A 48,106-nucleotide genomic window follows, 5' to 3' on the forward strand; every position below is an offset into this window, starting at 1 on the left:
AGTACTTGGACAAGGCGGACGAGATCCTGAGCGCGGGCGGAAAACTCGCCGCGATGAAGGCCGATGTGGAGGGCGCCCGCTATCCCAAGAAGGTCGGGGATCTGGCCAAGTTGGAGTCCCAGGCGGTTGAGATCGGCGCCTACGCCAACGTCGTCGTGCACGGCCTGCTGCAGACGGAGGAGTACGCCCGTGCTCTGTACGAGCTCCGACGGCCGGCCTATGGGGAGGAGCAGGTCGAGCGGCTCGTCTCGGCCCGGATGGCCCGCCAGAGCGTAATCCGCCAACATCCGGCCCCCCTGCTGACCGTGGTGCAGGAGGAGGCGGTGCTTCGGCGGCCGATCGGGGGCAAGATGGTGATGCGCCGCCAGCTTGAGTACCTGCTGGAAGTCGGCAAGCTGCGGCACGTCGAGATCCAGGTCATGCCCATCGTCGTGGAGGAGCACGCAGGACTCGCGGGCTCGTTGCAGGTCATCAGGATCAAGGACGGAACGACGGTCGGACACAACGAGGTTCAGCTGGTCAGCCGCTTGATCACCGAGCCGAAAGAAGTCCAGATCCTGGACATGCGCTATGGCATGATCCGAGCACAGGCTCTGACGCCTCGGCAGTCGCTGACTTTCATCGAGAAGGTACTAGGGGAGACATGACAGCCTCCAGCCCCAACTGGTTCAGGAGCAGCTACAGCACCAACGATGGCCCCGAGTGCGTCGAGGTCGCGGTGACGCCCGAAGCGATCCTCGTCCGGGACTCCAAGGACGTGGACGGCGGCCACCTGGCCGTGGCCCCCGCCGCCTGGACCGGCTTCCTCCGGTACGCCGCGGGCTGATCCGGGCGGGCGGCCCCTCAGAGGCCGTCGCCGTGAACGGCGGTCCCGCAGCTGCTCTCGGTGCCGCGGCTTCCGGTGTTTTCGCAGCTGCTGGTGGTGTCAGAGCCGTGCCGGTCGAGGTGATCTCTGTCCTCGGCACGGCTCCTGCCCGATGCGGCGAGGAATCCTGCGACACCCGCCGCGACGCCGACGACGGTCAACGCGACTGCCTTCTGTAGGGCCATGCCGTCCTCCAGAGCGGTTCGGAAGTACCCAGCACTGTGCCCCGCCCGGGTGATCCCGACACGCCACAGCCCGCCCCGCCCCCGGGAATCAGACGCGCAGGGCCGCAAAGACGGCCCGGGCCCGTTCGCCGTCCGGTGTGCGCCAGGTGGCCGTGACGCGGGTGGCCGGGTCCGGGTCCGCCGGGGCCGCTTCATGCAGGACGCGGGTCACCGACAGCGTCGGGCCGTCCTGGCCGGGGACCACGGTGACCGTGGGGTCCGGGGCGTCGCTCGCGTTCTGGTCCTGGGGGACCGCCTCGCCCCGGAGCAGCGCGCGCAACTGGGCCACCAGGACCGGGTCCTGGGTGCCGTCGTAGACCCACCGCCGCCCCAGTACGCCGTGCTCCGAGGTGCCGACGAGGGCCTGTTCGGCGCCGGGGAGCGGGGCCCCGCGGTAGGTCAGGGGCAGGTGGTACGTGACCGGGGTGTCGCCGCTGGAGTCGGTGACCACCATGAACTCGATGCCGACCTCGCCCTCGGGGTCGTCCAGCCGGAAACCGCCCGCCTTGGCCAGCTCCGGAGCCTGGCCGGGCCGCCCCTCGTACCAGGGCTGCGCCGGCAGCCACGACGCCACGAGTTCCAGCTTGCCGGGGGACATGGTGGTGCGGTGGACGACAGCCATGCGGACGGGCCTCCAGGACTCGTGGGCGGTGCGTGGTGGACGAGCTTTCCTGCGGAGCGTAGCGCCGGAACAGATCCGTCCGGAGGAAGGGTTCGCCGAATAGGGGGGACTCGGGTGGCTCGTCCCGCATGCGGCGCGGTTCCACCTCCGCCAGGTCGGAGAATTCGCCGGAGTTTCGCCTACGGCCCGGACGGCTCGGACGGCCCGTCCAGCAGCGTCCTGGCGTACGAGAGGAACGCCGCCAGGGCCAGCTCGAAGGCCGCGTCGGCCCGGCCCGGACCGACCGTCGCCAGGGCGCCGGCCAGCAGGGGGGTCTCCGGCGAGGGCTCCCACATCGCCTCCGGCGCCGCCAGGTCCAGCGCCGAGCCCAGGATCAGGTTCTCCAAGGCCGTCAGCAGCGGCATCACGTCCCTCTCGGCGAAGCCCGCCTCCCGCAGCCGGGCCACCGCGCGCTCGTAGTGCGCGAGCACCTTCGGGGCCCGGACCGGCGTGGTCATCAGCAGCGGGATGGCCCGCGGATAGGCGGCGAAGGCGGCCCGGTACGAGCGCGCCCACTCCTCCAGGGCCCGGTCCCACGGGTCCGCGGCCAGGGCCTCGTCGGTGATCAGCTCGCACACCAGCTCCCGTATCAACTCGATCACCCCCGCCCGGCCGTCCACGTGGTGGTACACCGAGCCGGTCTGCACACCGAGCGCCCGGGCGATCTGCGGAACGCTGAACTCGCCCTGCTCCGCGACCAGCTGCAGACCGGTCGCGGCGATCCGCTCCCGGTCGAGGAGGGGGGTGCGCGGCCGTGCCATCGGTTTTCTCCCGCCGTCAGGTCTTCCCGAACTCCAGACCCGGAGGCTACATTGCCGCGAACCGAAAGCCTTTAGGTTTTTGCCCCCACCGCCCCCACCGCCCCCACCGCCCGCACCGTCCGCACCGGCGCATGGTCGAGGCGGCCGGGCGCGGCCGACCCCGCCCCGACGGGGCCGATGGCACTGGAGGGCATGACTTCGTGCGCGGCGCTCGCGGCCGGGGAACGGCGCGGGTGGCGGGCGGGTGGCGGGCGGGATCGCCGCGGCCGGCAGGCGCTGCTTTGCGACAGGGCCCAGCCAGCTAGCGCCGGAAGCGGTTCAGCAACGCCGCCGCCGGGTGCGGACCCGCGTACTCCGGGTGGCGCGGCAGGTGGTGCGGCAGCGAGCCGTACCAGCTGCGCGAGACGGTGTAGCCGAAGGTCAGGCAGAGCATGCCGCCCACGGCGTCGAGCCAGAAGTGGTTGGCGGTGGCCACGATGACGACCAGGGTCACCGTCGGGTAGAGCAGGCCCAGGATCCGGGCCCAGGGGGCGGAGGCGACCGCGAAGATCGTCAGCCCGCACCAGAGCGACCACCCTATGTGCATGGACGGCATGGCGGCGTACTGGTTCGACATCTGCTTGAGGTTCCCCGACGCCATGGAGCCCCACGTGTGGTGGACCAGCACGGTGTCGACGAAGTCCTGCCCGTTCATCAGCCGGGGCGGGGCGAGCGGGTAGCAGTAGTAGCCGACCAGGGCCACGCCCGTGGTGGCGAAGAGGACGAGGCGCGTGGCGGCGTACCGCCCCGGATGGAAGCGGTAGATCCACACCAGCACGCCGATGGTCACGGCGAAATGGAGCGTCGCGTAGTAGTAGTTCATGCCCACGATCAGCCACGTCACCGAGTTCACGGCATGGTTGACGGACTGCTCCACGGCGATGCCGAGGGTGCGCTCGGCGGACCAGATCCAGTCGGCGTTCGCGAGGGCGGCCGCCTTCTGCTCGGGCACCGCGTTGCGGATCAGCGAGTAGGTCCAGTAGCTGACCGCGATGAGTACGATCTCGAACCAGATCCGGGGCCGGCGCGGGGACCGCAGCCGGGTGAGCAGGGTGCGTTCGGAGCCCGGGCGGGTCTCGCTCTCGGTCACCTGGGGTGACGAGACATCCGTGCTGGGGGTGCCCCCGGCGTTAGCCGGGGGAGTTTCCAGTGTCTTCACGCTCGCTTCACCCATGGGATAGGAGTTTGCCAGATGCGATCTCGCCTTCGATCATCCCTCGGGACGGTCTTCGGCGCCTCCGCTCAGACCTGCGGACTAGTCCGCCCCCGAGCCTGCCCGGGGCCGGAGGCCGTCGAGCCGCGGACCACCAGTTCGGGCAGGAAGACGAACTCGCTGTGCGGGGCCGGCGTACCGCCGATCTCCTCCAGCAGGGTCCGGACCGCCGCCTGGCCCATGGCCTGGACCGGCTGCCGGATGGTGGTGAGCGGCGGATCGGTGAACGCTATGAGCGGGGAGTCGTCGAAGCCGACCACCGACACGTCCTGCGGCACCCGCAGCCCCTGCTGCCGGGCGGCCCGGATCGCGCCGAGCGCCATCATGTCGCTCGCGCACACCACCGCCGTGCAGCCCCGCGAGATCAGCGCGGTCGCGGCCGCCTGGCCGCCCTCCAGGGAGTAGAGGGAGTGCTGGATCAGCTCCTCGGTCTCGGCCTCGTCGAGCCCGAGCCGCTCCTTCATCCCGAGCCGGAAGCCCTCGATCTTGCGGACCACCGGTACGAAGCGCTTCGGTCCGACCGCCAGGCCGATCCGGGTGTGCCCCAGCGCGGTCAGGTGGGTCACGGCGAGCTGCATCGCGGCCCGGTCGTCGGGGGAGACGAAGGGGGCCTGCACCTTGTCGGAGAACCCGTTGATGAGGACGAACGGGACGCCCTGGCCGCGCAGTTGGTCGTAGCGGCCCATGTCGGCCGTCGTGTCGGCGTGCAGCCCCGAGACGAAGATGATGCCGGAGACCCCGCGGTCGACCAGCATCTCGGTCAGTTCGTCCTCGGTGGACCCGCCGGGTGTCTGCGTGGCCAGGACGGGCGTGTACCCCTGCCGGGTCAGGGCCTGGCCGATGACCTGGGCGAGCGCCGGAAAGATGGGATTGTCCAGCTCGGGGGTTATCAGGCCGACGAGCCCCGCGCTGCGCTGGCGCAGCCGTACGGGCCGTTCGTAGCCGAGCACGTCGAGCGCGGCCAGCACGGATTCACGGGTGCCGGCGGCCACACCGGGCTTGCCGTTGAGCACGCGGCTGACTGTGGCTTCGCTGACCCCCGCCTGGGCTGCGATGTCGGCTAGCCGTGCGGTCACGGGATTGGACTGTACCGGTCGCACCTTTAAATTGCCCACCAGGTGCACGAATCCGCCGGAAGCCGGACGGTGCGCCCGTCCGTCTCCACGGGCGCGCTGGAGAGTACGGGGCGTCCGGGTGCGGGGAGTTCGACCGCGGCGGGCCGGGTGTTGAGGGTGCAGGCGAAGCCGGGCCGGGTGAAGAGGAGGACGTCCTCGGGCGCGGACAGCCAGGTCAGCGGGCCCGCGTCGGGGGCGCCCAGACCCGGCAGCGCGCGGCGCAGTTCCAGGGCGGCCCGGTAGAGCTCCAGGGTGGAGTGCGGGTCGCCGGTCTGGGCGGCGACGCTGAGGTCGCCCCAGCCGGCGGGCTGCGGCAGCCAGGTGCCGGCCGGCCCGAATCCGTACGGCGGCTCCGCGCCGGACCAGGGGAGCGGCACCCGGCAGCCGTCGCGCAGCCCGTCCTGCCCGGCGGTGCGGCGGAAGGCCGGGTCCTGGCGCACCTCGTCGGGGAGGTCGGTCACCTCCGGCAGGCCCAGCTCCTCGCCCTGGTACACGTACGCGGACCCGGGCAGGGCCAGCATCAGCAGCGCGGCCGCCCGCGCCCGGTCCAGGCTGCCGAACCGGGTCCGGTGCCGCACGACGTCGTGGTTGGACAGCACCCACGTGGTCGGCGCACCCACCGAGGCGGTGGCGGCCAGTGACTCGTCGATCACGGTCCGCAAGGCAGTGGTGTCCCACCGGCAGTTCAGGAACCGGAAATTGAAGGCCTGGTGCAGCTCGTCGGGGCGGACGTAGAGGGCGAGCCGCTCGGAGGTCGGGGCCCAGGCCTCGGCGACGCCGATGCGCGAGCCCTCGTAGGAGTCGAGGAGCCGGCGCCAGGATCGGAGGATCTCGTGGACCCCGTCCTGGTCGAAGAAGGGGAGCGGCTCGGTGCCGATGAGGGTGGCCTGTGCGCCGTGGCCGATGTCGGGCAGGCCCGCGGCCTTGACCATGCCGTGGGCGACGTCGACGCGGAAGCCGTCGACGCCGAGGTCGAGCCAGAAGCGCAGGACGGAGACGAACTCGGCGGCGACCTCCGGGCGCTCCCAGTCCAGGTCGGGCTGCTGCGGGGCGAAGAGGTGCAGGTACCAGGCGCCGTCCGCGACCCGGGTCCAGGCGGGGCCGCCGAACACGGACTCCCAGTCGTTGGGGGGCTCGGCGCCGCCGGGCCCGCGGCCGGGGTGGAAGTGGTAGCGCTCGCGCATCGCCGGATCCCCGGCGAGGGCGGCCCGGAACCAGGGGTGCTGGTCGGAGGTGTGGTTCGGGACCAGGTCGACGATGACCCGCAGCCCCAGGGCGTGGGCGGCGCGGACGAGCTCGTCGGCGTCGGAGAGGTCGCCGAAGAGCGGGTCGACGGTCCGGTAGTCGGCGACGTCGTACCCGCCGTCCGCCTGGGGGGACACGTAGAAGGGGGTGAGCCACACGGCGTCGACCCCCAGCCGGGCGAGATGGGGGAGCCGCTCGCGCACCCCGCGCAGGTCCCCGACGCCGTCCCCGTCGCTGTCCGCGAAGGATCGTACGTACACCTGATAGATGACGGCATCGCGCCACCAGCCGCCGCTTGCGGTGGTCTTGCTGGAAGCGCTTGCAAGCCGGGACGCGGTCAGCTCATGGGTCATATAGGGGTCAACGCGAGCAGACGCCCCCTGGTTGCGGGCCCGGACAGTCGAAGCTGACTCGAACTAACAGCAAGCTGCGGCAACCGTCCGGACACACGGATGTAACGATCACGGCCTCTTGCAGAAAATTGCCGCAAGCTCTTTCGGACGGCTTTCAGTCTTGTTACGTTCCTGGCAACTCAGGACCGCGAGGGCGCGGCCGGGATCATCGAAGGAGTTCATATGCGGCGTGGCATAGCGGCCACCGCGCTGGTCGCGACCCTGGCGCTCGCGGCGACGGCTTGCGGTGGTGACACCAAGGACGACGGTGCTGAGACCAAGGCCGGCGGCGAGCTTTCCGGCACGGTCACCTGGTGGGACACCTCGAACGACGCCGAGAAGGCGAGCTTCCAGAAGATCGCCGAGGCGTTCACCGCGAAGCACCCGAAGGTGACCGTCAAGTACGTCAACGTCCCGTACGGCGACGCGCAGAACAAGGTCAAGAACGCGTTCAGCAGCGGTTCCGACGCCCCCGACGTCATCCGCGCCGACGTCGGCTGGGTCGCCGACTTCGCCTCGCTGGGTTACCTCGACGAGGTGCCGGCCGAGACCGCGAAGAAGGTCGACACCGAGTTCCTCCCGCAGGCCGCGGCCAGCGGCAAGTTCGAGGGCAAGACCTACGCAGTCCCGCAGGTCATCGACACCCTCGGCCTCTTCTACAACAAGAAGATGCTCGCCGACGCCGGTGTCCAGCCCCCCAAGACGCTGGAGGAGCTGAAGACCGCCGCCGCGGCCATCAAGGCGAAGTCCGGCAAGGCCGGGCTGTACCTGCGCGGCGACGACTCCTACTGGTTCCTCCCGCTGATCTACGGCGAGGGCGGCGACCTGGTCGACGCGAAGGGCAAGACCGTCACCGTGGACAACGCGGCGGGCGTCAAGGCCTTCAAGACCGCCCGTGACCTGGTCGCCTCCGGCGCGGCGGTCACCAACGCCACGGACGGCTACACCAACATGCAGACGGCCTTCAAGTCCGGCGAGGCCGCCATGATGATCAACGGTCCGTGGGCGGTCGCCGACACCTACGCGGGCGACCAGTTCAAGGACAAGGCCAACCTCGGCGTCGCCGCCGTCCCGGCCGGCTCGGTCAAGGCCGGCGCCCCGCAGGGCGGCCACGACCTCGGCGTCTACGCCGGTTCCAAGAACCGCGCCGCCGCGCACGCCTTCGTCGAGTACATGACCTCGCAGGACGTCCAGGTGCAGTCCGCCAAGGAGCTGAGCCTGCTCCCGACCCGTACCGCCGCCTACGAGCAGCCGGACGTCAAGGGCAGCGAGATGGTGGCGTTCTTCAAGCCGGCCGTGGACAAGGCCGTCGAGCGCGCCTGGATCCCGGAGAACGGCTCCCTCTTCGAGCCGCTGAAGGTCGAATACACCAAGGCGATCACCGGGGCGTCGAGCCCCGAGGACGCGGCCAAGGCGGCCGGTGTCGAGTTCCGCAAGATCCTCAAGGGCTGGAAGTAACTAAACCATGGCTGCTCACACCAGCCAGTCGGTGGCGAAGGCCGCGGGCGACGACGTCGAGAACGACGCCGCCGCCCGCGGCCTGAGCCGCAGGACTGACAGCGAAAGCGCCGGCAACGGCAGGCGCGGTGGACTGAGGCGTGCCCTCGCCACCCACTGGTACGCCTGGGCCATGGTCGCCCCGGTGGTGCTCGTCCTCGGCGTGATCATCGGCTGGCCGCTCGTCCGCGGCGTCTACCTGTCGCTGACCGACGCCAACGAGCGCAACGTCGCCCGCACCATCGGCGCGCGTCACATCGAGGCCACGTACGAGTTCGTCGGACTCGACAACTACACGTCCGTGCTCGGCGACCCGGTCTTCCTGCAGCGGCTGGTGTGGACGGTGGTGTGGACCGTCGCCTGCGTGTCGATCACCTTCACCCTCGGCCTGGTCCTGGCCAACATGCTCAACCGGGACTTCCGGGGCCGCGCCGCCTACCGGATGGCGCTCATCCTGCCGTGGGCCGTCCCCGGCTTCGTCTCGGTCTTCGCCTGGCGGTTCCTCTTCAACCGCGACAACGGCATCCTCAACAAGATCCTCGACGGCGGAGGCATCGCCGCCGTCCCGTGGCTCGACGATCCGACCTGGGCCAAGTTCTCGGTCGTCGCCGTCAACGTCTGGCTCGGCGTCCCCTTCATGATGGTCGCCCTGCTCGGCGGACTGCAGTCCATCCCCGGTGAGCTCTACGAGGCCGCCGAGATGGACGGCGCGAGCGCCTGGCAGCGGTTCCGGCACATCACGCTGCCCGGGCTGCGCGCGGTGAGCATGACGGTGATCCTGCTCTCCACCATCTGGACCTTCAACATGTTCCCGGTGATCTTCCTGCTCACCCGCGGCGGACCCGGTGACTCCACCGAGATCCTGGTGACGCAGGCCTTCCGCGAGGCGTTCGTCGCGAGCCCGCGCGACTTCGCCGGCTCCGCGACCTGGGGCGTACTGATCCTCGCCCTGCTCATGATCTTCGCGCTGGTCTACCGGCGCTCGCTGCGCAAGCAGGGAGAGGTGTGGTGACCATGACCACCCGCACTCGGGGCGCCCGCGCCCCGCTCGCCTCCGTCGGCCTGCACCTCACCCTGCTCGTCGCGTCCGTCATCGCCGTCTTCCCGGTGCTGTGGATCCTGCTGACCTCGCTCAAGCCCGCCGAGTACGCGGTCAGCACGGACTTCGTCAAGGAACCGTCCTTCGGCAACTACACGCACCTGCTGGAGTCGAGCCACTTCCTCAGCTGGTTCGCCAACTCCGTCCTGGTCGCCGGCGTCACCACCGTCCTCGGTGTGTTCATCGCCGCCACCACCGGATACGCGGTCAGCCGGTTCAAGTTCCCCGGCATGAAGCCGCTGATGTGGACCCTGCTCATCACGCAGATGTTCCCGATGGCGATCCTCATCGTCCCGCTCTACAACCTGATGGGCGACCTCGGCCTGCTCAACCAGCCGATCGGTCTGATCATCACCTACCTCACCATCGCCGTGCCGTTCTGCGCCTGGATGATGAAGGGCTTCTTCGACACCATTCCGGTGGAGATCGACGAATCCGGCCGCGTCGACGGGCTCAACCCCTTCGGCACGTTCTGGCGGCTCATCCTGCCGCTCGCCAAGCCCGGCCTCGCCGTCACCGGCTTCTACGCCTTCATCACCGCCTGGGGCGAAGTCGCCTACGCCTCCGCCTTCATGGTCGGCGAGGAGAACCTCACCCTGGCCGGCGGACTGCAGACCTTCGTCACGCAGTACACCTCCAACTGGGGTGCGATGAGCGCCGCCTCGGTCCTCATCGCCATCCCCGCGGCGATCTTCTTCGTTTTCGCCCAGCGTCACCTCGTCGCCGGAATGACCGCAGGCGCCACCAAGGGCTGACCCCCCTGCCTGCTCACCCTTCCGGCCCGATCTCTTCAAGGACGACATGACCCAGCACCTCGCCGACGCACTTCCCACCTCCAGCGGCACCCTGCCCGGCTGGTGGAGAGAAGCGGTGATCTACCAGGTCTATCCGCGCAGCTTCGCCGACTCCAACGGGGACGGCATGGGGGACCTCGAAGGCATCCGCAGCCGCCTGCCGTACCTCAAGGAACTGGGTGTCGACGCCGTCTGGCTGAGCCCCTTCTACGCCTCCCCGCAGGCCGACGCGGGCTACGACGTCGCCGACTACCGGGCCATCGACCCGATGTTCGGCACCCTGCACGACGCCGACGCCGTGATCCGCGAGGCGCACGAACTGGGCCTGCGCATCATCGTCGACCTCGTTCCGAACCACTGCTCCGACCAGCACGAATGGTTCAAGCAGGCGCTGCGCGAAGGCTCCGGTTCCCGGCTGCGGGAGCGCTTCCACTTCCGTTCCGGCAAGGGTGAGAACGGCGAACTGCCGCCCAACGACTGGGAGTCGATCTTCGGCGGGCCCGCCTGGACCCGTGTCGCGGACGGCGAGTGGTACCTGCACCTCTTCGCACCCGAGCAGCCCGACTTCAACTGGGAGCACCCGGCCGTCCAGGACGAGTTCCGCTCCATCCTGCGGTTCTGGCTCGACCTCGGCGCCGACGGCTTCCGCGTCGACGTGGCCCACGGTCTGGTCAAGGCGCCCGGTCTGCCCGACCTCGGCGCCAAGGACCAGCTCAAGCTGCTCGGCAACGACGTCATGCCCTTCTTCGACCAGGACGGCGTCCACGAGATATACCGCTCCTGGCGCCGGATCCTCGACGAGTACGAGGGCGACCGCGTCCTGGTCGCCGAGGCATGGACCCCGACCGTCGAGCGCACGGCCCGCTACGTCCGCCCCGACGAGATGCACCAGGCGTTCAACTTCCAGTACCTGACGGCCGACTGGGACGCGGACTCACTGCGCGAGGTCATCGACGGCTCCCTGGCCGCGATGCGCCCCGTCGGCGCCCCCACCACCTGGGTGCTGTCCAACCACGACGTCACCCGGCACGCCACCCGCTTCGCCAACCCCGCCGGCCTCGGCACGCAGCTGCGCGAGGCCGGCGACCGTGAGCTCGGTCTCCGGCGGGCCCGCGCGGCGACCCTGCTGATGCTGGCGCTGCCCGGTTCGGCGTACGTCTACCAGGGCGAGGAACTCGGCCTGCCAGACGTCACCGACCTGCCGGACGAGGTCCGCCAGGACCCGTCGTTCTCCCGCGCGGCGGGACAGGACGGCTTCCGCGACGGCTGCCGGGTCCCCATCCCGTGGTCGGGTACGCAGGCCCCGTACGGCTTCGGCACCGGCGGAAGCTGGCTCCCGCAGCCGGACTCCTGGGCGGAGCTGAGCGTGGAGGCGCAGACCGGCGACCCGTCCTCCACCCTGGAGCTGTACCGGACCGCCCTGCGGCTGCGCCGCGAGCGCCCGGACCTGGGCGCGGGCGAGTCGGTGGACTGGCAGAACGCTCCCGCCGGCGTCCTGGTCTTCCGCCGCGGGGACTTCCTCTGCACCGCCAACACCACCGGCACGGCGGTACGGTTCCCCGTCGAGGGCGAGGCTCTGCTGTCCAGCGGTGCAACGGTCGAGGACGGCGTGCTGCCGGCCGACACCACGGTGTGGTGGCAGGTGACGTCGGGGTGACCTCCCCCCTCCGGCTGACGGACATCGCCGCGCAGGCCCAGGTCAGCGAGGCGACCGTCAGCCGTGTGCTCAACGGCAAGTCGGGCGTGGCGGCCGGCACCCGGCACAAGGTGCTGGCCGCGCTCGACCTGCTGGGCTACGAGCGGCCCGTCCGGCTGAAGCGGCGCAGCAACGGCCTGGTGGGGCTGCTGATCCCGGAGCTCACCAACCCGATCTTCCCGGCGTTCGCGCAGGTCATAGAGCAGGCACTGGCCGGGCACGGGTACACGCCGGTGCTGTGCACGCAGACCCCCGGCGGCGCCACCGAGGACGAGCTGGTGGAGCAACTGGAGGAGCGCGGGGTCACGGGCATCGTGTTCCTGTCGGGGCTGCACGCGGACTCGCTGGCGGATCCGTCGCGCTACCAGCGACTGGCCGCCCGTGGCACCCCCTTCGTGCTGATCAACGGCTTCAACGAGCAGATCAGCGCGCCGTTCGTCTCCCCGGACGACCGGGCGGCGGCGGACATGGCGGTACGCCACCTCGAGGACCTGGGCCACCGGCGGATCGGCCTGGCGATCGGGCCGACGCGGTACGTGCCGTCGGCCCGCAAGGAGCAGGGCTTCGTCGCCGCGCGTCCTTCGGCGGAGGCGGAAGGGCTGATCCAGCGGACGCTGTTCACGGTCGAGGGGGGCCACGCGGCGGGGATCGCCCTGCTGGACCGGGGCTGCACGGGCATCGTGTGCGGCAGCGATCCGATGGCGCTGGGCGTCATCCGCGCGGCGCGCGAGCGGGGGCTGCGGGTGCCGGAGGACGTCTCGGTGGTCGGCTTCGACGACTCGCCGTTGATCCCGTTCACGGACCCGCCGCTGACGACCGTGCGCCAGCCGGTACGGGCGATGGCGACGGCGGCGGTGGGCGCGCTGCTGGAGGCGGTGGGCGGCACCCCCGTCCAGCGCACGGAGTACGTCTTCCAGCCGGAGCTGGTGGTCAGAGGCTCAACGGCCCAGGCCCCCGCGGCGGCCTGACCCGGCGGCCGGGGTGCACGGTTGCCGGGGCGGCCCGGCCGCCCTGGGCACCCCGGGCCCCGGGCCGCGCCGGGACACCGTGCCACCGGGGTGACCGGGGCAGCCTGCTGTCCCGGTCACCCCGGACCAACTGCACCGGCGGCCGTCGGGTGATCTCCGGCCGCTCCCAGGGCAGCGTGCTCGCGGCTGCCGCCGCCCGTCCGCCCCCGGGGCACCCGGTCTCCCGGTCGTCCGGTCGTCCGGGTTACCCCGGTCATCCGGGTCCCCCGGTCACTGGGGGCACCCGGTCGTCCGGGGGACGGTTTACCCCGGTCACCCGGAGTACCCGGGTCGCCCTGGGCACCCCGGCGGTGCCGGTCCCCCCGACCGTGCCGGCTGCCCCGGCTACCCCGGCCGTGCCGGCTACCCCCGGGCGCCCGGGTCAGACCACGCAGAATTCGTTGCCCTCGGGGTCCTGGAGTACGACCGCGTAGTACGGCATGTCCGGCTCGTCCATGATCCGCAGGATGGTGGCACCGGCCGCGGTGACCCGCTCCACCGTGGCCGTGACCCGCTCGACGCGCAGGGCGATGTCCACGTCCCGCCCGCCGCCGACCTTCAGGTCGAGGTGGAGGCGGTTCTTCACGGTCTTGGGCTCCGGGACCTGCTGGAACCAGATGCGCGGGCCGCGGCCCTCCGGGTCGACGATGGACTCCGGTGTCTCCCCGGCGTCCTCGCCCAGCTCTTCCGGCGGCACTCCCATGTCCTGCCAGTAGGCCCGCCAGGAGGCGTGTCCGGCGGGCGGGGGCTCCGGGACGTACCCGAGCGCTCCGGTCCAGAAGGCCACCATGCGCTGTGGGTCCGCGCAATCGATCGTCAGCTGCATCTCCATGGGCACAGCGTCGCAGCCGCCTCCGACAACTCCGGGGGCCATCATCGCGAAACAATTCTGCAATCTCTTGCGCAAGGTCTTGCAGGGCTGGGATGCGGCCCCTACGGTCGCCACAATCCCCCCTCTCCGCCAGGAGGCCCCACATGTTCCGCCCCCGCAGAGCCGCAGCCCTCGCGGCCCTGGCCGTCGCCGCGGCCACCGTCACCGTGCAAGCGCCGCAGGCCACCGCCGCGCCCCCCGGCGGCAAGGACGTCACCGCCGTCCTGTTCGAGTGGAAGTTCGACTCCGTGGCCCGGGCCTGCACCGACACCCTCGGCCCCGCCGGTTACGGCTACGTCCAGGTCTCGCCTCCCCAGGAGCACATCCAGGGCCCCCAGTGGTGGACCTCGTACCAGCCCGTCAGCTACAAGATCGCCGGTCGGCTCGGCGACCGGACCGCCTTCAAGAGCATGATCGACACCTGCCACGCCGCCGGGGTCAAGGTCGTCGCGGACTCGGTGATCAACCACATGGCCGCCGCCGACGGCACCGGAACCGGCGGGAGTTCGTACACGAAGTACAACTACCCGGGCATCTACTCCGGTTCCGACATGGACGACTGCCGGGCGACGATCTCGAACTACCAGGACCGCGCCAACATCCAGAACTGCGAGCTCGTCCAGCTCGCCGACCTCGACACCGGCGAGGACTACGTACGCGGAAGGATCGCCGGGTACCTCAACGACCTGCTCTCCCTCGGCGTCGACGGGTTCCGGATCGACGCCGCCAAGCACATGCCCGCCGCCGACCTCGCCAACATCAAGTCCCGGCTGACGAACCCCGGCGCCTACTGGAAGCAGGAGGCGATCCACGGCGCGGGCGAGGCCGTCTCGCCGAGCGAGTACCTCGGCAACGGGGACGTGCAGGAGTTCCGCTACGCCCGTGACCTCAAGCGGGTCTTCCAGAACGAGAACCTCGCCTACCTGAAGAACTTCGGCGAGGCCTGGGGCCACATGCCATCCGCCCAGTCGGCCGTCTTCGTCGACAACCACGACACCGAGCGCGGCGGGGACACCCTCAACTACAAGAACGGCTCCGACTACACCCTCGCCAGCGTGTTCATGCTGGCCTGGCCCTACGGCTCCCCGGACGTCCACTCCGGCTACGAGTGGACCGACAAGGACGCCGGTCCGCCGAACGGCGGCTCGGTGAACGCCTGTTACGCGGACGGCTGGAAGTGCCAGCACGCCTGGCGGGAGATCTCCTCCATGGTGGGCCTGCGCAACGCGGCCCGCGGACAGTCCGTCACCGACTGGTGGGACAACGGCGGCGACCAGATCGCCTTCGGCCGCGGCTCCAAGGCGTACGTGGCCATCAACCACGAGGGCTCGGCCCTGACCCGCACCTTCCAGACCTCCCTCGCGGCGGGCGACTACTGCGACGTGCAGAACAACCGCACGGTGACGGTGAACTCCGGCGGCCAGTTCACCGCGACCCTCCCCGCCGGGACGGCCGTCGCCCTGCACACGGGCGCCCGAACCTGCTCCGGCGGCACGACCCCGCCGCCGGCGAGCACCAGCGGTGCCTCCTTCGCCGTCAACGCGACCACCGTCCCGGGGCAGAACATCTACGTCACCGGCGACCGCGCGGAGCTCGGCGCCTGGAACACCGCGGGCGCCCTCAAGCTGGACCCGGCGGCCTACCCGGTCTGGAAGCTCGACGTCACCCTCCCGCCCGGCACGGCCTTCGCGTACAAGTACGTCCGCAAGGACGCCGCGGGCAACGTCACCTGGGAGAGCGGAGCCAACCGCACCGCCACCGTTCCCGCGAGCGGCAAGGTCACGCTGAACGACACCTGGCGCAACTGAACCGCCGCTCCACCGACCAGGGCCGCCCGGCACCAACGTCCCCGCCTCCCCGGACTCCGTCCGGGGGGACTCCCGGGACGGGCGGCCCTCATCCATGCGACACGTACACAAGGAGAACCGCCTTGATACGCCCTGCCGCAGGAGTGATCGCCGCCGCTCTGGCCGTGACGCTCCTGCCCGCCCTCCCCGCCGCGGCCGCCGCACAGGCGCCCGCCCCGCCCTCGGACGCGAAACTGGCCGCCGAACCGGCCCGGCACGACCTGACCCGGGAGCAGTTCTACTTCGTGCTCCCGGACCGGTTCGCGAACGGCGACCCGCGCAACGACCGGGGCGGCCTGACCGGCTCCCGCCTGCAGACCGGCCTCGACCCGACGGACAAGGGCTTCTACCAGGGCGGCGACCTCAAGGGGCTGACCGACCGGCTCGACTACATCAAGGGGCTCGGCACCACGGCCATCTGGATGGCGCCGATCTTCAAGAACCAGCCGGTGCAGGGCAAGGGCGCCGATGTCTCCGCCGGTTACCACGGCTACTGGATCACCGACTTCACCCAGGTCGACCCGCACTTCGGCACCAACGCGGACCTGGAGCGGCTGATCGACAAGGCGCACGGGAAGGGGATGAAGGTCTTCTTCGACGTCATCACCAACCACACCGCCGACGTCGTGGACTACCGGGAGGCGTCCTACTCGTACCTGTCGAAGGGGGCGTTCCCGTACCTGACGAAGGACGGCGTGCCCTTCGACGACAAGGACTACACGGGAGGAAAGGGGAAGTTCCCGAAGGTGGACGGCGAGTCCTTCCCGAGGACCCCCTTCGTGCCGGACGCGAAGAAGAACGCCAAGGTCCCCGCCTGGCTCAACGACCCGACGATGTACCACAACCGGGGCGACTCCACCTTCGCCGGTGAATCCTCCGACCAGGGCGACTTCTTCGGCCTCGACGACCTGTGGACCGAGCGTCCCGAGGTCGTCAGCGGCATGGAGAAGATCTACGAGAAGTGGGTCGAGGACTTCCGGATCGACGGCTTCCGCATCGACACGGTCAAGCACGTCAACACCGAGTTCTGGACCCAGTGGGCCACCGCCCTCGACACGTACGCGGCCGGGCGCGGCCGCGACGACTTCTTCATGTTCGGCGAGGTCTACTCCGCCGACACCGCCGTCACCTCCCCGTACGTGACGCGCGGGCGCCTCGACGCCACCCTCGACTTCCCGCTCCAGGACGCGATCCGCTCGTACGCCTCCCAGGGCGCGGGAGCCGGCCGGCTGGCCTCCGTCCTGGGCGACGACTACCGGTACACCTCCGGCAAGGCCAACGCCTACGAGCAGGTGACCTTCCTCGGCAACCACGACATGGGCCGCTTCGGGACGTTCCTGAAGCAGGACCGGCCCGGCGCGGGTGAGCAGGAGCTGCTGGACCGCTACCGGCTCGCCAACGAGCTGATGTTCTTCTCCCGGGGCAACCCGGTGATCTACTCCGGCGACGAGCAGGGCTTCACCGGCGCGGGCGGCGACAAGGACGCCCGCCAGCCGCTCTTCGCCTCCCAGGTCGCCGACTACCTGGACGACGACCAGCTCGCGACGGCGCGCACCCACGCGAGCGACGCCTACGATCCGGGTCACCCGCTCTACCAGCAGATCAGTGCTCTCTCGAAGCTGACCAAGGCCCACCCGGCCCTGCGGGACGGCGTCCAGAGCGAGCGCCTCGCCGACGGGTCCGTCTACGCCTTCGCCCGGACGGACACGCGCAGCCGCACCGAGTACCTGGTCGCCGCCAACAACGCCGCCGAGTCCCGGACCGTCGAGATCGACGCCCCGGCGGGCGCCCAGTACCGCACCCTGTACGGCGGCACCGCGCTGGTCCGGGCCTCCGCGGCCGGCAAACTCAGCCTGGTCCTCCCCGCCTTCGGCTCGGTGGTGCTCCAGGGCACCGACCCGCTCGCGGCCCCCGCCGCCAAGCCCGCCCTGACCCTCAAGGCCCCGGCCCCCGGCGCCACCGGCACCGTCGAGCTCACCGCCGACGTCACCGGCGGCGGCCTGAACCGGGTCGTCTTCGCCGCGCAGACCGGCACCGACAAGTGGCAGGTCCTCGGCTCCGCCGACCACGCCCCGTACAAGGTCACCCAGCACGTCACCGCCCCGGCCGGCACCGCCCTGCGCTACAAGGCCGTCGTCGTCGACTCCGCGGGCCGGACCGCGAGCGCCCTCGCCCAGTCCACCGCCGGGCAGGCCCCGCCCACCGAGGTCCCCACCGCCACCCAGCGCGACTACGCCGTCGTCCACTACAACCGCCCCGACGGGGACTACACGAACTGGCGCCTCTACGCCTGGGGCGACCTCGCCGACGGCGAGGCAGCCCCGTCAAAGACACAGCCCGCCGGACACGACTTCACCGGCCGCGACGCCTACGGCGCCTTCGCCTACGTCAGGCTGAAGCCCGGCGCCTCCTCCGTCGGCTACCTCGTCATCGACAAGGACGGCAACAAGGACGTCGCCGCCGACCGCACCATCGACGTGACGAAGACCGGCGAGATCTGGCTGGAGCAGGGCAAGGAGCCCGCCCGCACCGACCGCCCCGCCTACCCGCCGCAGGACACGGCGAAGGCCGTCCTGCACTACCAGCGGCCCGACGGCGCCTACGACGGCTGGGGCCTGCACGTCTGGACCGGCGCCGCGAGCCCCACCGACTGGTCCAAGCCGCTGCTGCCCGTCCGCAGCGACTCCTACGGCGCGGTGTACGAGGTTCCGCTCGCCGCCGGCGCCTCCTCCCTGAGCTACATCCTCCACAAGGGTGACGAGAAGGACCTCCCCACCGACCAGTCCCTGGACCTGAAGGCCACCGGCCACGAGGTGTGGATGCTGGGCGGCAAGGAGAAGTACCTCCTGCCGCAGCCCGCGGGCGCCGGCGCCGCCCTCGACCTCACCAAGGCCCAGGCCGTCTGGATCGACCGCGACACCCTCGCCTGGAACGCCCCCGCGGCCGCCGCCTCCGCCCAGCTCCTCGCCTCCCGCGACGGCGCCGTCAAGGCCGAGAACGGCACCTTGACCGGCCCGGCCCAGTGGCTGCGGCTGACCCGGTCCGAGCTCACCGCCGCGCAGAAGCAGAAGTTCCCGCACCTGGCCGCGTACACCGCCTTCACCGTCGACCCCCGCGACCGGGACCGCGTCCGCGACGCCCTGCGCGGCCAGCTCGTCGCGAGCGCCCGCGCCGCGAACGGCGCCGTCCTCGCCGCCACCGGCGTGCAGCTCGCCGGGGTCCTGGACGACCTGTACGCGACGAACACCCCGCTCGGCCCCGTCTTCAAGGACGGCCGCCCCACCCTCTCCGTCTGGGCCCCGACCGCCCGGCAGGTCGCCCTCGAACTCGACGGCCGCACCGTCGCCATGCGCCGCGACGACGCGACCGGCGTCTGGTCGGTGCGCGGCGAACGCTCCTGGACCGGCAAGCCCTACCGCTACGCCGTCACCGTCTGGGCGCCGAGCACCGGACAGGTCGTCCGCAACCTCGTCACCGACCCGTACTCCACCGCCCTGACCACCGACTCCACCCACAGCCTGGCCGTCGACCTGACCGACCCGAAGCTCGCCCCGCCCGGCTGGCGGCAGCTGCGCAAGCCGGCTCCCGTGCCCTTCACCTCCGCGCAGATCCAGGAGCTGCACATCCGTGACTTCTCCGTCGCGGACCGCACCAGCACCCACCCCGGGCAGTACCTGGCCTTCACGGACACCGGCTCGGCCGGCATGCGGCACCTGCGCGACCTGGCCGCCGCCGGGACCTCGTACGTCCACCTGCTGCCCGCCTTCGACATCGGCACGATCCCGGAGAAGCCCGCGGACCGCACCGAGCCGGCCTGCGACCTGAAGGTCTACGCGCCGGACTCGCAGGAACAGCAGGCCTGCGTGGCCGCCGCGGCCGCGAAGGACGCGTACAACTGGGGCTACGACCCGCTGCACTACACCGTTCCCGAGGGCAGCTACGCGAGCGACCCCAACGGCACCGCCCGTACGGTGGAGTTCCGCAGGATGGTCCAGTCGCTGAACGGCGCCGGGCTGCGCACGGTGATGGACGTCGTCTACAACCACACGGTGGCGTCCGGGCAGTCGGACAAGTCGGTCCTGGACCGCATCGTCCCCGGCTACTACCAGCGCCTGCTGGCCGACGGCAGCGTCGCCACCTCCACCTGCTGTTCCAACACCGCCCCCGAGAACGCCATGATGGGCCGCCTCGTCGTGGACTCCGTCGTCACCTGGGCGAAGGACTACAAGGTCGACGGCTTCCGCTTCGACCTGATGGGCCACCACCCGAAGGCCAACATCCTGGCCGTCCGCAAGGCCCTCGACGAACTGACCGTCGCCAAGGACGGGGTCGACGGGAAGAAGATCGTCCTCTACGGGGAGGGCTGGAACTTCGGCGAGGTCGCCGACGACGCCCGATTCGTCCAGGCCACGCAGAAGAACATGGCCGGCACCGGCATCGCCACCTTCTCCGACCGGGCCCGCGACGCGGTCCGCGGCGGCGGCCCCTTCGACGAGGACCCGCGCGTCCAGGGCTTCGCCTCCGGACTGTTCACGGCGCCGAACGGATCCCCGGCCAACGGCACCCCGGCCGAGCAGAAGGCCCGCCTCCTGCACGACCAGGACCTGATCAAGGTCGGCCTGTCCGGCAACCTCGCCTCGTACGCCTTCACCGACACCACCGGCCGCCGGATCAAGGGCTCCGAGCTCGACTACAACGGCGCCCCGGCCGGCTATGCGGCCGCCCCCGGCGACGCCCTCGCCTACGCGGACGCCCATGACAACGAGACCCTCGCCGACGCCCTGACCTACAAACTCCCGCCGGCCACCTCCTCGCAGGACAAGGCCCGGATGCAGGTCCTGGCCCTGGCGACGGCCACGCTCTCCCAGGGCCCGGCGCTCTCCCAGGCGGGCACGGACCTGCTCCGCTCCAAGTCCCTGGACCGCAACTCCTACGACAGCGGGGACTGGTTCAACGCCGTCCACTGGGACTGCCGCGCCGGGAACGGCAACGGCTTCGGCCGCGGCCTGCCCCCGGCCGCCGACAACGGCTCGAAGTGGCTGTACGCGAAGCCCCTGCTGACCGGGCCGGTCCCCACCTGCGCGGACATCGACGGCACCTCGGCGGCCTACCGGGACCTGCTGAAGATCCGCACCACCGAGCCGGCGTTCGCCCTCACCACGGCGGAGGCGGTCCAGTCGCGGCTGGCCTTCCCGCTCTCGGGCAAGGACGAGACGCCCGGCGTGATCACCATGACCCTGGGCGACCTCGTGGTGGTCTTCAACGCCACCCCGACCGCCCAGTCCCAGCGCGTTCCCGCCCTCGCGGGCAGCGCCTACACCCTGCACCCGCGCCAGGCGGCGGGCTCCGACGCCACGGTCAAGCGGTCCGCGTACGACACGACGACAGGAGAGTTCACGACCCCGGCCCGCACGGTCGCGGTCTTCACACGACGGTGAGCCGATCGAGCCGCTTCTCCAGCAGGATCACCCCGTAGACCCTGCCGCCCTTCCCCACCTTGTTGGGGAGCTCCCCGACCACCCGGTAGCCCGCACCCTGGTAGTACGCGAGCAGCCGGGGGTTGGTGGAGACGCAGTCCAGCCGCGCCCGCTCCCGGCCGGTCCTGGCGATCCGCCGCTCGGCGTGTTCGAGCAGGCGCCGCCCGGCCCCGGCGGGCGCGGTCCCGCGCTCCACCATCAGCCGGTGCACGTACCCGGCGACCGGCGGCTGGACGCCCCAGGCATCCTCGTCGGACCACCACAGCTCGTACGCCCCGACCACCTGCCCGTCGGAGTCCCCGCCGAGCCACACCTCGCCGTCGCCCATCCGGGCGCGGAAGTGGGCGGCGTCCTTGTCACCGGGCTTCCACTGGTCGATCCCGTTGGCCCGCATCCACCGGGCGGCCTGGTCGTACAGCGTCACCAGGGTGCCGGCGTCCTTGTCCTTGGCCGGCCGGAACAAGATCCCGTCGTCAATGATCACGCGAGCATTATCGGTGATCATGCCCGGTCGCCGGAGGCGGGATCACCGCGGCCCGGGCACCCCGCTCGGAACGAGCCCGCCGAGCCGCCCCACCAGCTCCCCGAAGGGTCCGTCGGCCGGTTCGTGGGCCAGGATCCGTACGAGGATTCCCGCCATCTCCTCGTCGTACGCCGCGCTCACGGCGGCCAGCGCGGCGAAGTCGTGCACCAGCTGCAACTCCAGCTCGGACCGCGGGATCCTCCGCCCGTCCAGCCAGATCAGCGCGGTGGACTCGGCGAGCGACACCCAGGACCGCACCACGAGCTCCAGCCGGGCCGGCGGGGTCTCGACACCGATGTCAAGGTGCGTGAGGATCTGCTCGTACGCCGCCTGCCGCACCTCGTCGATCATGGCGTTGGTCTGGCTGCTCCCCACGGCCGGACCGCCGCGCATCAACGCGGAGAAGCCCGGGCCGTGTTCGTCGACGAAGGCGAAGAACCGCCCCATCACCCGCAACAGCCGGGCCCCGAGCGGCCCCTCCCGGGGCTCCACGAACCGCTGCGCCAGCTCGTCGGCGGCCCGCCGCAGCGCGGCCTCGTACAGGCTGAGCTTGCCCGGAAAGTAGTGGTAGACGAGCGGCCGCGATATCCCCGCGGCCGCCGCGATCTCGTCGATCGACACATCGTCGGGGGACCGGTTGCTGAACAGCTCCAGGGCAACCCCGATCAGCTGCTGCCGCCGCTCCTCGACACCCATCCTGCGCCGCACCCCGGTTGTCATGCGGACACCCTACTTCGGACAGGTCAGAGGTCCAGGGTGAGGTGGGCGCCCTTTGCGCGGGAGACGCACAGGAGCATCGAGTCCTCGCGTTCCAGGTCCGTGAGCAGGTCGTCGCGGTGGTCCACCTCGCCCGACAGGAAGCGGTGTTGGCAGGTGCCGCAGAAGCCCTGTTCGCAGGAGTACGGGGTGTCGGGGAGGGCGCGGCGGACCGCCGCCAGGGTGGATTCCCCCGGGCCCACCTCCACGGTGCGGCCCGAGCGGTGGAGTTCGACCGTGAAGGCCTCGGCCGGGCCGGGGGCCGCCGGGGTGAAGCGTTCCAGGTGGACCGGGACCCCGGGCGGGACCGCGGCCGTGACGGCCCGCATCAGGGGTTCCGGGCCGCAGCAGTAGACGAGCGTGCCCGGCCGGGCCGCCGCGAGCGGGGCGAGGTCGGGCAGGCCCGCCTCGTCCTGCGGGACGACCGTGACCCGGTCGCCATGGAGAGCGAGTTCGGGAAGGAAGGGCATCGACGCGCGCGAGCGGCCCCCGTACAGGAGGGTCCAGCCGGCGCCCGCCGCCGTGGCCGCCCGGAGCATCGGCAGGATCGGGGTGATCCCGATGCCGCCCGCGACGAAGACGTACGAGGCCGCCGGGACCAGCTCGAAGCGGTTGCGCGGCGGCCGCAGTTCCAGCTCGGCGCCCTCGACCAGCTGCGCGTGCGCCTCGCGGGAGCCGCCGCGGCCGTCCTCGACCAGCCGGATCGCGATCCTGTACGTCCCGTTGTCCGCCGGGTCGCCGCACAGGGAGTACTGGCGGACCAGACCGGACGGCAGGGTGACGTCCACGTGCGCGCCCGGGGTCCACGCCGGGAGCTCGGACGACCGGAGGGTCAGCTCCAGCACGCCCTGCGCCGGCTCCGTACGGGAGACGATCAGCGCGCGCAGCGGGCGGCGCGGCGAGTAGCCCGAGACCGGGGTCTCCAGGGCCGGCAGCGGCCAGAGCGGGGACTTCCCGATGCGGTCGTGCAGGGCCCGCCTCGCCGCCCAGGCCGCCCCCGCGACCGCGGCGACCGCCAGGGCGCGCCTCATGCCCTCACCCCGCCGTTCGCACCGGGGGAGGAGGCCAGGTAGGCCACCGCCTGGGCCGTGCAGCCCTCCTGAGAGGGGTGGTACGTCCGGGAGAGGTACTTCGGTACGGACTTCAGCATCGCGCCCGTGGACGGGAGCACGCCCTGCTGCCCGGCCCGGAAGAACTGCCCGAAGGAGGCCTTGCCGTTCACCAGGTGCGGGTCGTTCTCCATGAAGAAGCGGACACCGCGCTGCCAGAGGAAGACCAGCGCGGAGAAGCCGGTCGCCCAGGTCCGGGCGCGGCGGCGGTAGCCGCCGTCCACGTGCATGAAGAGGTCGAAGGCCACCGAGCGGTGCTCGACCTCCTCCGCGCCGTGCCAGCGCAGCAGGTCCAGCATGGTGGGGTCCGCGCCCCGCCGGTCCAGTTCGTCGGCGTTCAGCACCCAGTCGCCCAGGAACGCCGTGTAGTGCTCGATGGCCGCGATCATCGCGACGCGCTCCATCAGCCACCAGTGCCGGGCCCGGCCGGGCGGCAGGGTCCGGTCGCCCAGCAGTTTCCCGAAGAGCCAGTCCACCTGCGCCGTGTACGGGGTCGGGTCGAGCCCGAGCCGCTTCAGGTGGGGGAGCACGTCGTCGTGCGCGGCGGCGTGCATGGCCTCCTGGCCGATGAAGCCGACGACGTCCGCGCGCAGCCGCTCGTCCTCAATGTACGGGAGCACCTGCTTGTAGACGTGCACGAACCACCGCTCACCCGCGGGGAGCAACAGGTGCAGCACATTGATCATGTGCCCGGCGAACGGGTCGTTGGGCAGCCAGTGGAGCGGGGTGTCCCCCCAGTCGAAGGACACGTTCCGGGGCCTGAGGTCCATGTGTTCCGACGCCACGGGGGCGGGCGCGAGCGGCCTATTAGACATGGCGTCAATGTACTGATGGGTACAGGCGAGGAAAAGCCCTCTGCCGCCTATTCCTAACGCAGGACCCCCGCCTTCGTCCCGTCCGTCAGCTTGCCCGACAGATCGACCTGCGCTCCCGCCGGCGCCTTGACCGCCAGCCGGTTCCCGTTCGCGGCCCCGCTCACCCCGCCGCCCGACACCGACAGCGAGGCGAACTGCGCACTGCCCGCCGCGAGTACGTACCACTGGCCCGCCCGGGACTTCCACAGCACGCCCGCCAGCACCCGCGGCTCCCGCGGACCGCACGCCGGCGACCCCTCCGACCGGGCCGCCTGCGCGGCGAGCGGGGCACCCGGCGCCAGGAACTGCGCCTGCACCCGGTCCGCCGTGCCCCGCCAGGTCTCGGCCCGGGTGCACAGCCAGGCCGCGGTCCCGTCGCCCTCGGGCAGCTGCTGCTTGGCATACGTCCAGGCGTTGACCGTGCGGACGCCGTGCGAGCGCACCGAGGGGAGGAGACAGGCGATCCTGGACCAGTCCCCGAGCTCCGCGGCCTCCGTCACGTCGCGCTCGGCACCCGGTGCGCCCGAGGTGAGCCGGGCCGGGGTCAGCTCGCCGAGGTCGGTGATCAGCCGGGTGGCGCCGTCCCCCGTCAGGGCGAGGGCGTTCCAGCTCGTGCAGCTGCCCGCCGGCGCCGGGCCCGGCACCGGCGGAGTGACCCCGTCCGGGGCCGGCTTCAGCGGCGCGGGAGCCTCGCCCGGCTTGAGCAGGTCGCGCAGGGCCGCGCCGGTGACCCAGGGCGCCGTCAGATACCGGACGTTGCCGTCGACCCGGCTGAGCACGAGGGCGGTCGCGGTGTCCGCCGAGGCGCCGTCGGTCCGGGCGAAGTCGAGAGCGGCCCCGGTGCTCCCGGCGCGCGGTTCGGCGTACCGGACCACGCGCAGGCCGTCGTAGAACAGCACCACGACCGCCTGGTCCACGGCGCCCGCGAACAGCAGCTGCGCCGGACCCATGGGCGGCCCGGCGGGGGTGTCCGGGGTGGCCGAGACGACCACGGAGGAGCCGGGCCGGGCCCAGACGGCCAGCGCCCGGCGCAGCAGTCCCGCGTCGTCGGCTCGGTCGCCGCGGGCGGGCCAGGCGGAATAGTCCGTACGGGAGGAGGTGCGCCAGAGCGTGGGCGCGGCCCGGACCAGCTTTCCGGGATCCAGGGCCTGTTCGGCCACGGCGTTACGGGCGTACGGCGGAGCGGCGGGCCCCTCCGACCCCCAGCCCCCGCCGGGCAGCGCGAGCAGGGCCCCGCACACGGCGAGGGCGGCCCCGGCGGCGAGGGCGGCCCGCGCGAGCCGGCGCCGGCGCAGCAGGTCGGTGGGCCGGGCCTGGAGCACGCACGGGTCGAACTCGGGGGAGGCGAACAGGGAGTCGTTGGCCGGATCCCCCGATTCCAGGACCGCGGCGGCGGGGTCGGCGACCCCCGCCTCGTCGAGCACCCGGAGCACCTCGGACTCGGACAGCCGCTCCAGGGCCCGCAGGACGCAGGCGGCGCGGCCGGGCCCGCCGAGGGTGGCCAGCCACTGGTCGAGCGCGAGCTCCTCGGCCCCGCCGGACCGGGGGAACAGCCGCAGACCCCACACCTGCGGCAGCACGGGCGGGAGTTGCGCGCGCCGGGGCAGGGCGCGGAAGGTCAGCGGAACCCCCGCCTCCAGAGCGGACCGCAGCACGCGCAGCCGGACGTACGCGTACCCGGCGTCACCCTCGCCGCCACGCTGGCCCGGTACCCCGCCCCGCACGGCCGCCGCCCCCTCCCGCCGCCCGCGCGGCAGCGCCCGCTGGACCAGCGAATGGGCGGTGAGCACCCGCCGGTTGCGGCCGAGGGAGGGCGGCAGCACCAGGTAGGCGAGCCGCACGAGCCGCGGGTAGTGCTCGACGATGGCGGCCTCGGCCTGCTCGACATCGGGAGACGGGGGGCGGGTGGCGGTATCCGGCGCAGTCACGTTCAGCAGAACGAGGGAATCGTCGGATGGTCACCCGCCTTCGGCGCACCCTCGCCCGGCCAACCCGGGGAGCCGCCCCCGGCCGCCTCGGGAAGTCGCCCCGGCCAAACCGGGAGCCGCCCCGGTGCCGGGGCGGGACGCGCCGCTCAGACCACCAGGCGGGCGCGCAGCGCCTCGACCGTCCCGTCGGAGACGCCGAGCCCCTCGCGCACGTACTTCTCCATGGAGCCGTAGCGCGTCTCGACCTCGTCCAGCGCCGCCCGCAGGTAGCCGGGGAAGACGCCGATCAGCGCGAGCGCGATGTCCGGGTCGCCGCCGGCGGCCGTGAAGCCCTCGATCATCGGGGCGAAGGCCTGCTTGACCGCCGGGTTCACCGACAGGTATTCGGCCATCAGGGTCTCGTCGTCGGCGCCGAGCAGTGAGAGGACGACCGTCGCGCCCCACCCCGTGCGGTCCTTGCCGGCCGTGCAGTGGAAGAGCAGCGGGCCCGCGTCGGGGTCGGCGGCCTCGGTGAGCAGCATCCGGTACGCGGCCTGCGCGGAGGCGGAGCTCACGAACGACCGGTAGACGTCGCCGAACAGGGCCTGCGCCTTGCCGTCGCCCAGGTACTCCTCGGCGACGACGGGGTCGGACAGCAGGTCCGTGAGCTGCGCCGCGGCAGGCACCCGGCCCGAGTTCATCCTGTCCGCCAGGACGTCGCCGACCAGGAGCCGGGCACCGGCCGGCACCCGGTCGGGGTGGGCGGCGCGCTCGGCCCCGGTGCGGAGGTCGATGACGGTACGCAGGCCCAGCGCGGCCACCACGGGGTCGGCGTCGGGGTCGAGCCGGTCGAGCTGGGCGGAGCGCAGGACCAGGCCGGGGCGGACGGTGCGGCCGCCGAAGAGCGGGGTGCCGCCGAGGTCGCGGAGGTTGGCGACGGTGGTGGCGGGAGTGGCGGTCATCGTGGAGGCTCCAGCGACTCGTACGGGGTGTGATTCATATAATTTTGGGATGCTTTGAGCCGGAAAGGCAATCGACGGCCAGCGAGACCCCGACCCCGAGTCCCAGCGCTGCCAGGTGTCCGGCGTCCGTGAATGTCCGGCCGCGTTTGAGCACGGGCACGGCGGCGAGCGCCAGAAGTCCCGCCCGCGCGGCCGTGCGCACCGCTCCGCGCGGCAGGGCCGAGGTCAGCGCGCCGAGCACGGCGTTGAACCCGTAGCTGGTCCCCACGTCCAGCGCGCGCCGGGTGGGCCGATCGGATGTCCTGCGCAGGGCGCCGTACACGAGGAGGGTCGCGGCGGCGTGCCCGAACAGGAACACCGCGGCCGTCCACCAGGCGCCGTACGCGTACTCGGCGTATCCGAGGACCGCGACCAGCAGTAGCGCGTACGGCAGGGGCAAGGGCTCCTCGACGACCAACGCGCTGGTCAGCAGGGTCTCCCAGCGCCCGGCGGCGAGATTGTCGACGTTCGTCGAGCAGCCCAGGAGCAGCCGCTCCCGCTCGGCCGGGCCGATCCGTTCCAGGGCGTACGCCCCGAGCTGGACCCCGCCGGCGTACACCGCTCCCAGTGGAATTGGATTCACCCGACCATGATCGGATACGGCCCTCCGGCGGACGTCACCGGGCCCCGTGGGATCATGTTCCGGCCATGTCCCAGCACCCTGCGCCGATGCGCGCCACGCGGGCCGCGATGTTCGCGGCGGTTTGCACCGCGTTGGGTGCGGTGGGGCATGCGTACATGTCGGGCGCCGGCATTCCGCTGACGGGCCTTCTGGGTGCGTTCGGGGTGACGGGCGGGCTGGCCTGGCTCGCCGCGGGCCGGCGCCGGGGGCCGGCCGGGATCGCCGCGGCGGTGCTCACCGTGCAGGGGGTGCTGCACCTCACCTTCTCCGGGAGCCGGGCGGCGACGCCCGCGCCCGCGCCCGGGGCCCTGCCCGGCCGCGGCGGCGCGCACGGCATGGACATGGGCACGATGGACATGGGCACGATGGACATGAGCCCGATGGACATGGGCCTGATGGACATGGGCGCGATGGCCGCCGGGACATCGGGCGGCATGGCGGACACGGCCGGGCACGGCGGGGCGGGCATGATCGCCGCGCACGTGCTCGCCGGGCTGTTCTGCGCCGCCTGGCTGGCCTGGGGCGAGGCCGCCGTTTTCCGGCTGGCCCGGACCCTGGGGGCCGCCGCGCTGCACGCGGCCCGGCCGCTGTCCCGGGCGCTCGCCCTGCTCCGGGCCCGGGTGGCGCCCCCGACGGCCCCGCCCGCCGCCGGCCCCCGCCGTCCGTACGAACGGCCCCGCCGCCTGCGCGGGGCCGTGCACGCCCACGCCGTGGTGCGCCGCGGGCCGCCCGCGGGCCGGACCCCGCGCACCACGGCCCCCGGCCGTCCTGCCCCCGCCTGAGTGGCGACCGGCGAGACCTGGGGCCGCCTCCCCATGTCTTCGCCAACACCTAGGACCACCATGTCCCTTGACGAGGTTCAAGGCGCCCGCACCCCGGACGCCGACACCACTGCCGCCACTACCGCCGCTACCGACACCACCGGCATGGCCCAGCGCAGCGGCGGCTGGGCCGCCCTGCGGCCGATGCTCCTGCGCATGCACTTCTACGCGGGCCTGCTCGTCGCCCCGCTGCTGTTCCTCGCCGCCGCCACCGGGCTGCTGTACGCGGGCTCGTGGCAGGCCGAGAAGATCATCTATTCCGACGAGCTGACGGTCGCCCGGGTCGGCGAGGGCGCCCTGCCGCTCAGCGCCCAGGTCGCGGCGGCCAGGGGCGCCGCGCCCCAGGGCGAGATCGTGTCCGTGTGGCCCGCGCCCGAGGCCGACGCCACCACCCGCGTGATCATGGAGAGCAAGGGACTCCCGGAGGGCGAGACCCTCACCGTGTTCGTCGACCCGTATACGGCCGATGTGCGCGGGCAGCTCGCCACTTCCGGTGACGCGCTGCCGCTGCGGGCCTGGCTGAGCGAGTTCCACTCCAGCCTCCAGCTCGGCGACTTCGGCCGGAACTACAGCGAACTCGCCGCGAGCTGGCTGTGGGTGGTCGCCCTCGGCGGCCTCGCCCTGTGGATAGGCCGCCGCCGCAGGCGGAAGGCGGAGCTCGTCCTGCCCGCCCGCGGGGCCGAGGGCCGTCGCCGGACCCTGTCCTGGCACGGCGCGGTCGGCCTCTGGTCCGTCGCCGGGCTCGTCGCGCTCTCCGCCACCGGCCTGACCTGGTCGAAGTACGCCGGCGAGAACATCGGGCAGCTCCAGGACAGCCTCGGCGGGGCCACCCCCGCCGTCTCAGCGAAGCTGAAGCCGGGCCCGGACGCCGCCGGGGGTGACGAGCACGCGGGACACACCATGGGCCCCGGCGGGGAAATGCCGCCGCCCGCCCCGGCCGCCGACATCGGCATCGACCGCGCCGTCGAGGCCGCCCGGGGCGCCGGCGTCACCGAGTACCTCCAGGTGACGCTCCCGGCCAAGGGCAAGGGCTACGTGGTCAAGGAGAAGGACCGGCAGGTGCCGGTGCACCTGGACAGCGTCGCGATCGACCCCGCCGACGGCCGGGTCATGGACGAACTGCCCTTCGCCGACTACCCGCTGCTCGCCAAGACGACCCGCTTCGGCATCGACCTGCACATGGGTCTGACCTTCGGGCTCGTCAACCAGCTCGCGCTGGCCGCGCTCGCCGTCGCGCTGATGCTCCTCGTCTTCTGGGGCTACCGGATGTGGTGGCTGCGGCGGCCGACGAAGGGCCGCAGGCTCTCCGCCGGCCGCGCCCAGCCGCGCGGCGCCTGGCGCAGGCTGCCCGTGACGGTGCTGCTGCCGCTGGCCGCGGTGACCGCGGTGGTCGGCTGGTTCGTCCCGATGCTGGGGATCAGCCTGGTGGCGTTCCTGGCGGTCGACGTGCTGCTGGGCTTCGTGGCCCGTCGCCGCGCGGAGGCGGCGAAGCCGGCCTAGCACTGCCCCGGGAAGCAGACGGGCCGCACCCCCTCGGGGGTGCGGCCCGTCGCGTACGGGAGACGGCCGTCAGGGCGCGTACTTGTAGCCCACCCGGCGCACCGTCTGGATCGCGCCGCGGTGGGCCGCGCCCAGCTTGCGGCGCAGCCGGGCGATGTGGACGTCCACGGTCCGGCCGTCGCCGACGTGGCCGTAGCCCCAGACCGTGGTGACCAGCTGGTCCCGGCTGTGCACCCGGTGCGGGTGCTTCACCAGGTGGGCCAGCAGCTCGAACTCCAGGTAGGTCAGGTCGAGTACCCGTCCGTCGACCTCGGCGGTGCGCCGGGCCGGGTCGATGCGGACCAGGGCGTCGCCCGTGGCGGCGGCGGGCTCCGCGACGTACGGCGCGGGCGGGGCGGCGACGGCCTGGGGGGCGAAGGCGACGGGCGGCTGCTGGTCGGCCGGTACCAGGACCAGGTAGCCGACCATCGGCGGCTGTCCCGGCACCGTCGGAAGCGTGTGCTGGGGGGCGGGCAGCCAGGTGGCGCCGGGCGGGAGGATGTCCACGACCCGGGACACCTCGTCCCGGTCAACGGAACGCAGCCGGTGGCGCGGACCGGGCGGATAGGTCGGGGAAGCGGTCGCAGCGGAGGCGGCGGAAGCGATGGATCGGGTGTTCGCCATGAGTGGTCAGCTCTTTCACGCGGAGTGGTCGGCAGGAGACGTACCTACGTCGTCGATGTCGTACCGCGCAGACCGAAGGCCTCGGGAAAGGCCGGACGGGGAGTCCCGGAGGCTTTAGAGGGTCGGCGCGTTCTTCGCGCGGCAACACACCCGGTCGAAATCGTGATCCTGACGGGACGGCCAGAACGGCTCGAGGTCGCTGCGACCTGACGAGGTGTTCGAATGGCTGGCCATGGACCCCATTCAAGCAGACGGACGCGTCCCGGGGCAGGCTCTGTCTCAGGTCGTGGATCGACATCTCATCATCCGGCACCACAGCCCCATCAAGCCAGGACAAAACGGCAACTGGCCGTCGTGGCACGCTCCAACGGGCAACGCCCGCCGGGCCTGGGAGGCGCGGCGGGCGTTGTCGGGCTGTCCGGGATGGACCGGGATCGACCAGGGTGGACCGGGATGGACCAGGGTGGACCGGGTCCAGCCGGTCCTCAGACCAGGCCGTCCTTCTCCAGGCCGGCGCAGCAGGTGTCCGTGATGAGACGGGTCACCACGTACGGGTCCACGTTCGCGTTCGGGCGGCGGTCCTCGATGTAGCCCTTGCCGTCCTTCTCCACCTGCCACGGGATGCGCACCGACGCGCCGCGGTCCGAGACGCCGTAGCTGAACTCGTTCCACGGGGCGGTCTCGTGCAGACCCGTCAGACGCTCGTCGATGCCGGCCCCGTAGTTCTTCACGTGGTCCAGCGGCTTGCTGCCCTCGCCCAGCGCCTCGCACGCGGAGATGATCGCGCGGTAGTCCTCGCGCATCGCCTTCGTGGAGAAGTTGGTGTGCGCGCCCGCGCCGTTCCAGTCGCCCTTCACCGGCTTCGGGTTCAGCGTCGCCGACACGTTGAAGTCCTCGGCGGTGCGGTACAGCAGCCAGCGCGCGATCCACAGCTGGTCGGAGACCTCCAGCGGGCCCACCGGGCCGACCTGGAACTCCCACTGGCCGGGCATGACCTCGGCGTTGATGCCGGAGATGCTCAGACCCGCCGCGAGGCAGTGGTCCAGGTGCTTCTCGACGATGTCGCGGCCGAAGATCTCGTCCGAGCCGACGCCGCAGTAGTAACCGCCCTGCGCGGCCGGGAAGCCGTTCACCGGGAAGCCGAGCGGGCGGGTGCCGTCGAAGAAGGTGTACTCCTGCTCGATGCCGAAGATCGGCTCCTGGCCCGCGAACTTCTCGGCGACCGGACGCAGCAGCGCGCGGGTGTTCGACTCGTGCGGGGTCATGTCGATGTTCAGGACCTCGCACAGCACGAGGAGGTTGTCCCCGCCGCGGATCGGGTCCGGGCAGGAGAAGACCGGCTGCAGGACGCGGTCGGAGGCGTGGCCCTCGGCCTGGTTCGTGCTCGATCCGTCGAAGCCCCAGATCGGCAGCGCGTCGCCGTCGGCGAGGATCTTCGTCTTGGAGCGAAGCTTCGCCGTCGGCTCGGTGCCGTCGATCCAGATGTACTCAGCCTTGTAGCTCACGGGCCCCATCCTCAGACTCTGCGGGTGCTGCTGGTCGCTGCTTCATCGCTGCGGTGATGACCGCAGCGTGCCCGCCCGCGATTTCCCTTCCGTTGCCCGTGTGTGAACCCCGTGTTACCGAGGTTTGCACCGCAGGTCGGGTGGGTTGTGCGGGCGCGGCGCGGGTCGGCGGCGGAACACCCGTCCGAGTGGGGCAGACTGGTCGGGTGAGCATTTTGTCTGATGTGACCCCTTCCGGAAACCCCGACCGGGACCGCGCCGCGGCCCCCGCCGAGAGCGCCTCCGCTCAGGCCCCCGCAGGCCCGCTGCCCCGGGTCGGACTGCTGGGCACCGGTCCCTGGGCCCACCGCACCCATGCCCCCGCGCTCGCCGCGCACACCGGCTCCGAGTTCGCCGGAGTGTGGGGCCGCCGGCCCGAAGCCGCGGCCGAACTGGCCGAGACGTACGGCGTGAAGGTGTACGAAGACCCCGACGCGCTGTTCGCCGACTGTGACGCCGTGGCCTTCGCCCTGCCGCCGGACGTCCAGGCCCCGCTCGCCGTGCGCGCGGCCGCCGCCGGCTGCCACCTGCTGCTCGACAAGCCCGTCGCGACGACGGCCCCGGAGGCCCGGGCCGTCGCCGACGCCGCCGCGCGGCACAAGGTAGCCTCCGTCGTCTTCCTCACCCTCCGCTTCGCCGAGCCCACCGCGGGCTGGGTCGCGGAACAGGCCGCCCGCCCGGGCTGGTTCACCGCGGCCGCCCACTGGCTCGGCGCCGTCTTCCCGCCCGACGGCGCGCCCAGCGCGTACGCCGCCTCGCCCTGGCGCAAGGCCAAGGGCGGGTTGTGGGACGTCGGCCCGCACGCGCTCTCCGTGCTGGTCCCGATCCTCGGCGAGGTCACCGCCGTCAGCGCCACCCGCGGACCCTCCGACGTGGTCCAGCTGGCCCTGCGCCACGCCTCGGGCGCGGCCAGCACCGCCGTGCTCAGCCTGGGCGCGCCGAGCGCGGCCGCCGGGGTCGGGCTGGAGCTGCGCGGAACCGAGGGCGTGCACGCGATGCCCGGCTGGAGCGACGTCCCCGGCGCCTACGGGCGGGCCCTCGACGCCCTGCTCACCGCGGCCCGGACGGGCGCGGCGGATCCGTGCGGAGCGGAGTTCGGCGCCCGGCTCACGGAAATCCTGGCGCAGGCGGAGGCGCAGCTCCCTACTTGATGAGGGCGTTGGCGGCGATGATGGCCAGGCCGATGGTGGCGTCGGCCAGGCCGATGAGCAGTGCGGAGGCCAGCCGGTAGCCGACCCGGACCGCCACGCCCGCGCCCCAGGCGAACAGCAGGGCGGTGTTCAGGCCGAGGCCCACGGCGGTCACGCCGTAGGGGTCCCAGGCCGTGAGCCCCGCGAGGACCAGCAGCAGCACGGTGGGCAGAGCGGCCGCGATCATCGGCCATTCGTGCCACAGCGCCCGGGTCAGCACGCGCCACCGATGGCCGACGGAGCCCTGCGGGTGTGTGGTCATGTGGTGCGAGTAGCCGTGCGCGAGCCCGGCCGTGGCCGCCGTGACGAGCACCCAGCTGGCGTCGTAGTACGGGGTGAAGTCCCCGCCCTCCTGGTCCAGCGCGGCCAGCAGCCCGCTGGCCAGCACCGTCCCGTACACCCCGCCGAACATCACGTCGGCCCCCCGTCGCGACGGGGGGAACGGCCGCCCGCCCGGGCTTGCCTGAGGCTGATGCTCGTTCACGCCGGGTCCTTTGTTGCGGTACGTACCTATTTGCTGCTGGGGTCACCCTACGAGGTCGCGGGTGGGGGCGGGGTGAGCGCCCGGGGGAGTCGTGCGCGCGGCTCCGGCGCGATGGCGTCGTGGGCGGCCGTCAGGAAGCGGCGGACGGTGTCCCGTTCGCCGGGGCCGAAGGAGTCCAGCACCTGGAGCAGCCCGTCGATGAACGGGCCGAAGAACTGCCGGCCCAGGCGGATCGCCTCCGGCTCCACGCGCAGCAGGATCCGGCGGCGGTCGCGGTCGTCGCGGACCCGGGCCACGTGGCCCAGCCGCTCCAGCCGGTCGATCACGGCGGTGGTGCCCGCCGAGTTGAGGCCGAGCCGGTCGCCGAGGAGGCCCGCTGTGGCCGGCTCGTCGGCGCGGGCCGCGTCCAGCAGGCAGATCAGGGCCCGTACGTCGGTGGGGTGCATGCCGTTGCGGGCGGCGAATTCCGCCTGGCGCAGGCCGAATTCGACGGTCACCGCCCGCAGCAGGTGCACCAGGTGCAGGGGGTCGGGTTCGCGGTTGTCGTCCACGGTGCCTCCGGTCTAAAGTCTCTCGCTGAGCGAGATTATCGCCCAGCGAGGCATTGGAGCGGTCATGTCCCGGACGTCTTCCTTCCGTACCGCCTACGACGAGGTGCTCGGCATGTGGCCCGGGCCGGTCGAGGCCGTTCTGCTGCCCACCCCGTACGGCGCCACCCGCGTCAACAGCTGCGGCCCGGCCGACGCTCCGCCCCTGGTACTGCTGCCCGGCGGTGGTGCCACCTCCACGGTGTGGGGAGCCTGCGCGGCGGCCGGACTCGCGCGCACCCACCGGATGCACGCCGTGGACCTGGTCGGGGACCCGGGGCTCAGCGTGCCGGCGCCGGGGCGGCCGGTACGGGCCACCGGGGACCTCGTCGGCTGGCTCGACGTGGTCCTCGACGGGCTCGGCGGCCGGCGTCCCGTCGCCCTCGGCGGGCACTCGTACGGGGCTTGGATCGCCGCCCACTACGCGGCCGCCGACGGCGGCCGCCGCTCCGCCCGGCTCGACCGCCTGGTCCTGCTCGACCCGACCCAGGTCTTCGCCGGGCTCCGCCCCGGCTACGTCCTGCGCGCGCTGCCCGTGCTCGCGCGGCCCACCCCGGAGCGGATCCGCTCCTTCCTCGCCTGGGAGACCCGCGGTGCCCCGCTCGACCCCGCCTGGCTCCGGCTCCAGGACGAGACGGCCGGCTTTCCCGCCGTCCGGCCGGTGACCGGGCCGCGCCCGGATCCGACCGCCCTCGGAGAACTGCCGGTGCACGTCCTGTTCGCGGGCCGCGCGCGCTGTCACGACGCCGCCCGTGCGGCCCGGGCCGCACGGGGTGTGCTCCCGGGCGCGCGCGTCGACGTACTCCCGGGGCTCTCGCACCACGCGCTCCCGCTGACCGCGGCGCCGGAGATCGCCCGCCTGCTCGACGCCCAAGGGCTCAGCGCGCCGTCACCGCACCGGCCGTGACGGTCGGTATTTTCCTGACATGTCTGTCAGTCCGGCCACTGCGGCCCCTCCCGTCACGAACCGGCCGCGTCTGCTGTACGACGCCTGTCCGCTCTGCTCCGCCGCCGCGATCTCCGCGCTGAGGACCGGCGACTGCTCGGGCCATCCGCTCTACAGGCCGGTGGTCGGGCCGACCATCAACTGGATGCGCTGCGCCGCCTGCGGACACGTCTTCACCGACGGCTACTTCACGGACGAGGTCGCGGCGGAGATCTTCTCCTCGGCCAACCCGAACCAGCAGCCGGGCGCGGGGTTCGAGCAGAACCGCTACATCTCGGCGCGCATCGTGGAGCGCGTCGCGCGCTACGTGGCGGACGGCGCCTGGCTCGACGTCGGCTTCGGCAACGGATCGCTGCTGTTCACCGCGCAGGAGTGGGGTTACGAGCCCCAGGGCCTCGATCTGCGGCCTTCGACCGCCGAGGGCCTGCGCCGGCTCGGCGTCGAGGCGCGCTGCGCCGACCTCACGGCGCTCGACGAACCCGGCCGGTACTCCGTGATCAGCCTGGCCGACGTGCTGGAGCACATGCCGTACCCGGGCGAGGGCCTGGTCGCCGCGCACCGCCTGCTGCGGGAGGACGGCGTGATCTTCGCATCGATGCCCCACTACGACTGCGCCGTGTGGCGGCTGTTGGACGCGGCCGACGCCAACCCCTACTGGGGGGAGCTGGAGCACTTCCACAACTTCAGCCGCCGGCGGCTCTACGAGCTGTTGGGCGAGCACGGCTTCGAGCCCCTGCACTACGCGGTCAGCGAGCGCTACCGCGCGTGCATGGAGGTCATCGCGCGCCGCGTCTGAGCGGCCTCGGGGAAGGGCGGCGCGGGGACGTGCCCTACTTCCCCGAGGCCGCTTCGGCCTTGCGGGACATCGCCTCGCGGACGGCGTCCTCGGAGCGGGCGACCACGGCCGTGCCGTCCTCGGCGGTGATGATCGGACGCTGGATCAGCTTAGGGTGCGCGGCCAGGTGGGCGATCCAGCGGCCCCGGGCCGCGTCGGTCCCCTCGCGCGGCAGGTCCCGCACCCCCGTCTCGGCGGCCAGCGGGTCCGAGGTGCGGGTGATGTCCCAGGGCTCCAGCCCGAGGCGGCCGAGCACCTCGCGGATCTCGTCCTCGGAGGGCACGTCCTCCAGGTAGCGGCGCACCGTGTAGTCGGCGCCCTCGGCGTCCAGCAGGGTCAGGGCGCTGCGGCACTTGGAACAGGCGGGATTGATCCAGATCTCCATGCCGCCCAGCCTATCCAGGGCCTGCCCGGCCAGGGCTTCTGTCAGTGGTCGCCGGTAAAATCGAGGGAGTACGACAGGAAGCCAACTACCGTTTGGGAGGCTGTAGATGGCCACTGCCACCACCATTGCGCACGTCAAGAAGAAGCCACTGCCGGCGGGGCTGCCCCGCGAGTGGTACGAGAGCCACAACCGTCGGCTGAAGGCGATGCGGCTGGCGATATCCCTGCTCGACTCGGGGACCTATGACGCCCGGCGCGCCACCAACCGGAAGATCCGGACGATGGCCGTCCGGACGGGGATCCACCGGCCGTCCAACGTCACCTGCAAGATGGTGCGCGCCTTCATCGTCAGCGCGGGCTGACCGCACCGAGCCGGGCGGGCGTCGACCCGCCGGGGCCACCGGCCCCGGCGGGTTCCCGCTCACTTCTCCTTGAAGACGACCTCCCTGGCCGGGCGGGTCATCCGCACGGTGTTGTCGCCGGTGACGTCGACGATGTGGTGCAGCCCGCGCAGGAGCGTCCCGGAGTCCGGGAGGAGGCGGTACTCGTCCCCGGCCCCTGCCAGGTAGGCGCGGAAGCAGGCCAGTGACGCGTCGGGGGACTTGAAGTCCAGGTAGTCCTTCAGGCGGCGGAACAGCTTCGGCAGGATCACCGCGCCGGTGGTGTCGTGGGTGAGCGAGGTCATCGTGGTGACCGTCGCCCCGGTGAGGGTCCTGTCGGCCTTCCACACGCCCTTCGTGGACGCCCTCGCCTTCTCCGAGGCCTCGGTGAGGTACTCGCGCAGGTACTCGGGCAGGCCCGAGTAGAAGGCCGGGTACGCCAGCCCGGCCAGGAGCAGGTGGTAGTTGGCGGTCCGCTTCAGCAGGTCCTCGTCGACGCCGGTCCAGTAGCCGCTGTAGACGGGCGGCGTGCCCTTGCCGACGAAGGCCACGCAGCGGCCGTAGACGTCGGCGCCCCGGGTGAGGATCCAGCCGTTCACGGTGTCCGGCGTGGTGGCGACGGTCTCGTCCTCGGCGCGCAGGACCGTGCTGAAGCCGAGGAACTTCAGCAGCTCGTCCGCGGCCTCGTGGGCGAGGCCCCGCGGCTGGTGCTCGACGTGATCGTCCTCGCCGTAGTGGGTCTCCAGTGCGTCGATCCCTTCCAGCCGGACGCTCGCGCGCCCGTCGGCCTTGGGCACCACCTGGCCTTCCCCGGGTACGAGCTTCCAGTCGGCCACGTCGTCCGGGATGAACGGGAGGGTGTCGCCGTCCGGTTTGGCGCCCCCCTCCACCTTGAACTTTCCTCTGATCAGCAACATGGCCACGGCGGCTCCCATCCCAGCGTTACTGTGAGTGTTCGTCAGTCACGCACAGTACACATTCCGGCGCTCCCCGGGGTCATTCCGCGCCCGCCGGGCCGGGGAGTGTCAGCAGCAGCAGCGCCACGTCGTCACGGGGACCCCCGTCCGTGAAGGCCGCGAGGTCCCGCCACACCGCCCCGACCAGGCCCACGGGCTCCCTCGCCACGACGGGCAGCCGCACGGTCAGTGGATAGAAGTGCCCCGCCGCGTCGCGGGCCTCCGTCACCCCGTCCGTGTGCAGGAGGAACCGGTCCCCGGGCCGCACCGCCAGCTCGGCCACCGGCGGCGGGGCCAGTCCCGCGAGCCCCAGGCCCAGTGGAGGGCCCGGTTCCAGCGCCATCTCCTCGACCGCCGGCCCGCGCAGCCGCAGCGCGGGCGGATGCCCGCACGAGACGAGCCGTACGAGGTCCAGCCCGGGCGGGAACTCCAGCAGCAGGGCCGTCGCGAACAGCTCGGGCTGCTGGTCGGAGGCGGCCGCCGAGTCCGCGGCCAGCCGCCGGTCCAGCCGGGACGCGACCGACGCCAGCCCGGCGTCGTCGAGCACCCCCTCGCGGAAGGCCCCGAGCAGCGACGCCACCGTGGCGACCGCCGCCAGGCCGTGCCCCTGCACGTCGGCGACCAGCGCGCGCACCCCGTACGGACCCGCCCTCACGTCGTACAGGTCGCCGCCGACCAGGGTGCCGTGCTGCGCCGCCCGGTAGAGGCCGGAGCAGTGCACCGGACCCACTCGTTCCGGCAGCGGCGGGAGGACCGCCAGCTGAGCCGCCTCCGCCACCGTCCGTACGCTGACCAGCTGCGCGTCCCGGCGCCTCCGGACCCAGGCGATCACCACGCTCAGCAGCCCGATGACGGCCACCGTGGCCAGGTCCGTCCCCCGGGCGTGGCCGACGCCGAGGGAGGGCGCACCCAGCAGCAGGAGGACGACGGCGGCGAAGATCGCGGTCCCGCCCGGCCCGTACGCGAAGGCGGCCACCGGCGGCAGACCCGCCAGGAAGAACCCGAGTTCCACATCGCCCGGGGTGAGCACCTGCGCGCACACCAGCCCCACCAGGGCCGCCGCGGGCGCGATCCGGGCCCAGCGCGGCGGCGGCTCCCCGTGCAGCCGGTCCGGTTCCTCGCGTCCGCGTCTCACACCTCCACCCTGGTACGGGGGCGGGGCCCGCGCACCCGGACCGGCGGCCGGGGTGGCCCTGGCGGGCTCGTGCCGCGACAGTGGTGGCGTGACGGAAAACGATTCCCCCATGCGGGCGCACGTCGAGGCCCACGGCGGCGGTGGCGGCGGCGCGTCGAGCGCGGAGATCAGTACACGGCTGAACTGGCTGCGGGCGGGGGTGCTCGGCGCCAACGACGGGATCATCTCCACCGCCGGCCTGGTGGTCGGCATGGCCGGGGCCACCACCTCGCGCGCGGCGATCCTGGCTGCGGGCGTCGCCGGCCTGCTGGCGGGCTCGCTGTCCATGGCGGCGGGGGAGTACGTCTCCGTCAGCTCGCAGCGGGACTCCGAACGGGCCGCGCTCGAACTCGAACGGCGGGAACTGGCCGAGGAACCGGAGGCGGAGCTCGACGAACTCACCGACCTGCTGGCCGCGCGGGGGCTCAGCCGACCGGTGGCGCGGGAAGCCGCCGAGCAGCTGACGCAACGGGACGCGCTGCGGGCCCACGCCCGGGTCGAGCTCGGTATCAACCCCGACGAGCTGGCCAACCCGTGGCACGCGGCCTTCGCCAGTCTCGTCGCGTTCACGGTGGGCGCGCTGCTGCCGTTGCTGGCGATCGTGCTCCCCGGGCCGTCGGCCCGGGTTCCGGTGACGGCGGCGGCCGTCCTGGCCGCGCTCACCCTGTGCGGTGTGATCAGTGCCCGCCTGGGCGGCGCCCCCACGCTCCGCGCGGTCCTGCGCAACGTCACCGGCGGCGCCCTGGCCATGTCCGTCACCTACGCGGTGGGCACCTGGCTCGGCACGGCGACCTGACCCCGTCCACGACCCCACGGCCGGGCCTGCGCCCCGAGGCCCGAGGATCCGGACGCTCTGCCCTCCGGGCCCGTTGCCCCGTGCCCCGCCCGCAGGCCCCGCCCCGAAGCTCCGCGCCCGAAGCTCCGCGCCCCGCGCCCCGGGCATGACGCCCAGCGCCCAAGGCCCAGCCCCCCAGGCTCCGGGCCCGAGGCTTCGCGCCCCGCGCCCCGAGGCCCTGCGCTCCGGGCCCGAAGCCCCAGACCCCGCCCGCAGGCCCCGCGCCCTGCGCCCTGCGCCTCCACGCTCCGGGCCCGAGGTCCCAGACCTCGACCGCAGACCCCGCGCCCCGAAGCCCCGGGCCCGAGGCTCCGCGCCCTGCGCCCCGGGCCCCGTCCCCAGGCTCCGGGCCCCGGGCCCGAGGAGCCGCGCCCTGCGCCCAGGCCCCAGCGCTCCGGGCCCCGGGCGCGAGGCCCTGCGCCCAGGCCTTCCAGGCCCAGCGCTCCGCGCCCCGCGCCTCGCGCCTGAACGCCGGCAGGCTGGGTCCGGCCGGACGGGCAGCAGGGCGCGGCTCGGTGGCGTCTCCCCGGGGGATCCGGCGGCCGGCGGGGCCGGGTGGTGACGGGCGGGGCGGAGGACCGGCGGGGCCGCGCACGGTGGCAGCGGGGGCGGCGCCCCGCGCCTTCTCCGGCCCCGGCCGAGCCGTCATGGCGCGGCCCCGGCCGCCGCGGCGGCCCGGATCCGCCAGGATGGGGGCATGCGCATCGCAGTCACCGGTTCGACCGGGCTCATCGGCAGCGCCCTCGTGCGGTCCCTCCGGGAAGACGGACACGAGGTGGTCCGGTTCGTGCGACGGGAGCCCGCGTCCGCGGACGAGGCGCGGTGGGATCCCGCCCGCGGCCACGTCGACCCCGGCGGGCTGGCCGGCTGCGGGGCCGTCGTGCACCTGGCCGGGGCCGGGGTCGGGGAGCACCGGTGGACCCCCGCGTACAAGAAGGAGATCCGCGACAGCCGGGTCCTGGGCACCACCACGCTCGCGAACGCCCTCGCCGCCCTCGACGAGCCGCCCGCCGTGTTCGTCAGCGGTTCGGCCGTCGGCTACTACGGGGACACCGGCGACCGCGCCGTCGACGAGGACGCCCCCGCCGGGCACGGCTTCCTGCCCTCGGTCTGCGTGGAATGGGAGGGGGCCGCGCAGCCCGCCCGCGCCGCCGGGATCCGGACCGTCTTCGCCCGCACCGGCCTGGTCGTCGCCCGCGAGGGCGGAGCCTGGGGCCGGCTGTTCCCGGTGTTCCGCGCCGGCGCCGGCGGCCGGCTCGGCAACGGGCGCCAGTACTGGTCGTACATCTCCCTCCGGGACGAGATCGCGGCCCTGCGCCACATCATCGACACCCCCTCCATCGAAGGCCCCGTCAACCTCACCGCCCCCGAGCCGCTGACCAACCGCCAGGTCACCGCCGCCATGGCCCGGGTGCTGCACCGGCCCGCGGTGCTGGCCGTACCGGCGCCGGCCCTGCGCGTCGCGCTCGGGGAGTTCGCCGAGGACGTGCTCGGCAGTCAGCGGGTCCTGCCCGCACGGCTGCTGGAGTCCGGCTTCGTCTTCCGCGACCCCGGCATCGAGCAGGCCATCCGCGCCGCCCTGTAGGGGCATGGGACCGCTGCACGACCGTCGTATGACCGCTGTACGACCACCGTGCGACCGTTTGTGACCCGGATGCGACCGCCGTGCGACCGGATCCGACCGTAATACCCAGCCGAACTCGGGTTCCCCTGGAGTCCGTTGGGGGAAGGAGGATTCCCACACAGCCGCGCCGACCTCGGGGAGGGGCACGTGCTCAATGCGGACGTCGTCATCGTAGGAGCCGGAGTCTCAGGACTCGCGGCCGCGCACCACCTGATCGCAGCGGGGGTCACGGTCACCGTCCTGGAGGCCGCCGACGACCCCGGAGGCCGGATGGCCACCGTGTCGGCCGACGGGTTCCGGCTGGACCGGATCGGCCAGTTGCTCACCACCTCGTACACGGAACTCGAACGCACCCCCGGCCTCCGGAGCCTCACCCTGAGGACCTTCGCGCCCGGGGTCCTGGTCCACGCCGACGGCAAACAGCTCCGGGCCGGGGCCCTCACCCCGGCCCGCGCCCTGGCCAGCGGCTCCCTCGACCAGGCGCGCCTCAGCGCCGCCCTCGGGCGGCTGGCCGCCCTGCCCGAGGAACGCCTGCTCGCCCGGCCCGAACGCACCGCCCTCGCCGCCCTGCGCACCCGCGGCCTGCCGCCGCGCACCGTGACCGGCGTGCTCCGGCCGCTGCTCTCCACCCTGCTCCGCGACCCGGAACTCACCACCTCCAGCCGCGTCGCCGACCTCGCCCTGCGCGGCTTCGCCCGCGGCCGTCTCGCCGTGCCCGAGGGAGGCGCGGCGGCCCTGCCCGACCTGCTCGCCCGCGCCCTGCCGCCCGGCACCGTCCGCACCGGGGTCCGGGTCCGGTCGGTGGCGACCAACCTGGTCACCACCGAGGAGCACGGCGACTTCGGCTGCCGCTCCGTCCTCCTGGCCACCGGGGCCCGCGCCGCCGCCGAACTCCTGCCCGGCCTGCGGGTGCCCGGCTTCCACGAGGTCACCGTCCTGCATCACGTCACCGCCGCGCCCCTGCCCTGGGACGGCTCGCTCCTGCTGGACGGCGACCCCAAGTGGCCCGTCTCCCACACCGCCGTGATGAGCGCGGTCGACCCGACACGGGCCCCGGCCGGCCGGAGCCTGGTCACCACCACCGTGCTCGGCCCGCCGCCGCGCACGCGCACGGTCGCCTCGCGCCTCGCCCGGCTCTACGACACCGGCACGGGTGACTGGGAGCTGCTGGCCGTCCACCACACCCCGGAGGCCGTCCCCGCCATGCCCCCGCCGTACGACGTGCACCGCCCGGTGCGCGTCCTGGCCGGGCTCTACGTGTGCGGGGACCACCGCGACACGAACACCGTCCAGGGCGCCCTGCACTCGGCCCGCCGCGCCACCACCGCCGTCCTGCGCGACTTCGGCATCCCGCTCCCGGCCGCGCCGGAGCCCGCACTTCCGGTGGCGGCCTGAGCACCACGGAGTGAGGGGCCCGGCATCCCGCGGGGGAGCCGGGCCCCGGCTTCACGACAAGGCCGCCACCCGGTCGCGGTAGTTGCGCACGGCCGAGGCGTCCCGGTACGGCTCCAGCCGCCGCTCGAAGTCCCGTACGTACTCCACCGCGCGCACCGACCGCATCTCCATCGCCTGCTGCGCCGCCTCCGCGCCCAGCGCGCACGCCTGGTCCAGCTCGCCCAGCCCCAGCCGCGCCGTGGCCAGCACCACCCGGCAGAACAGCCGCGAGCGCGCGAACCCCGGCGCCCGCAGCTGCAGCGAGCGCTCCGCGTGCTGTGCCGAGGCCCGGTACTGCTGCAGGTCCCGGTGGCAGTGCCCGAACTCGTCCGCCAGCTGCGCCTCGTCGAAGTACCGCGCCCAGTGCGGCACGTCGTCGCCGGGCCGGGCCGCGCCGAGTGACCGCTCGGCGCGCACCAGCGAGGCCGTCGCCGCCCGCACCTCGCCGAGCACCGCGTGTCCGCGCGCCTCCGCCGAGTGCAGCAGCGCCTGCACCACCGGCGGCGGGCCGGAGCCGACGCCCTGCTGGGCGACGCGGGCCAGCTGCACCGCCTCCCGGCCGTGGCCCAGGTAGACCGCCTGCCGGCTCATGGTGACCAGCACGTACGAACCGTAAGGGCGGTCCCCGGCGGCCTGTGCCAGGCGCAGGGCCTGGACGAAGTACCGCTGGGCGAGCCCGTGCGCGGCGATGTCGTACGAGGTCCAGCCCGCGAGCCGGGTCAGATCGGCGGCGGCCGAGAACAGCCGCCGCCCGGTGGTCTCCCCGTACGTCCCGCGGAGCATCGGCTCGGCCTCGTGCTCCAGGTAGCGCACGAGCGCCTGCCGGGCGTGACCGCCGCCGTAGGCGTGGTCCAGGGTGCGGAACAGCTCGCTCACCGAGCGCAGCGCCGCGATGTCCCCGCCCGTCACCCGCTGCCCGGGCGCGCGGTCGATCTGCCGCTGCCGGGGCACCGCGGTCCGCCCCTGCGCCGGGACGCGGGCCGCGGCGGGCTCCGCGCCCCGCCCCACCCGTTCGTCGGCCCGACCGATCAGCCAGTCCCGGCTGGGCACGACCAGCCCGGCCGGGGTGAAGGCGATCTTCCGGAGCTCGGCGTGGGAGCCGGAGTCCTTGCGCCACAGCCCGCTCGCGATGTCGACGGCCTCCTCCGGGGTGGCCGCGAACTCCAGACCCGCGTACACGGGAGCGCAGGCGTCCAGGCCCAGGTCCTGCGCGGAGAGCCGCCGCCCGAGCCGTCTGGTGAAGACCTCCGCGATGAGCGCGGGGGTGGTTCCGCGCGGCTGCTGGCCGCGCAGCCACCGGGTCACGGAGGTCTTGTCGTAGCGCAGATCGAGACCGTGCTCCAGACCGAGCTGGTCGACGCGGCGGGCGAGCCCGGCGTTGGAGAACCCGGCTTCCGCGATCAGTGCCGCGAGCTGCCTGTTGGGGACGCGCTGGGCAGGTCGTTCCGTCATCGGCTCCACGGTCTCCTGACGTGACGGACCGGAGTCCCGGCCCTGTGAACGGCGTGAATGTAGCGGCGAACTCCGCCCTCCCCGCCCTCTCTGCCCCACATTCATCCGATCGTGTGCAGAATGGGTAGGGCCCTTTACGGACCGGACCACTCCGCCCGCATAGGCTGCGGCCCATGACCCGCCGGACCCACCGCGCGCGCCTCCCCGAGGAGCGTCCCGAATCCACCGCTCCGCTTCCCCCGCCCGAATTGACCGAGGCGGAGTGCCGGCGCTGCGGCACGTACATCGCGGGTCTCGACGGCCGGTACGCCTGCGGGGTGTGTGGCTGGGTCAACGACCACTCCGAGGGGCACCGGCGGCTGCCGCGGGCCGATGAGGATCCGGACCGGCCGCCCAAGGGCAGGCGCCGCCCGAAGCAGCTGCCGTGGCCCGCGCCGGCGCCTGCCGCCCCTGCACCGGCGCTGGAGCCCGCGCCGCAGCTTGTGCCTGTATCAGCGCCTGCCGCGCCCGCACCGGCGCCGGAGCCCGCTCCTGCACCCCCGCCGGAGCCCGCGCCCGGGCCTCCGCAGGGGCCGCCGTACTCTTGCTGAGTGCGATGCGTGCACACAGCAGGTTCAACGAGGAGGCGCTGCGGTGGCTGAGCTTGGATTTGTCCATCTGGGCTTCGGACCGGAATCCGTCGAGTACACCCGGGCCTGGGAAGAGCAGCGCCGGGTGCACGCCGCCCGCTTCGCGGACGAGGTCGAGGACACCTGCCTGCTGCTGGAGCACCTGCCGGTCTACACCGCCGGTCGGCGCACCGACCCCAGCGAGCGCCCGCTCGACGGCACGCCCGTGGTCGACGTGGACCGCGGCGGCAAGATCACCTGGCACGGCCCCGGCCAGCTGGTCGGCTACCCGATCATGAAGCTGCCCCGCCCGGTGGACGTGGTCGCCCACGTCCGCCGTCTGGAGGAGGCGCTGATCCGCACCGCCGCCGACTTCGGCCTGGAGACCACCCGCGTCGAGGGCCGTTCCGGCGTCTGGGTCCTGGGCGACCCCGTCGAGGAGCGTCCGAAGATCGGCGGGCTCTCGCTCGACTTCGACCCCCGTCTGCACGACGAGGAGTTCGACCCGCGGCTGAACGGCCCCGAGTACGCCCCGTCCAACGCCGGCCAGCGCCGCGAGGACCGCAAGCTCGCCGCCATCGGCATCCGGGTCGCCAAGGGCGTCACGATGCACGGCTTCGCGATCAACGTGAACCCGGACAACACCTGGTTCGACCGGATCGTCCCCTGCGGCATCCGGGACGCCGGTGTGACCTCGCTCTCGTACGAACTGGGCCGGGAGATCGCCATCGCCGAGGTGCTGCCGGTCGTCGAGCGCCACCTGAAGGACGTACTGGAGCACGCGGAGCTGCGGCCCCGGGAGACCGAGGCGGCCGCCGGCTGACGGCCGGGGAATGGGTCCGGCGCCTCCCAGGTTGGCGGACGTAAGAGCGTACGAATTTACGGGCGTACCCTGGTGGGCGCCGAAGAATCGAAGTCACAGGGAGCCGGTCGTGTCCGCAGTCGCACCCGACGGACGCAAGATGCTGCGCCTGGAGGTCCGTAACAGCCAGACCCCCATCGAGCGCAAGCCCGAGTGGATCAAGACCCGGGCGAAGATGGGTCCCGAGTACACCAAGATGCAGGCCCTGGTGAAGGGCGAAGGACTGCACACGGTGTGCCAGGAAGCCGGTTGTCCGAACATCTACGAATGCTGGGAGGACCGCGAGGCCACCTTCCTCATCGGTGGCGACCAGTGCACCCGGCGGTGTGACTTCTGCCAGATCGACACGGGCAAGCCCGAGGCCCTGGACCGGGACGAGCCGCGCCGCGTCGGCGAGTCCGTCGTCACCATGGACCTCAACTACGCCACCATCACCGGCGTCGCGCGCGACGACCTGGCCGACGGCGGCGCCTGGCTGTACGCGGAGACCGTGCGCCAGATCCACCAGCAGACGGCGGGCCGCGAGGCGGGCCACACCAAGGTCGAGCTGCTGGCCCCCGACTTCAACGCGGTCCCGGAGCTGCTGGAGGAGGTCTTCGCCTCCCGCCCCGAGGTCTTCGCGCACAACGTCGAGACGGTGCCGCGGATCTTCAAGCGGATCCGCCCCGGCTTCCGCTACGAGCGTTCGCTCGAGGTGATCACCAAGGCGCGCGCCTACGGCCTGGTCACCAAGTCGAACCTGATCCTCGGCATGGGCGAGGAGCGCGAGGAGGTCTCGCAGGCCCTGAAGGACCTGCACGAGGCCGGCTGTGAGCTCATCACCATCACCCAGTACCTGCGGCCCTCGCCGCGGCACCACCCCGTCGAGCGGTGGGTGAAGCCGGCCGAGTTCGTCGAGCTGGCGAAGGAGGCCGAGGAGATCGGCTTCTCCGGCGTGATGTCCGGCCCGCTGGTCCGGTCGTCGTACCGGGCGGGTCGTCTCTACACCCAGGCGATGGAGAAGCGCGCGGCAAGCGTGTGAACTCGAACACAAAACGTTACTAAGCGGTAATGCTGCGTCGACGCGGCCCCTAGGCTCTTTTCAGGAAGAGCCCGGCGGGCCGCGTCAGTGTTTGCAACGTGTCCATCACATTTGACCGACCGGTCATGCCCTGGTAACACCAATCAGTGACGCTGGATCCACGCACCGCAATCGCACTGCCGACGTGAGTTCCGTGAAAGGGATCGACATCATGCAGGCCGCGCCCGTACGCGCCATCGCCATCCCGACGCTCTCCGACGCCTTCCGGGGCATCGAGTCGCTGCTCATGAGCGGCGCCCGGCGCAACGCCTGGACGGCGGTGCTGGAGGACCGCCGACGGGCCAAGGACCGGGTCGAAACCGAACACGTACTTGAGGCCGCGGCGACCCGGACCCCGCAAGCCACGTAAACTTCGCTGTATGGCGAGGAAGTCAAACGCAGAGACTGCTGCGAACCCCGGGCGACTGAAGCAGATCGCCCTGACGTACAAGATGACGCGCAAGGCCGACCCGAAGGTCGGTCTGATCGTCGCGGGCGTGGGAATCGTCACCTTCGGTGTCTTTCTTGCGATCGGCTTCCTGATCGACCACCCGGTCTACCTGGGCATCCTGGGCTTCCTGGTGGCGTTCCTCGCGATGGCGATCGTCTTCGGACGACGGGCCGAGCGGGCTGCCTTCGGGCAGATGGAGGGGCAGCCGGGCGCGGCCGCGGCCGTACTGGACAACGTGGGCCGGGGCTGGACGACCACCCCGGCGGTCGCGATGACCCGGCAGCAGGACATCGTCCACCGGGCCGTCGGCAAGGCAGGTGTCGTGCTGATCGCCGAGGGCAACCCGAACCGCGTGAAGCCGCTCCTCGCGAACGAGAAGAAGAAGCTGGCCCGGATCATGCCGGACGTGCCGGTGCACACCTTCATCGTGGGTACGGGCGAGGGCGAGGTGCCGCTCAAGAAGGTGCGCACCACGCTGCTCAAGCTGCCGCGCGTGCTGGCCGGACCGCAGATCACCCAGGTCAACGACAAACTGCGGGCCATGGGTGACCTCATGAGCAACATGCCGCTGCCGAAGGGCCCGATGCCCAAGGGCATGAGGATGCCGCGCGGCGGGAAGATGCGCTGACCCGCTGACCTGATTTTCGTATACGACACAGGGGCGCCCCCCGAACCACGCGGTTCGGGGGCCCTGTCTCTTATAAACAACTGACGCAGCCGACGATATTTTAGGTGTATATA

General features: G+C 72.6%; 43 protein-coding genes. 22 read left to right on the forward strand and 21 right to left on the reverse strand.

Features of this window, described 5'->3' with window-relative positions; translation table 11 throughout:
• Both ACFCZ1_RS33840 and ACFCZ1_RS33845 read left to right on the forward strand, forming a co-directional pair.
• Positions 1-647: DUF5753 domain-containing protein (locus tag ACFCZ1_RS33840; RefSeq protein WP_376682109.1), on the forward strand; the 647-nt coding region annotated here is incomplete at its 5' end.
• Positions 644-826 carry a DUF397 domain-containing protein gene (locus tag ACFCZ1_RS33845; RefSeq protein WP_376682110.1) on the forward strand — a complete coding sequence of 61 codons (183 nt, stop codon included), beginning with the start codon at positions 644-646 and terminating at the stop codon, positions 824-826. The genes ACFCZ1_RS33840 and ACFCZ1_RS33845, both read left to right, overlap by 4 nt.
• Positions 827-1,138: 312 nt before the next feature.
• Here ACFCZ1_RS33845 and ACFCZ1_RS33850 read toward each other — a convergent pair whose 3' ends face one another.
• The 5 genes from ACFCZ1_RS33850 to ACFCZ1_RS33870 all read right to left on the reverse strand — a co-directional run bounded on the left by ACFCZ1_RS33850 (position 1,139) and on the right by ACFCZ1_RS33870 (position 6,476).
• Positions 1,139-1,711 (reverse strand): 1,4-alpha-glucan branching protein, encoded by a 573-nt coding sequence (locus tag ACFCZ1_RS33850; RefSeq protein ID WP_376682111.1) that lies wholly within the window; start codon positions 1,709-1,711, stop codon positions 1,139-1,141.
• A 179-nt stretch (positions 1,712-1,890) separates the two neighbouring features.
• The gene (locus tag ACFCZ1_RS33855; protein ID WP_376682112.1) at positions 1,891-2,511 is read right to left on the reverse strand and encodes a TetR/AcrR family transcriptional regulator; all 621 of its coding nucleotides are present in this window, start codon (positions 2,509-2,511) and stop codon (positions 1,891-1,893) included.
• A gap of 301 nt (positions 2,512-2,812) precedes the next feature.
• Positions 2,813-3,724 (reverse strand): phosphatase PAP2 family protein, encoded by a 912-nt coding sequence (locus tag ACFCZ1_RS33860; RefSeq protein WP_376682113.1) that lies wholly within the window; start codon positions 3,722-3,724, stop codon positions 2,813-2,815.
• 68 nt (positions 3,725-3,792) lie between these two features.
• On the reverse strand, positions 3,793-4,839 hold the full coding sequence (locus tag ACFCZ1_RS33865) for a LacI family DNA-binding transcriptional regulator (RefSeq protein WP_376682114.1): 1,047 nt from the start codon (positions 4,837-4,839) through the stop codon (positions 3,793-3,795).
• Between the two features lie 26 nt (positions 4,840-4,865).
• Positions 4,866-6,476 carry a glycoside hydrolase family 13 protein gene (locus tag ACFCZ1_RS33870; RefSeq protein WP_376682115.1) on the reverse strand — a complete coding sequence of 537 codons (1,611 nt, stop codon included), beginning with the start codon at positions 6,474-6,476 and terminating at the stop codon, positions 4,866-4,868.
• Between the two features lie 222 nt (positions 6,477-6,698).
• On the opposite strand from ACFCZ1_RS33870, the gene ACFCZ1_RS33875 reads away from it, so the two are divergent.
• The 5 genes from ACFCZ1_RS33875 to ACFCZ1_RS33895 are packed head-to-tail and all read left to right on the forward strand — an operon-like array spanning position 6,699 to position 12,569.
• Positions 6,699-7,973, forward strand: a complete 1,275-nt coding sequence (locus ACFCZ1_RS33875) for an extracellular solute-binding protein (RefSeq protein WP_376682116.1) — start codon at positions 6,699-6,701, stop codon at positions 7,971-7,973.
• Between the two features lie 7 nt (positions 7,974-7,980).
• On the forward strand, positions 7,981-9,024 hold the full coding sequence (locus tag ACFCZ1_RS33880) for a carbohydrate ABC transporter permease (protein WP_376682117.1): 1,044 nt from the start codon (positions 7,981-7,983) through the stop codon (positions 9,022-9,024).
• Between the two features lie 2 nt (positions 9,025-9,026).
• Positions 9,027-9,866 carry a sugar ABC transporter permease gene (locus ACFCZ1_RS33885; protein WP_376682118.1) on the forward strand — a complete coding sequence of 280 codons (840 nt, stop codon included), beginning with the start codon at positions 9,027-9,029 and terminating at the stop codon, positions 9,864-9,866.
• A gap of 46 nt (positions 9,867-9,912) precedes the next feature.
• Entirely contained in the window at positions 9,913-11,562 is a 1,650-nt protein-coding gene (locus tag ACFCZ1_RS33890) for a glycoside hydrolase family 13 protein (RefSeq protein ID WP_376682119.1), read from the forward strand.
• Entirely contained in the window at positions 11,559-12,569 is a 1,011-nt protein-coding gene (locus tag ACFCZ1_RS33895) for a LacI family DNA-binding transcriptional regulator (protein ID WP_376682120.1), read from the forward strand. The genes ACFCZ1_RS33890 and ACFCZ1_RS33895 overlap by 4 nt, the downstream gene beginning before the upstream one ends.
• A gap of 421 nt (positions 12,570-12,990) precedes the next feature.
• On the opposite strand, the gene ACFCZ1_RS33900 is transcribed toward ACFCZ1_RS33895, so the two are convergent.
• A complete protein-coding gene (locus tag ACFCZ1_RS33900; RefSeq protein WP_376682146.1) occupies positions 12,991-13,434 on the reverse strand; it encodes a VOC family protein in 444 nt (147 codons plus the stop codon).
• A gap of 149 nt (positions 13,435-13,583) precedes the next feature.
• Between ACFCZ1_RS33900 and ACFCZ1_RS33905 the strand changes: the two genes are divergently transcribed.
• Together ACFCZ1_RS33905 and pulA are read left to right on the forward strand one after the other, a co-directional pair.
• Positions 13,584-15,287: a carbohydrate-binding module family 20 domain-containing protein gene (locus tag ACFCZ1_RS33905; RefSeq protein ID WP_376682121.1), complete on the forward strand. Its 1,704-nt coding sequence runs from the start codon at positions 13,584-13,586 to the stop codon at positions 15,285-15,287.
• 122 nt (positions 15,288-15,409) lie between these two features.
• The gene (pulA, locus tag ACFCZ1_RS33910; protein WP_376682122.1) at positions 15,410-20,764 is read left to right on the forward strand and encodes a pullulanase-type alpha-1,6-glucosidase; all 5,355 of its coding nucleotides are present in this window, start codon (positions 15,410-15,412) and stop codon (positions 20,762-20,764) included.
• Here the strand turns inward: pulA and ACFCZ1_RS33915 are convergent.
• From ACFCZ1_RS33915 to ACFCZ1_RS33945, 7 genes are all read right to left on the reverse strand, one after another.
• Complete coding sequence (locus tag ACFCZ1_RS33915; RefSeq protein ID WP_376682123.1) at positions 20,751-21,287, reverse strand: GNAT family N-acetyltransferase; 537 nt, start codon at positions 21,285-21,287, stop codon at positions 20,751-20,753. The genes pulA and ACFCZ1_RS33915 overlap by 14 nt on opposite strands.
• Before the next feature lie 42 nt (positions 21,288-21,329).
• Positions 21,330-22,046: a TetR/AcrR family transcriptional regulator gene (locus ACFCZ1_RS33920; RefSeq protein ID WP_376682124.1), complete on the reverse strand. Its 717-nt coding sequence runs from the start codon at positions 22,044-22,046 to the stop codon at positions 21,330-21,332.
• A gap of 23 nt (positions 22,047-22,069) precedes the next feature.
• Entirely contained in the window at positions 22,070-23,113 is a 1,044-nt protein-coding gene (locus ACFCZ1_RS33925; RefSeq protein WP_376682125.1) for a PDR/VanB family oxidoreductase, read from the reverse strand.
• Positions 23,110-24,006, reverse strand: coding sequence for a metal-dependent hydrolase (locus tag ACFCZ1_RS33930; RefSeq protein ID WP_376682126.1), 897 nt, complete (start codon positions 24,004-24,006; stop codon positions 23,110-23,112). Before ACFCZ1_RS33930 ends, ACFCZ1_RS33925 begins: the two co-directional genes overlap by 4 nt.
• A gap of 53 nt (positions 24,007-24,059) precedes the next feature.
• Entirely contained in the window at positions 24,060-25,973 is a 1,914-nt protein-coding gene (locus tag ACFCZ1_RS33935; RefSeq protein ID WP_376682127.1) for a hypothetical protein, read from the reverse strand.
• 146 nt (positions 25,974-26,119) lie between these two features.
• Positions 26,120-26,914, reverse strand: a complete 795-nt coding sequence (locus ACFCZ1_RS33940; protein ID WP_376682128.1) for a tyrosine-protein phosphatase — start codon at positions 26,912-26,914, stop codon at positions 26,120-26,122.
• 34 nt (positions 26,915-26,948) lie between these two features.
• Complete coding sequence (locus tag ACFCZ1_RS33945) at positions 26,949-27,536, reverse strand: rhomboid-like protein (protein ID WP_376682129.1); 588 nt, start codon at positions 27,534-27,536, stop codon at positions 26,949-26,951.
• 65 nt (positions 27,537-27,601) lie between these two features.
• Between ACFCZ1_RS33945 and ACFCZ1_RS33950 the strand changes: the two genes are divergently transcribed.
• Both ACFCZ1_RS33950 and ACFCZ1_RS33955 read left to right on the forward strand, forming a co-directional pair.
• A complete protein-coding gene (locus tag ACFCZ1_RS33950) occupies positions 27,602-28,357 on the forward strand; it encodes a hypothetical protein (protein WP_376682130.1) in 756 nt (251 codons plus the stop codon).
• A 60-nt stretch (positions 28,358-28,417) separates the two neighbouring features.
• On the forward strand, positions 28,418-29,896 hold the full coding sequence (locus ACFCZ1_RS33955) for a PepSY-associated TM helix domain-containing protein (protein WP_376682131.1): 1,479 nt from the start codon (positions 28,418-28,420) through the stop codon (positions 29,894-29,896).
• Between the two features lie 69 nt (positions 29,897-29,965).
• On the opposite strand, the gene ACFCZ1_RS33960 is transcribed toward ACFCZ1_RS33955, so the two are convergent.
• Together ACFCZ1_RS33960 and glnII are read right to left on the reverse strand one after the other, a co-directional pair.
• Positions 29,966-30,559, reverse strand: a complete 594-nt coding sequence (locus ACFCZ1_RS33960) for a winged helix-turn-helix domain-containing protein (protein ID WP_376682132.1) — start codon at positions 30,557-30,559, stop codon at positions 29,966-29,968.
• Between the two features lie 485 nt (positions 30,560-31,044).
• Positions 31,045-32,064, reverse strand: a complete 1,020-nt coding sequence (gene glnII, locus ACFCZ1_RS33965) for a glutamine synthetase (RefSeq protein WP_376682133.1) — start codon at positions 32,062-32,064, stop codon at positions 31,045-31,047.
• Positions 32,065-32,369: 305 nt separating this feature from the next.
• Here glnII and ACFCZ1_RS33970 point away from each other — a divergent pair, with 305 nt between their 5' ends.
• The gene (locus tag ACFCZ1_RS33970) at positions 32,370-33,254 is read left to right on the forward strand and encodes a Gfo/Idh/MocA family protein (protein ID WP_376682147.1); all 885 of its coding nucleotides are present in this window, start codon (positions 32,370-32,372) and stop codon (positions 33,252-33,254) included.
• On the opposite strand, the gene ACFCZ1_RS33975 is transcribed toward ACFCZ1_RS33970, so the two are convergent.
• Together ACFCZ1_RS33975 and ACFCZ1_RS33980 are read right to left on the reverse strand one after the other, a co-directional pair.
• Positions 33,247-33,777, reverse strand: coding sequence for a hypothetical protein (locus ACFCZ1_RS33975; protein WP_376682134.1), 531 nt, complete (start codon positions 33,775-33,777; stop codon positions 33,247-33,249). The genes ACFCZ1_RS33970 and ACFCZ1_RS33975 overlap by 8 nt on opposite strands.
• 47 nt (positions 33,778-33,824) lie before the next feature.
• Positions 33,825-34,328: a MarR family winged helix-turn-helix transcriptional regulator gene (locus tag ACFCZ1_RS33980; protein ID WP_376682135.1), complete on the reverse strand. Its 504-nt coding sequence runs from the start codon at positions 34,326-34,328 to the stop codon at positions 33,825-33,827.
• Positions 34,329-34,392: 64 nt separating this feature from the next.
• Between ACFCZ1_RS33980 and ACFCZ1_RS33985 the strand changes: the two genes are divergently transcribed.
• Both ACFCZ1_RS33985 and ACFCZ1_RS33990 read left to right on the forward strand, forming a co-directional pair.
• On the forward strand, positions 34,393-35,271 hold the full coding sequence (locus ACFCZ1_RS33985) for an alpha/beta fold hydrolase (protein ID WP_376682136.1): 879 nt from the start codon (positions 34,393-34,395) through the stop codon (positions 35,269-35,271).
• Between the two features lie 19 nt (positions 35,272-35,290).
• Positions 35,291-36,106, forward strand: a complete 816-nt coding sequence (locus ACFCZ1_RS33990; protein WP_376682137.1) for a class I SAM-dependent methyltransferase — start codon at positions 35,291-35,293, stop codon at positions 36,104-36,106.
• 34 nt (positions 36,107-36,140) lie between these two features.
• On the opposite strand, the gene ACFCZ1_RS33995 is transcribed toward ACFCZ1_RS33990, so the two are convergent.
• Positions 36,141-36,530 (reverse strand): ArsC/Spx/MgsR family protein, encoded by a 390-nt coding sequence (locus tag ACFCZ1_RS33995; RefSeq protein WP_376682138.1) that lies wholly within the window; start codon positions 36,528-36,530, stop codon positions 36,141-36,143.
• Positions 36,531-36,636: 106 nt separating this feature from the next.
• Between ACFCZ1_RS33995 and ACFCZ1_RS34000 the strand changes: the two genes are divergently transcribed.
• On the forward strand, positions 36,637-36,891 hold the full coding sequence (locus ACFCZ1_RS34000) for a hypothetical protein (protein WP_328925335.1): 255 nt from the start codon (positions 36,637-36,639) through the stop codon (positions 36,889-36,891).
• Positions 36,892-36,950: 59 nt separating this feature from the next.
• Here ACFCZ1_RS34000 and ACFCZ1_RS34005 read toward each other — a convergent pair whose 3' ends face one another.
• The gene (locus ACFCZ1_RS34005; protein WP_376682148.1) at positions 36,951-37,826 is read right to left on the reverse strand and encodes a thermonuclease family protein; all 876 of its coding nucleotides are present in this window, start codon (positions 37,824-37,826) and stop codon (positions 36,951-36,953) included.
• A gap of 79 nt (positions 37,827-37,905) precedes the next feature.
• The gene (locus ACFCZ1_RS34010; protein ID WP_376682139.1) at positions 37,906-39,000 is read right to left on the reverse strand and encodes a PP2C family protein-serine/threonine phosphatase; all 1,095 of its coding nucleotides are present in this window, start codon (positions 38,998-39,000) and stop codon (positions 37,906-37,908) included.
• Between the two features lie 109 nt (positions 39,001-39,109).
• Between ACFCZ1_RS34010 and ACFCZ1_RS34015 the strand changes: the two genes are divergently transcribed.
• The 3 genes from ACFCZ1_RS34015 to ACFCZ1_RS34025 all read left to right on the forward strand — a co-directional run bounded on the left by ACFCZ1_RS34015 (position 39,110) and on the right by ACFCZ1_RS34025 (position 42,893).
• Complete coding sequence (locus ACFCZ1_RS34015) at positions 39,110-39,835, forward strand: VIT family protein (protein ID WP_376682149.1); 726 nt, start codon at positions 39,110-39,112, stop codon at positions 39,833-39,835.
• Between the two features lie 736 nt (positions 39,836-40,571).
• Entirely contained in the window at positions 40,572-41,459 is an 888-nt protein-coding gene (locus ACFCZ1_RS34020) for a TIGR01777 family oxidoreductase (RefSeq protein ID WP_376682140.1), read from the forward strand.
• 186 nt (positions 41,460-41,645) lie between these two features.
• On the forward strand, positions 41,646-42,893 hold the full coding sequence (locus tag ACFCZ1_RS34025) for an FAD-dependent oxidoreductase (protein ID WP_376682141.1): 1,248 nt from the start codon (positions 41,646-41,648) through the stop codon (positions 42,891-42,893).
• Positions 42,894-42,944: 51 nt separating this feature from the next.
• Here the strand turns inward: ACFCZ1_RS34025 and ACFCZ1_RS34030 are convergent, their stop codons facing one another.
• Complete coding sequence (locus ACFCZ1_RS34030) at positions 42,945-44,384, reverse strand: regulator (protein ID WP_376682142.1); 1,440 nt, start codon at positions 44,382-44,384, stop codon at positions 42,945-42,947.
• Between the two features lie 633 nt (positions 44,385-45,017).
• Here ACFCZ1_RS34030 and lipB point away from each other — a divergent pair.
• The 4 genes from lipB to ACFCZ1_RS34050 all read left to right on the forward strand — a co-directional run bounded on the left by lipB (position 45,018) and on the right by ACFCZ1_RS34050 (position 47,993).
• The gene (gene lipB / locus ACFCZ1_RS34035) at positions 45,018-45,815 is read left to right on the forward strand and encodes a lipoyl(octanoyl) transferase LipB (RefSeq protein WP_376682143.1); all 798 of its coding nucleotides are present in this window, start codon (positions 45,018-45,020) and stop codon (positions 45,813-45,815) included.
• A 109-nt stretch (positions 45,816-45,924) separates the two neighbouring features.
• Positions 45,925-46,875, forward strand: coding sequence for a lipoyl synthase (gene lipA / locus ACFCZ1_RS34040; protein ID WP_376682144.1), 951 nt, complete (start codon positions 45,925-45,927; stop codon positions 46,873-46,875).
• Between the two features lie 211 nt (positions 46,876-47,086).
• The gene (locus ACFCZ1_RS34045; RefSeq protein ID WP_069923792.1) at positions 47,087-47,284 is read left to right on the forward strand and encodes a hypothetical protein; all 198 of its coding nucleotides are present in this window, start codon (positions 47,087-47,089) and stop codon (positions 47,282-47,284) included.
• 10 nt (positions 47,285-47,294) lie between these two features.
• A complete protein-coding gene (locus ACFCZ1_RS34050) occupies positions 47,295-47,993 on the forward strand; it encodes a DUF4191 domain-containing protein (protein WP_376682145.1) in 699 nt (232 codons plus the stop codon).
• The last annotated feature ends 113 nt before the right edge of the window (positions 47,994-48,106 follow it).

Source organism: Streptomyces sp. NPDC056224 (genome assembly GCF_042267665.1).
GTDB lineage: Bacteria > Actinomycetota > Actinomycetes > Streptomycetales > Streptomycetaceae > Streptomyces.

Coding starts and splice junctions, on each gene's coding strand:
- ACFCZ1_RS33845 (WP_376682110.1), top strand. CDS start 644: ATGACAGCCTCCAGCCCCAACTGGTTCAGGAGCAGCTACAGCACCAAC.
- ACFCZ1_RS33850 (WP_376682111.1), bottom strand. CDS start 1,711: ATGGCTGTCGTCCACCGCACCACCATGTCCCCCGGCAAGCTGGAACTC.
- ACFCZ1_RS33855 (WP_376682112.1), bottom strand. CDS start 2,511: ATGGCACGGCCGCGCACCCCCCTCCTCGACCGGGAGCGGATCGCCGCG.
- ACFCZ1_RS33860 (WP_376682113.1), bottom strand. CDS start 3,724: ATGGGTGAAGCGAGCGTGAAGACACTGGAAACTCCCCCGGCTAACGCC.
- ACFCZ1_RS33870 (WP_376682115.1), bottom strand. CDS start 6,476: ATGACCCATGAGCTGACCGCGTCCCGGCTTGCAAGCGCTTCCAGCAAG.
- ACFCZ1_RS33875 (WP_376682116.1), top strand. CDS start 6,699: ATGCGGCGTGGCATAGCGGCCACCGCGCTGGTCGCGACCCTGGCGCTC.
- ACFCZ1_RS33880 (WP_376682117.1), top strand. CDS start 7,981: ATGGCTGCTCACACCAGCCAGTCGGTGGCGAAGGCCGCGGGCGACGAC.
- ACFCZ1_RS33885 (WP_376682118.1), top strand. CDS start 9,027: ATGACCACCCGCACTCGGGGCGCCCGCGCCCCGCTCGCCTCCGTCGGC.
- ACFCZ1_RS33890 (WP_376682119.1), top strand. CDS start 9,913: ATGACCCAGCACCTCGCCGACGCACTTCCCACCTCCAGCGGCACCCTG.
- ACFCZ1_RS33900 (WP_376682146.1), bottom strand. CDS start 13,434: ATGCAGCTGACGATCGATTGCGCGGACCCACAGCGCATGGTGGCCTTC.
- ACFCZ1_RS33905 (WP_376682121.1), top strand. CDS start 13,584: ATGTTCCGCCCCCGCAGAGCCGCAGCCCTCGCGGCCCTGGCCGTCGCC.
- ACFCZ1_RS33920 (WP_376682124.1), bottom strand. CDS start 22,046: ATGACAACCGGGGTGCGGCGCAGGATGGGTGTCGAGGAGCGGCGGCAG.
- ACFCZ1_RS33925 (WP_376682125.1), bottom strand. CDS start 23,113: ATGAGGCGCGCCCTGGCGGTCGCCGCGGTCGCGGGGGCGGCCTGGGCG.
- ACFCZ1_RS33930 (WP_376682126.1), bottom strand. CDS start 24,006: ATGTCTAATAGGCCGCTCGCGCCCGCCCCCGTGGCGTCGGAACACATG.
- ACFCZ1_RS33940 (WP_376682128.1), bottom strand. CDS start 26,914: ATGACCGCCACTCCCGCCACCACCGTCGCCAACCTCCGCGACCTCGGC.
- ACFCZ1_RS33950 (WP_376682130.1), top strand. CDS start 27,602: ATGTCCCAGCACCCTGCGCCGATGCGCGCCACGCGGGCCGCGATGTTC.
- ACFCZ1_RS33955 (WP_376682131.1), top strand. CDS start 28,418: ATGTCCCTTGACGAGGTTCAAGGCGCCCGCACCCCGGACGCCGACACC.
- ACFCZ1_RS33960 (WP_376682132.1), bottom strand. CDS start 30,559: ATGGCGAACACCCGATCCATCGCTTCCGCCGCCTCCGCTGCGACCGCT.
- ACFCZ1_RS33985 (WP_376682136.1), top strand. CDS start 34,393: ATGTCCCGGACGTCTTCCTTCCGTACCGCCTACGACGAGGTGCTCGGC.
- ACFCZ1_RS33990 (WP_376682137.1), top strand. CDS start 35,291: ATGTCTGTCAGTCCGGCCACTGCGGCCCCTCCCGTCACGAACCGGCCG.
- ACFCZ1_RS33995 (WP_376682138.1), bottom strand. CDS start 36,530: ATGGAGATCTGGATCAATCCCGCCTGTTCCAAGTGCCGCAGCGCCCTG.
- ACFCZ1_RS34000 (WP_328925335.1), top strand. CDS start 36,637: ATGGCCACTGCCACCACCATTGCGCACGTCAAGAAGAAGCCACTGCCG.
- ACFCZ1_RS34005 (WP_376682148.1), bottom strand. CDS start 37,826: ATGTTGCTGATCAGAGGAAAGTTCAAGGTGGAGGGGGGCGCCAAACCG.
- ACFCZ1_RS34015 (WP_376682149.1), top strand. CDS start 39,110: ATGCGGGCGCACGTCGAGGCCCACGGCGGCGGTGGCGGCGGCGCGTCG.
- ACFCZ1_RS34020 (WP_376682140.1), top strand. CDS start 40,572: ATGCGCATCGCAGTCACCGGTTCGACCGGGCTCATCGGCAGCGCCCTC.
- ACFCZ1_RS34030 (WP_376682142.1), bottom strand. CDS start 44,384: ATGACGGAACGACCTGCCCAGCGCGTCCCCAACAGGCAGCTCGCGGCA.
- ACFCZ1_RS34045 (WP_069923792.1), top strand. CDS start 47,087: ATGCAGGCCGCGCCCGTACGCGCCATCGCCATCCCGACGCTCTCCGAC.
- ACFCZ1_RS34050 (WP_376682145.1), top strand. CDS start 47,295: ATGGCGAGGAAGTCAAACGCAGAGACTGCTGCGAACCCCGGGCGACTG.